This is a genomic window from Pseudomonas sp. G1002 (assembly GCF_013385455.1).
Taxonomy (GTDB): Bacteria; Pseudomonadota; Gammaproteobacteria; order Pseudomonadales; family Pseudomonadaceae; genus Aquipseudomonas.
This window is the reverse complement of sequence record NZ_JACAPY010000035.1, coordinates 1-57,671: the sequence shown is the minus strand read 5'-3', so window position 1 is coordinate 57,671 and position 57,671 is coordinate 1. Positions and strand designations below refer to the sequence as shown.

42 protein-coding genes and 1 pseudogene (1 of these 43 running past the window's edge) are annotated in these 57,671 nt (G+C 61.3%); 13 read left to right on the top strand and 30 right to left on the bottom strand.

Features of this window, described 5'->3' with window-relative positions; translation table 11 throughout:
• From HX801_RS23245 to HX801_RS23215, 7 genes are all read right to left on the bottom strand, one after another.
• Positions 1-2,600, bottom strand: the 5' portion of a protein-coding gene (locus tag HX801_RS23245; RefSeq protein ID WP_256344291.1) for an autotransporter domain-containing protein. The gene continues 1,045 nt to the left of window position 1, outside the view; the window shows 2,600 of its 3,645 coding nt (coding positions 1-2,600); it begins with the start codon at positions 2,598-2,600; the stop codon falls past the left edge of the window.
• Between the two features lie 943 nt (positions 2,601-3,543).
• Positions 3,544-4,017: a hypothetical protein gene (locus HX801_RS32100; protein ID WP_256344290.1), complete on the bottom strand. Its 474-nt coding sequence runs from the start codon at positions 4,015-4,017 to the stop codon at positions 3,544-3,546.
• Between the two features lie 100 nt (positions 4,018-4,117).
• Positions 4,118-5,167, bottom strand: coding sequence for an alcohol dehydrogenase (locus tag HX801_RS23235; RefSeq protein ID WP_177022817.1), 1,050 nt, complete (start codon positions 5,165-5,167; stop codon positions 4,118-4,120).
• A gap of 85 nt (positions 5,168-5,252) precedes the next feature.
• Positions 5,253-6,410, bottom strand: a complete 1,158-nt coding sequence (locus HX801_RS23230; RefSeq protein WP_218166125.1) for an FAD-dependent oxidoreductase — start codon at positions 6,408-6,410, stop codon at positions 5,253-5,255.
• A 2-nt stretch (positions 6,411-6,412) separates the two neighbouring features.
• Positions 6,413-7,081 (bottom strand): cupin domain-containing protein, encoded by a 669-nt coding sequence (locus tag HX801_RS23225; RefSeq protein WP_177022815.1) that lies wholly within the window; start codon positions 7,079-7,081, stop codon positions 6,413-6,415.
• 71 nt (positions 7,082-7,152) lie between these two features.
• Entirely contained in the window at positions 7,153-7,494 is a 342-nt protein-coding gene (locus HX801_RS23220; protein ID WP_218166128.1) for a carboxymuconolactone decarboxylase family protein, read from the bottom strand.
• Between the two features lie 80 nt (positions 7,495-7,574).
• Entirely contained in the window at positions 7,575-8,348 is a 774-nt protein-coding gene (locus HX801_RS23215) for an SDR family NAD(P)-dependent oxidoreductase (RefSeq protein WP_177022813.1), read from the bottom strand.
• Between the two features lie 197 nt (positions 8,349-8,545).
• On the opposite strand from HX801_RS23215, the gene gcvA reads away from it, so the two are divergent.
• Positions 8,546-9,484, top strand: coding sequence for a transcriptional regulator GcvA (gene gcvA, locus HX801_RS23210; protein WP_177022812.1), 939 nt, complete (start codon positions 8,546-8,548; stop codon positions 9,482-9,484).
• Positions 9,485-9,490: 6 nt separating this feature from the next.
• On the opposite strand, the gene HX801_RS23205 is transcribed toward gcvA, so the two are convergent.
• The 10 genes and pseudogenes from HX801_RS23205 to valS all read right to left on the bottom strand — a co-directional run bounded on the left by HX801_RS23205 (position 9,491) and on the right by valS (position 24,523).
• Positions 9,491-11,071 carry an ABC transporter ATP-binding protein gene (locus HX801_RS23205; RefSeq protein WP_008433389.1) on the bottom strand — a complete coding sequence of 527 codons (1,581 nt, stop codon included), beginning with the start codon at positions 11,069-11,071 and terminating at the stop codon, positions 9,491-9,493.
• Between the two features lie 15 nt (positions 11,072-11,086).
• Positions 11,087-12,109, bottom strand: coding sequence for an ABC transporter permease (locus HX801_RS23200; RefSeq protein ID WP_177022811.1), 1,023 nt, complete (start codon positions 12,107-12,109; stop codon positions 11,087-11,089).
• The gene (locus HX801_RS23195; RefSeq protein WP_008433386.1) at positions 12,109-13,173 is read right to left on the bottom strand and encodes a microcin C ABC transporter permease YejB; all 1,065 of its coding nucleotides are present in this window, start codon (positions 13,171-13,173) and stop codon (positions 12,109-12,111) included. The genes HX801_RS23200 and HX801_RS23195 overlap by 1 nt, the downstream gene beginning before the upstream one ends.
• The gene (locus HX801_RS23190; protein ID WP_177022842.1) at positions 13,160-14,998 is read right to left on the bottom strand and encodes an extracellular solute-binding protein; all 1,839 of its coding nucleotides are present in this window, start codon (positions 14,996-14,998) and stop codon (positions 13,160-13,162) included. Before HX801_RS23190 ends, HX801_RS23195 begins: the two co-directional genes overlap by 14 nt.
• 129 nt (positions 14,999-15,127) lie before the next feature.
• Complete coding sequence (locus HX801_RS23185; RefSeq protein ID WP_102604327.1) at positions 15,128-18,067, bottom strand: TonB-dependent receptor; 2,940 nt, start codon at positions 18,065-18,067, stop codon at positions 15,128-15,130.
• Positions 18,068-18,258: 191 nt separating this feature from the next.
• On the bottom strand, positions 18,259-19,212 hold the full coding sequence (locus HX801_RS23180; RefSeq protein WP_003217682.1) for a FecR domain-containing protein: 954 nt from the start codon (positions 19,210-19,212) through the stop codon (positions 18,259-18,261).
• A complete protein-coding gene (locus tag HX801_RS23175) occupies positions 19,209-19,721 on the bottom strand; it encodes a sigma-70 family RNA polymerase sigma factor (protein WP_003217684.1) in 513 nt (170 codons plus the stop codon). The genes HX801_RS23180 and HX801_RS23175 overlap by 4 nt, the downstream gene beginning before the upstream one ends.
• Before the next feature lie 181 nt (positions 19,722-19,902).
• A pseudogene (locus tag HX801_RS23170) lies at positions 19,903-20,842 on the bottom strand (AraC family transcriptional regulator N-terminal domain-containing protein).
• A 17-nt stretch (positions 20,843-20,859) separates the two neighbouring features.
• Positions 20,860-21,702, bottom strand: a complete 843-nt coding sequence (locus HX801_RS23165; RefSeq protein ID WP_177022810.1) for an oxidoreductase — start codon at positions 21,700-21,702, stop codon at positions 20,860-20,862.
• Between the two features lie 202 nt (positions 21,703-21,904).
• Complete coding sequence (gene valS / locus HX801_RS23160) at positions 21,905-24,523, bottom strand: valine--tRNA ligase (protein ID WP_256344289.1); 2,619 nt, start codon at positions 24,521-24,523, stop codon at positions 21,905-21,907.
• A 60-nt stretch (positions 24,524-24,583) separates the two neighbouring features.
• On the opposite strand from valS, the gene HX801_RS23155 reads away from it, so the two are divergent.
• Positions 24,584-25,711, top strand: a complete 1,128-nt coding sequence (locus HX801_RS23155; RefSeq protein ID WP_177022809.1) for an NAD(P)/FAD-dependent oxidoreductase — start codon at positions 24,584-24,586, stop codon at positions 25,709-25,711.
• A gap of 12 nt (positions 25,712-25,723) precedes the next feature.
• Here HX801_RS23155 and HX801_RS23150 read toward each other — a convergent pair whose 3' ends face one another.
• The 4 genes from HX801_RS23150 to HX801_RS23135 all read right to left on the bottom strand — a co-directional run bounded on the left by HX801_RS23150 (position 25,724) and on the right by HX801_RS23135 (position 30,713).
• Entirely contained in the window at positions 25,724-26,326 is a 603-nt protein-coding gene (locus HX801_RS23150) for a dTMP kinase (protein ID WP_177022840.1), read from the bottom strand.
• A 32-nt stretch (positions 26,327-26,358) separates the two neighbouring features.
• The gene (locus tag HX801_RS23145) at positions 26,359-28,305 is read right to left on the bottom strand and encodes a PAS domain-containing sensor histidine kinase (RefSeq protein ID WP_177022808.1); all 1,947 of its coding nucleotides are present in this window, start codon (positions 28,303-28,305) and stop codon (positions 26,359-26,361) included.
• 96 nt (positions 28,306-28,401) lie between these two features.
• Positions 28,402-29,733, bottom strand: coding sequence for an LLM class flavin-dependent oxidoreductase (locus HX801_RS23140; RefSeq protein WP_003217715.1), 1,332 nt, complete (start codon positions 29,731-29,733; stop codon positions 28,402-28,404).
• A gap of 23 nt (positions 29,734-29,756) precedes the next feature.
• Positions 29,757-30,713 carry an ABC transporter substrate-binding protein gene (locus tag HX801_RS23135; protein WP_177022807.1) on the bottom strand — a complete coding sequence of 319 codons (957 nt, stop codon included), beginning with the start codon at positions 30,711-30,713 and terminating at the stop codon, positions 29,757-29,759.
• Between the two features lie 409 nt (positions 30,714-31,122).
• Here HX801_RS23135 and HX801_RS23130 point away from each other — a divergent pair, with 409 nt between their 5' ends.
• The 3 genes from HX801_RS23130 (at position 31,123) to HX801_RS23120 (ending at position 36,932) form a co-directional block, all read left to right on the top strand.
• Positions 31,123-32,658 carry an efflux transporter outer membrane subunit gene (locus HX801_RS23130; RefSeq protein WP_256344288.1) on the top strand — a complete coding sequence of 512 codons (1,536 nt, stop codon included), beginning with the start codon at positions 31,123-31,125 and terminating at the stop codon, positions 32,656-32,658.
• A gap of 104 nt (positions 32,659-32,762) precedes the next feature.
• Positions 32,763-33,875, top strand: a complete 1,113-nt coding sequence (locus tag HX801_RS23125) for an efflux RND transporter periplasmic adaptor subunit (RefSeq protein WP_177022838.1) — start codon at positions 32,763-32,765, stop codon at positions 33,873-33,875.
• A gap of 9 nt (positions 33,876-33,884) precedes the next feature.
• A complete protein-coding gene (locus tag HX801_RS23120) occupies positions 33,885-36,932 on the top strand; it encodes an efflux RND transporter permease subunit (RefSeq protein WP_177022806.1) in 3,048 nt (1,015 codons plus the stop codon).
• 36 nt (positions 36,933-36,968) lie between these two features.
• Here HX801_RS23120 and treS read toward each other — a convergent pair whose 3' ends face one another.
• Both treS and HX801_RS23110 read right to left on the bottom strand, forming a co-directional pair.
• Positions 36,969-39,020: a maltose alpha-D-glucosyltransferase gene (gene treS, locus HX801_RS23115; RefSeq protein WP_177022805.1), complete on the bottom strand. Its 2,052-nt coding sequence runs from the start codon at positions 39,018-39,020 to the stop codon at positions 36,969-36,971.
• Positions 39,021-39,142: 122 nt separating this feature from the next.
• Positions 39,143-39,925 (bottom strand): SDR family NAD(P)-dependent oxidoreductase, encoded by a 783-nt coding sequence (locus HX801_RS23110; RefSeq protein ID WP_003217767.1) that lies wholly within the window; start codon positions 39,923-39,925, stop codon positions 39,143-39,145.
• Between the two features lie 128 nt (positions 39,926-40,053).
• On the opposite strand from HX801_RS23110, the gene HX801_RS23105 reads away from it, so the two are divergent.
• Positions 40,054-41,202 carry an aldose epimerase family protein gene (locus HX801_RS23105; protein WP_102369085.1) on the top strand — a complete coding sequence of 383 codons (1,149 nt, stop codon included), beginning with the start codon at positions 40,054-40,056 and terminating at the stop codon, positions 41,200-41,202.
• Between the two features lie 154 nt (positions 41,203-41,356).
• Here the strand turns inward: HX801_RS23105 and HX801_RS23100 are convergent, their stop codons facing one another.
• The 5 genes from HX801_RS23100 to HX801_RS23080 are packed head-to-tail and all read right to left on the bottom strand — an operon-like array spanning position 41,357 to position 47,253.
• The gene (locus tag HX801_RS23100; RefSeq protein ID WP_003217769.1) at positions 41,357-42,361 is read right to left on the bottom strand and encodes a substrate-binding domain-containing protein; all 1,005 of its coding nucleotides are present in this window, start codon (positions 42,359-42,361) and stop codon (positions 41,357-41,359) included.
• Between the two features lie 48 nt (positions 42,362-42,409).
• Positions 42,410-43,285 (bottom strand): SMP-30/gluconolactonase/LRE family protein, encoded by an 876-nt coding sequence (locus HX801_RS23095; RefSeq protein ID WP_102369086.1) that lies wholly within the window; start codon positions 43,283-43,285, stop codon positions 42,410-42,412.
• Between the two features lie 39 nt (positions 43,286-43,324).
• Positions 43,325-44,905: an aldehyde dehydrogenase (NADP(+)) gene (locus HX801_RS23090; RefSeq protein ID WP_177022804.1), complete on the bottom strand. Its 1,581-nt coding sequence runs from the start codon at positions 44,903-44,905 to the stop codon at positions 43,325-43,327.
• A gap of 11 nt (positions 44,906-44,916) precedes the next feature.
• Positions 44,917-45,909, bottom strand: a complete 993-nt coding sequence (gene araD1 / locus HX801_RS23085; RefSeq protein ID WP_177022803.1) for an AraD1 family protein — start codon at positions 45,907-45,909, stop codon at positions 44,917-44,919.
• A 21-nt stretch (positions 45,910-45,930) separates the two neighbouring features.
• Entirely contained in the window at positions 45,931-47,253 is a 1,323-nt protein-coding gene (locus tag HX801_RS23080) for an MFS transporter (protein WP_087693837.1), read from the bottom strand.
• Positions 47,254-47,445: 192 nt separating this feature from the next.
• Between HX801_RS23080 and HX801_RS23075 the strand changes: the two genes are divergently transcribed.
• From HX801_RS23075 to HX801_RS23065, 3 genes are read left to right on the top strand one after another with little or no spacing between them, the layout of a single operon-like run.
• A complete protein-coding gene (locus HX801_RS23075; RefSeq protein ID WP_102369089.1) occupies positions 47,446-49,182 on the top strand; it encodes an IlvD/Edd family dehydratase in 1,737 nt (578 codons plus the stop codon).
• Between the two features lie 56 nt (positions 49,183-49,238).
• Complete coding sequence (locus HX801_RS23070; protein ID WP_003217775.1) at positions 49,239-49,961, top strand: FadR/GntR family transcriptional regulator; 723 nt, start codon at positions 49,239-49,241, stop codon at positions 49,959-49,961.
• 34 nt (positions 49,962-49,995) lie between these two features.
• Complete coding sequence (locus HX801_RS23065; RefSeq protein WP_177022802.1) at positions 49,996-50,901, top strand: LysR family transcriptional regulator; 906 nt, start codon at positions 49,996-49,998, stop codon at positions 50,899-50,901.
• Here the strand turns inward: HX801_RS23065 and HX801_RS23060 are convergent.
• Positions 50,894-51,835 (bottom strand): cupin, encoded by a 942-nt coding sequence (locus HX801_RS23060; protein WP_008433330.1) that lies wholly within the window; start codon positions 51,833-51,835, stop codon positions 50,894-50,896. The two genes, HX801_RS23065 and HX801_RS23060, sit on opposite strands and share 8 nt — an antisense overlap.
• Positions 51,836-52,378: 543 nt before the next feature.
• On the opposite strand from HX801_RS23060, the gene HX801_RS23055 reads away from it, so the two are divergent.
• Positions 52,379-52,759: a RidA family protein gene (locus HX801_RS23055; protein WP_003217799.1), complete on the top strand. Its 381-nt coding sequence runs from the start codon at positions 52,379-52,381 to the stop codon at positions 52,757-52,759.
• A gap of 238 nt (positions 52,760-52,997) precedes the next feature.
• Positions 52,998-54,986, top strand: coding sequence for a U32 family peptidase (locus HX801_RS23050; protein ID WP_177022801.1), 1,989 nt, complete (start codon positions 52,998-53,000; stop codon positions 54,984-54,986).
• Positions 54,987-55,005: 19 nt separating this feature from the next.
• Here the strand turns inward: HX801_RS23050 and HX801_RS23045 are convergent, their stop codons facing one another.
• On the bottom strand, positions 55,006-55,905 hold the full coding sequence (locus HX801_RS23045; RefSeq protein ID WP_177022800.1) for a DMT family transporter: 900 nt from the start codon (positions 55,903-55,905) through the stop codon (positions 55,006-55,008).
• Positions 55,906-56,035: 130 nt separating this feature from the next.
• On the opposite strand from HX801_RS23045, the gene HX801_RS23040 reads away from it, so the two are divergent.
• Positions 56,036-56,479, top strand: a complete 444-nt coding sequence (locus tag HX801_RS23040) for an Lrp/AsnC family transcriptional regulator (RefSeq protein ID WP_003217805.1) — start codon at positions 56,036-56,038, stop codon at positions 56,477-56,479.
• 96 nt (positions 56,480-56,575) lie between these two features.
• Positions 56,576-57,430: an NmrA family NAD(P)-binding protein gene (locus HX801_RS23035; protein ID WP_008433321.1), complete on the top strand. Its 855-nt coding sequence runs from the start codon at positions 56,576-56,578 to the stop codon at positions 57,428-57,430.
• The last annotated feature ends 241 nt before the right edge of the window (positions 57,431-57,671 follow it).

The following is a 57,671-nucleotide window of genomic DNA, read 5'->3' as shown; positions in this document are numbered from 1 at the left end:
GCATGTTCATTACGCGTTTGCGCGACGCTGGCGAAGGTCGTCTGGTTGCGTGCTACCGCCAGGGTCAGTTGGTTCGGTTGGTAATTGAGCTGGGTACCGATGAACAGGTAATTGGGCGAGATCGCCGAAAACTGGCCATTGATGCCTTGGCTGGCGCTGAGGATGTTGAACTGCTGGCCCAGCAAGCTACGTGTCTCGGTGAAGGTCAACAGGTTGGGACTGTTTTCCAGGGACACCGTCACCGCACCACCGTTGAGTGTGGCGACACCGCTGCTCTGGATCTGGTCGCTCCGGCCATTGGGGCCCACTTCCACGGCGTACACCGAGCCCGGGTTGAACGTCACATAGCCGGTGTGCAGCGTGCCGATCGAATGACCTGGCGCCACACGGCCGCCAGTATTGACGGTCAAGGCCCCCACCGTACCGTTGCCGGCCAGTGTGCCGCCCAGGGTGGTTGTCACGCCGTTGTCCGCGTTCACGGTGCCTACGGCGCTGCCATCCACGGTCACGCCAGAGGTCAGCGAGCCATTGACCGACAGCTTGCCGCCGCGTACCCAGGTGCTGCCCGAATAGGTGTTCTGGCCTTCCAGCACCAGTTCACCGTCCCCCGACTTGGCCAGGCTACCGACATAGGTCGTGCCGGTGAGCAGGTCCTTGGCACGCGCCAGCATAGCCAACTCCCGCGCGTTGCCGATTTCATATTGGAACTGATCGTCAGCCGAGGCATTGGCCGGCAGGCCGTTGAGCCAGCCTTTTTGCTGTTTGGTGGCCGCCCAGGTTGCCTGCTCGGCAGCGTCTTCTAGCCGACGGGCGCGGATCGCCTCATCGGAAATCGGGTTAGCCCAGATGTCACGAGTACCGGTGGGTAAGGCCACCGCCACCGAATCGAGGAACTGCCCCGGCCCCTGCATGGCTTTTTGCAGGTTGGGCAAGCCCCAGCCACTGACCACTCCCGGTACCTGCGGCGTACCCCGCGCAGCGTCGTGCACCGGTTGCAGTTTGCCGTAGGTGCGGCCGCCGTACAGGGTACCCACGGGCGTGTCCAGACCGTCCGGCGCTTGCAGGCTGGAGGTGGTCAGCAACACATCGCGGGCCTGACTGGCGGTCATGTAAGGGAAGCGCTGAATCACCAGCGCCAACGCCCCGGAGACGCTCGGCGCGGCGGCCGAGGTGCCGTTGGCATTTGGGATAATTTCGCCTTCCGGCCCCGTGGATGGAATCCCCGAAACGCCCATCACACACCACCACTTCGACGTGCCGCAACGGTTGTAGACCTGAGCGCTGGTCTCGTCGTAACCGGTGATCGAAAGGAATTTGGTTTCGATATCGGGTTTGAAAAACGGCAGGTTGGCGTTGGTATCCGGGTTGGCCCCGTGGCTGTCGTTACCCGCAGAAATGATCTGAATGAACGTGTTTTGCCGTGCTGCGTCGGCCATCGCGTCCATCCAGGTTTTTTGCCCGGCGTGGGCCTTGTCCCAAAACGGGCGATAAGCGGCGGTCATGTCGCGCAAGTTGTCCGCCGCGCTGTCGCCGACATTGCCGAAGTGGTTCTCTACATCGTTGCGCGAGTTTTGCCCCCAACTCTGGTTGACGATCGACACATTCTTTGCGGCCAGGGCGTTGTAGCTGGCCATGAAGGCGTTGTAGTCGAGGTCATTGGAGCCTTGGTACCGATCGTTGTCGCTGCCACCTGTGTTGGCGACAAAGATATTCGCATCGAAGGCAATGCCGTGCATACCGGTGCCATTGCGGCTGGCCCCAAGCACGCCGGACATTTCCGTACCGTGGCCATCGTTGAACGCCGGGTCATATTCTCCTGAGATATTGAAATGTTCACCCTGCTGGAACTCGCCGCTGGGCACTTCAAGACGGTAGCGCGGATGGGTAGCGTAGTACTCGCCGGTAGAAGTCACCGTCTGCACCCGGTCCTGGCCCTGGGCATTCTTGCCCTGGAACTCAAAATGCTCGGCGAGGACCCCCGAGTCGAGCACGCCGACATTCACGCCCTTACCGGTGATGCCCAAGGCATAAGCATAGTATGCATTGGTGCGGTCCAGGCCAGAGTTAACCTGGGCTTCCGGAGTCTTCCAGGTTTGTGCGTTGGCGCTCCAGTCACGTGTAGCACCCGCCCAGGATTGACCTGCATTCAGTTGCCCGTTGAGGTTGCTGCTGACGCCCGGTTCTACATAGACATAGGGCTTGGCGGCGGGCAAATTGGAGATGATTGCCTTGGAAAAATCGAGAATATCGGTGGTGTAACGGCCGTTGTTGCTGAACAACCGGCTGCGGTATTTGTCCAGAGGCGAGTCGTAGTCCAACGGCCGCTTGGTATCACCAAGCATGGCGCTGATGGTCAGGTTTTCTGGTTGCAGTTCGTAGTTCTGCTTGAGGGCCGAGTCAAACTTGCCGGACTGGGCGGCAAAATCCTTGGCCGCTAAATCGACGATCTCCGCGTCTTTAAACCGCAGCCCCTTATATACGTCGGTTTTGGGGCCAAACGAGGCAACGGCTTTCCTGAACGCAGCTTCAAGCACCTGAGACGTATAGGGATTATTGGCTGCTGGCGCTTCTTGCGCAAAAGCCACGCCTGCCTCGCTCATCAACAAGGTAACAGCCCAAGTGATGGGTGTGAGCCTCCATTGTCGTGCTGTGAGTAGATGTTTTTTTATACGACTTGAATCATGATCTGAAATACTCATTATGCTCCCCTCGAACATGTAATTATTTCTAAATGCGTGTCATCGGTTTTTTATTTTTTATAGGCAGAAAGCAACTTGATCATTTCGGGATTCGAGCTCCGCATTAATATATTTATCACAGGCCAGCACTGCGACTTTTTTGTGCGGACAACCAAGAAGCAGGGCGCCACTTGGTAACTTCAATAGCGTTTTTATCGCTGCAACAGGGTTTGGCTTTAAATAAAATTCTGTGGTTATAATTCCCTCATCAAAGTGGTGCAGTAGGCCTTCTCAAGACAATACCGTGATACAAGTCGTTAAATATTTAGGAATAGTCTGAAAAACGAAAAGCGAACGGATATTAGGGAGAGTACCTCAGCCGAAACCCTCTTCTTATTTGCAGTAAGAGCTGCCCTTCGAGGAACAGATTTAGGTCAACCTTGAACAGCTACACTTTAGCCTTGCTGCCCACAGGACGGCAAAATACCGGGACTTCCAGCCAAAAGTTTTCACGCACGTAGTCCACGCTTGCACTCATCCCCCCATCGAAGATCGCTGACTCCCTCACCCCGGTATCCGTTTTTTGGCTAGCTGCTAAGTAGCATCCAAGATCCCGGCGTCACCAAAAAACGATGTGACTCCGGAAAATGGTTGCCAGCAAGGGACACCTTGCCCCCCGAATCACGATTCCAGTACGACAAGAAATGCCAACACGTGCGGATACGGGAAATTGATCGCGGCGTTACCGATGATCTAGTGCTCACGTGTAACCCGCGGCACGAGGCTAACGCGGGCCTCGGAAAACTCGGTCTATGAACATCAATCGATGAACAGTTGCGATCATTTGAGGCGTACTGAATCAGTATTATTGAGCTACTGATCTGCTTATGAACATCTGACATCGCCCACTTGTTAAATGACGTATAGCGCCCGGGATTTGCTTGAGCAGGAAATGCGCTCGAGTGGCTAACGCACCTTGCCCTTTCAGATCAAACCGACCGGCCATGTACTTGGGGACAGTCAGTGCCAGCGCGACGACAGCCAACACCAGCGGTAAAAGCGAAACCCACAGCACTGTATTCCAGCCATAAGCCGACAGCAGCCCACTCGACGAAAAAGACCCGACCGCCATCACGCCGAACACGATGAAATCGTTGAGCGATTGAACGCGTGCTTTCTCTTCATGCCGATGGCATTTCCAGCACCAGTGCGGACGCGCCCAGCAATCCAAAATCCCACCAAGCCCCAGCAGGATCAGCGACCCGTCGAATTGCAGTCCCAGATTGGCCGAGGCATTGCTAATGCCTGCAGAGGTGCATGGCCAATTCCGAGCGGACACCCTCTTCCAAGCTCTTCAGCCGTCGGCATCGGCAGTCTGTTGGGGCAGTGTTGAGATCATGGTTCTTCATGGGTGTCGAGTACCTACAGCAAGGTCGTCATCACGGGTCAATGCGCGCAGCGGCGTGCTCACCTGCGATGCTCAATACCATGCGGAATTTGACGTCGCCGGACTTCATCCGTTGGTAGGCTTCATTGGCCTGTTCGAAGGGCATCACTTCGATCCTCGGGCGTACGTCAGCCAGCACGCTGAAATCCAGGGTCCTTTCGTTTTCGTAGGGCGAGCCGGTGATCGAACCCAGCAGGCTGCGCTCACCCACGACCAGGTGGCCGGTCGACACCGGCAACGGATCTTTGCCCGCTCCAAGCAGAACAAGACGGCCTTGTGGTGCGAGCCCGGCCATGAGCGCCGATACGGTAGCAGGGGCGCTGATCGTACTCACGATGGCCTGAGCGCCGCCCATTTCCTTGAGCTTCGTCGCCGCGTCTTCTTCATGGGTGTCGATGTAGACATGTGCTCCGAGGTTCAATGCGTCGTCGGCGATATCAGTGCCGCGCCCGATGGCAACCACGCGAAACCCCATCCGGCGCGCGTACTGCAGGGCCATATGCCCCAGGCCGCCAATACCAAAGATGGCAACCGTATCGCCCGCCTGCGCACCGCACTTCTTCAACGCATTGAACGTGGCGATGCCGGCGCAAAGCAACGGCGCGGCTTCCTCGGCAAGGAGTTCGTCAGGAATCGATACCAACCCGGAGGCTCGCGCCAGCATCATTTCGGCATAACCACCGTCGCAAGTAGCGCCGACAAAGGGCTGGTGTTGGCACAGCTGAAAGTGCCCCTGGCGGCACGGTACACATTCGCCGCAAGGCCCGCCCAGGCGGCCCACGCCCACACGCTGGCCGACTTTCCAGAGCGATGGAACGTGCTCGCCCAGCGCGGCGATGCGGCCGACCACTTCATGACCCGGCACACGCGGCGGCTGCAGTGCAGGGTCTGCCCCTTCGATGTCGCCAATATCGGCACCACAGATGCCGCAGGCCTCCACGGCAATCAGCACCTGCCCACTACCAGGGGCAGTTGTTGGACGGTTAACCAGCTCCAGAAAGCCCGGTCGGGTGACTTGCATGGCACGGTATGTAGCGTTCATAGCCCTCGGCTCCTGAAAAGATAAAAAAATGGAAAAGTGTCAGGCCGAAACAACAACGAGTGCCGTCTTGCCTTGCGATCTCAGGTCAACGCTTCGATGGATTCAACGCAGCCGCACTGGCATGTTCAGTCAACGCCTTCACGCCCAGGCCGGCGGCCTCGACGGCCCCGGCCAAATAGCCGGAAAACTGCGGCGACCACTCGCTGGCGATGCCTGTCAGGCATCCCTGCCAGGGTCCCGAAGTTGCCTTGGCCGAGGGCGCTCGGGCATGCTGGGCCGCGGCATTTACATCGACTGCAGTGGCCGTAAGCGGGTCTTGCGCCCAGTCCTTGATGGCTTCGGCCTTGAGCGTCGCCGCCAGAGGGCCAAACATCCGGACCAGTTGCGCACGGCAGTGCGTGCGCAATACCTCGTCGGAGACCGTGCTGCGTACACGCGCCGGCACGCCCAGGAAGCCAAACAGCGCTGCGCTGCCACCCGGCATGGAGGCGTCATGGATTTCACCCAGTGGCCCACGTGCACTGCGGCCTTCACCGGACAACCCCTGCTCCCGCCAGAACGGTGTGTCATAGATGGCGACGTACTTGGCTTGAGGTGCCATCCACGTCGCCGTTTCACGCCACTGCAGGGCCAGCGATGCAGGCAAGGCCGGTTCGAATGCGATGGTGCTTTCGACCAGTCGAGGCGGCAGCGCCAGCAAGACATGCTCGGCCTGCCAGGCACTGACATGGCCTGCGGCGTTTTCGCTCTCAAGCTCGATACAGCCGTGGTGTTTGCGAAGTCGGCGCACCGTGTGGCCGGTGATGATGTTTGCCGGGGCGAGCTTATCTCGCAGGGCTTCGGTCAAGCGCCCCATGCCACCGGCCAGGCGCATGGACGCGGGCGAGTTCACGTAGCCACGCATGCGCACAGCAGGCTCCTCGGGTGAGCGCTCCACCATCATGTCGCCCTCCTCGAACTGCTCAAACCGCTCCAGGCCCAAGGCCTCCACCAGCCGGCCAAGCTCGTGTTGGTAGCCAGGCCAGAACCAGGTAGGGCCCAGGTCGAAGCGGTCGATGCCGTCGGTGTTCGCTGCAATGTGGGTAACGGCCTGGCCGGTGGCGTCGATGGACGCAATACGACCGCCGAGGACTTCCCTCCCCTCCAGCAACACATAATCCGTAATGCCTTGGCGCTCCAGCAGGTAGGCGGCGTACAGACCGCTCAAACCGGCGCCAACGATAGCAATGCGTACCGTGTGCATGCTCATTCCTCTGCCGCCACATCGGCCAGGTGGCCCGTTTTGAGGTACAGGGTGGCGCCTTGGTCGCCAGCGTAGAGGTTCGCAGACTCACCAGCAGGCAGGCGCACCCAACTGCCGCACTCGTATGCCTTTCCATCCAGCGTCACGTTGCCCGCCAGCACCAGCAGTTCAGCGCCATCAGGCCGCGTCTCGAAAATCGCGTCATGCGGTGCCAGACGTTGCAGACAGACCTGCTCCGTTTCATCACGGAACAGCGTGCAAACCTCGCGCCGGCCCTCCCGACGCCACGCGGCAGGGTCACGGGTATCAATGCGCACATGGCGCTGCTCGCGTCCCTGCATCTGCTGAAGCTTGACGAAAATGACAGCGCCCCCGGCGCTGGAGGGTTGATGGCTGGACCCGGGGGGATTGCGCAAATACCAGCCTGCCGGGTAGTCCCCACTCCCGTCGGAGAAGGTCCCCGACAACACGAGAATCTCCTCTCCCCCGGGATGGAGGTGGCGAGGGAAACGGGAGTCAGGGGCATACCGCACAAGGCTGGTGGCACGGGCTTGTTCCGCGCCCACGCGATCCAGCATCACGCGCTCGACGCCATCCTGGGGCGAAGCCACCCATTGGCACTGCTGGGACGCCACGATGGCGCGGCGAGTGAAATCGGCATTGATCAGCATGAGGGTTATCCAAGCGGGGACAAAGACACCGGCCAACCCGTCCGTGGGTGGTCGGTGCTTATTGATAGGGCTTACTGACTGGGCAGCTGTTGATAGGCCTCGACGACGCGTGCCGAGTACGTCAGCGTAGCACCCGCGTTCAGGGCAATCGCCACACCGAGGGCTTCGGTGATTTCTTCAAGCGTGGCACCGTGCTCCACCGCCTTCTTGGTGTGAACGGAAATACACCCGTCGCAGCGCGTGGTCACAGCCACCGCCAATGCGATCAGCTCGTGGATCTTCGGCTCCAGATGCCCCGTCTTGACCGCCGAATTGTCGATCATCATCAGCCCACGCATTACGTCGGGGCTTTGTTTGGCGTAGTCGCCCACGCGCTCCATCAAGGAGTCGCGGTAGCCATTCCAGTCTTGCATCATGGTCTTTCTCCAAAAACAGATTGAAGCCAGGTGTGGGGGCACGCCTGGCAAAGAACTCAGTGCGTCAGCGGCGCAGGTCAGTTACGGCCAGCCATGACACCGCCATCGACGTCCCAGACGGCGCCAGTAACCCAGCCCGCCTTATCCGAGAGGAGGAAGGCAACCACTTCGGCGACATCCTGAGGCGTGCCCACACGGCCAATCGGGTGGAAGCTGTTGAAGCCTTGCAGCGCACTGTGCACTTCGGCTTTTGGAATGAAGCCTTCGTAGATAGGGGTCTGCACCACGGCAGGCGACACCGCGTTGACACGGATGTTCTTGCTGCCCAGTTCCATCGCCAGGTGCTGGGTCAGCGAGTGCAGGCCCGCCTTGGCCATCGAGTAGGCCGACGACGGTGTGGCCGCGATCGCCTGCTTGCCCCACATCGAACCAATGTTCACGATCGCGCCCGGGCGGTTCTTGGCGACCAGGTTGGCGGCAACCTTTTGCGTGATGAAGAAGGTCGCTTTGTTGATCGACATGTACTGGGCGTAATCGGCTTCCGAATGCTCCAGGAATGGCTTGGGGAAGAACACGCCAGCGGCGTTGACCAGCAGGTCGATATCCGAATGCTGCTCGTCCAGGGTTTTGATCAGCGAAGCGACGGCGGCGTCGTCGGACAGGTCGGCGGTCAGTGCCCATACCTGGCCCAGTTCAGCCAATTCCTGGCGGGCTGCTTCGGTTTTTTCCGGGCGGTTGCCGACGATAACCACGCTGCCGCCCTCGGCCAGTACGGTGCGCGCCGTCTGCAGGCCCATGCCGCTGGTGCCACCGACGACCAACAGCTTCTTGCCCTTGAATTGATTGCTCATCTTGAAAATCTCTCTGTGCGCCCGCCGCCAGGCAGGACTTGAATGGAAGAAAAACTATTGTTTCCAATGGCATTCGCATGCCTATGCGCTCACCCATCAAACAGATCAACAGTCGGCATGGAGGCGATTTTTCTCTTCTTCCGGCCCGCAGACAAACGAGATAAAGTGTCAGCCCCTGAAAGAAAAACTTTATCGCTATGAAATCACCGGTCCATCTGAACGCCCTGCGCGCCTTCGAGGCCAGCGCCCGCCATCAGAGCTTTTCTGCGGCGGCGGTCGAACTCAACGTCACACCCGCGGCGGTCGGTCAGCTGGTCCGCACGCTGGAGGACTGGCTGGGTAGCCCGCTGTTTGTGCGCGGTAGCAGCGGTCGGGCACGGCTTGTACCTACTGAGGCGGCTGAGCGTGCATTGCCAGACATCCGGGCAGGTTTCGACAGGCTGGCGCTGGGGATGGAACGACTTAGCGAAGGCTCGATCAGCGGCGTACTGACCGTGGCCGTCAGCCCGGCTTTTGCCGCCAAATGGCTTTTGCCTCGTATCGACCGCTTTCAGGCGGTGTGCCCCGAAACAGACGTGCGTCTGGATACCAACCTTAAGCCGGTGGATTTCGTCGCCCAGCGGATCGATATCGGCGTGCGTTATGGCACGGGTCGATGGCCAGGGCTGACCGCCGAGAAACTGATGGACGAAGAGGTCTATCCCGTGTGCTCGCCGCAATTGCTGCGCGAGCACCGGCGCTTGCAAAAGCCCAGTGACTTGGCGCAGGAGATGTTGATTCACGACCTGTCAATGGATAGCCATAGCGGTTTTCCGAGCTGGGAAACCTGGATGCAGAAAGCCGGATCGAAGGACACCCTCTCCCTGCGAGGCATGCAAATCAACAATTCTGCCGCCGTGTTGCAGGCTGCGGTTGAGGGGCACGGCGTCGCACTTGCACGCAGCGTCATGGCCCACGACGACCTGGCAAGCGGACGGTTGGTGCGGTTGTTTCCAGACATCAGTGTTGCATCGGAGCTGGCCTACTACGTCGTTTATCGACCTGAGTGTGCGAGCTTGCCCAAGTTGGCGACATTTCGGGACTGGTTGTTGGCAGAAGCACAGCAGACGGTAAAGCGTGAGATCAGCGCCCACTAGGCTGTACTACTCGCGATTCCTCAACGACGACGCTACCAGCAAATCCCGCGTATAGGCATGCTCCGGCGCGTCGAACAACTGCTCGGTACTCCCCGCCTCCACGACCACGCCATCCTTCACCACGATCAAGTCGTGAGCCAACGCCCTTACCACCGCCAGGTCGTGGCTGATGAACAAGTACGTCAGCCCATGCTCCTCCTGCAACCTGCGCAGCAAGCTCACCACCTGCTTTTGCACAGTGCGGTCGAGGGCTGAGGTGGGTTCGTCGAGCAATATCAAATCCGGCTTGATCACCAGTGCGCGGGCGATCGCGATGCGTTGGCGCTGGCCGCCGGAGAATTCGTGGGGGAAGCGATGGCGCGTATCGGGGTCGAGTCCGACGTCGCGCAACACGGCAATCACTTGAGCTTCGCGCGCGCAAGCATTGAGGTCCGTGTGTACGCGCAGGCCTTCTTCGATGATTTGCTGCACGCTCATGCGCGGACTGAGGCTGCCGAACGGGTCTTGAAACACCACCTGTAGTTTGCGCCGCCACGGACGCAGGGCCTTGCCTTTGAGTGCGTCGAGGGCCTGGCCCTGGAAGCGAATGCTGCCTTGGGCGTCGATCAACCGCAGGATCGCCTGGCCTAGGGTGGATTTGCCCGAGCCGGATTCGCCAACAATGCCCAAGGTTTTGCCACGTTGCAGGCGCAGGTCGATGCCGTCCACCGCCTTGATCGGCGGTTTGCGCCGCAGCAGGCCGCCTTGCGGGAACCAGACCTTGAGGTTGTCCACCTCCAGCAGGTTGTCCGCCGTTTCACGCACCACCGCCCTGCCCTCTGGCTCGGCTTCGAGCAACTGCCGGCTGTAGGCGTGCTGCGGCGCGGCAAACAGTGCCTGGCAGTCGGCCTGTTCGACGATCTGGCCGGCGCGCATCACCGCCACGCGCTGGGCGATGCTGCGCACCACGTTGAGGTCGTGGCTGATCAACAGCAGCGCCATGCCCAGGCGTTGCTGCAGGTCTTTTAGCAGCGCAAGAATGCGTCGCTGCACGGTCACGTCCAGGGCCGTGGTGGGCTCGTCGGCAATCAACAGCAGCGGTTCGCAAGCCAGCGCCATGGCGATCATCACCCGCTGGCGCTGCCCGCCGGATAGCTGATGCGGGTACGCTGCCAGGCGCTGGCGCGGCTGCTGGATGCCCACCAGTTCGAGCAACTCCAACACGCGCTCACGCGCCGCCGCACCGCCCAGGCCTTTGTGCAGCAGCAGGGTTTCGGACAGCTGCCGTTCCACGCTGTACAGCGGGTTGAGCGAGGTCATCGGCTCCTGAAAGATCATCGCGATGCGATCGCCGCGAATCTGCCTTAAACGCTCCGGCCGCGCGCCGAGCAGCTCTTCGCCCTGGTAGCGAATACTGCCCTGGGTACGCGTGGTGTGGGGCGGCAGCAATTGCAGGATCGAGTGGGCGGTCACCGATTTGCCGGAGCCCGACTCGCCCACCAGCGCCAGGCACTCGCCCGGGTGAATATCCAGGTCGATGCCACGCACCGCTTTGTGCCCGTCGAACGCCACTTTCAGGTTACGAATTTCAATCAACGCGTCAGTCACGGCACAGCTCGCTTATCAGGATCGGGGGTCGAAGGCGTCGCGGCAGGCTTCGCCGATAAACACCAACAGGGACAGGATCAACGCCAACGCAAAAAACGCGGTCAGCGCCAGCCACGGGGCTTGCAGGTTGTTTTTCCCCTGGCCGATCAATTCACCCAGGGACGCACTGCCCGTGGGCATGCCGAAGCCAAGAAAATCCAGGGCGGTGAGGGTCGAAATGGCCCCGGTCAAAATGAACGGCAAGTAGGTCAAGGTGGCAGTCAGCGCGTTGGGCAGAATGTGCCGCAACATCACCTGAACATCGCCCACACCCAGGGCTCGCGCGGCCGTCACGTACTCCAGGTTGCGCCCGCGCAGGAACTCGGCGCGCACCACATCCACCAGGGTCAGCCAGGAAAACAGCGCCATGATCCCCAGCAGCCACCAGAAACCCGGTTCGACAAACCCGGACAAGATGATCAGCAAGTACAGGACCGGTAGCCCCGACCAGATCTCGATCAGGCGCTGCCCCAACAGGTCGACCCAACCGGCGTAATAGCCTTGCAGCGCGCCGGCGGCGACCCCGATCAAAGTGCTCACCACGGTCAGCGCCAAGGCAAATAACAGCGATACCCGGGTGCCGAAAATCACCCGCGCCAATACATCCCGGGCTTGATCATCGGTGCCCAGCCAGTTGCTCGCGCTGGGCGCCGCCGGCGAAGGGGTCGTGAGGTCGTAGTTGACCGTGTCGTAGCTGAACGGAATGGGCGCAAACAGCATCCAGCCGCCCTGCCCTTCAATCAGTTCATGCACGTAAGGGTCACGGTAATCCGGCTGAAACGGCAACGTGCCGCCGAAATCCTGCTCGGTGTAGCGCTCGAAGGCCGGGAAATACAGTGAGCCCTGGTACGCCATCACCAGTGGCTTGTCGTTGGCCAGCAGTTCGGCACCCAGGCAAACGGCGAACAGCGCCAGGAACATCCACAGCGACCACCAGCCGCGGCGATTGCGCTTGAAGTGCAGCCAGCGGCGACGGGTGATCGGAGTAAAAACCGGCATCAGTGCGACCTCGCGGAAAAATCCAGCCGGGGGTCCAGCAGGCGGTAGCACAGGTCGCCCAGCAACTTGATGACCAACCCGACCAGGGTAAAGATAAACAGCGTGCCGAAGACCACGGGATAGTCCCGTGCCACTGCCGCTTCGTAGCTCAGGCGACCGAGGCCGTCGAGGGAGAAAATCACTTCAATCAGCAACGAGCCGCCGAACAACATCGCGGTGAGCGCCTGGGGCAGGCCAACCACGATCAGCAGCATGGCGTTGCGAAACACGTGTTTGTACAGCACCTGTTTTTCGCTGAAACCCTTGGCCCGCGCGGTCACTACGTACTGGCGGCTGATCTCGTCGAGGAAGCTGTTTTTGGTGAGGATGGTCAGTGTGGCAAAGCCGCCAATCACCAGCGCCGATACCGGCAAGACAAGGTGCCAGAAGTAGTCCACGACCTTGCCCGCCCATGACAGGCTGGCAAAGTTCTCCGAGACCAGGCCGCGCACCGGAAACCAGTTCAACAGGCTACCGCCGCCGAATACCACGATCAGCAGCAAGGCGAACAGGAACGCCGGCATGGCGTGGCCGATAATGACCGCCGCACTGCTCCACACATCGAAGCGGCTGCCATGGCGCACGGCCTTGCGGATGCCCAGCGGGATCGACACCAGGTAACTGATCAGCGTGGCCCAGAAGCCCAGGGACAAAGTCACCGGCAGTTTTTGCAGGATCAGGTCGGTGACCTTGGCGCCGCGAAAGAAGCTATCGCCAAAATCCAGCCGCGCGTAGCTGCTGAGCATCAACCACAGCCGCGCGCCAAGGGGCTTGTCGAAGCCGTATTGGCGCTCGATATCGGCCACCAGCGCGGGGTCCAGGCCACGAGTTGTGCGCGATTCATTGCTGCCGGTTTCCACCCGTGTGCCGGCCACCGACGCTTGGCTGCCGATGCCTTGCAAGCGCGCGATGGCTTGCTCAACCGGGCCACCCGGGGCGGCTTGCACGATAAAAAAGTTGACCAGCAGGATGCACACCAGCGTCGGCACGATCAGCAATAAACGGCGCGCGCTATAGGCCAGCATGTTGGGAAGCCTCAGTCAGTTGGCGCATCTGTGCGGTAGTCAGCGGTGTCGGGCTCACTTCCCACCAGGTGTCGATGCCCACGTCATTGAGCGGCGCTGTGCGGGGCCGACCAAAACGGTTCCACCACAGCGAGGACGAGCCCGGCGGGTAATAGTTGGGAATCCAGTAGAAGCCCCACTGCAACACGCGGTCGAGGGCATGGGCGTAGCGCACCATGGTCGGGCGGTCGTTGGCGCGGACAAGGCCATCGATCAAGGCGTCCACCGCCGGGTTGCGCAGTGCCATGTAATTGTTGGAGCCAGGGTCATCGGCACTCTCGGAACCGAAGTAGTTGGTCAGCTCGCGGCCCGGCGATGGGCTGACCGGGTAGCCGTTGACGATCATGTCGTAGTCCCGTGCGCGCACACGGTTGGCGTATTGGGCCGAGTCGATCATGCGGATCGTGAAGCCGATGCCGATCTGCGCCAGGTTGCGTTTGTAGGGCAGCAGCAAACGCTCGAAGCCTTTCTGGGCATTCAGGAAGGTGAACTGCAACGGCGTGCCCTCGGCGTTAACCAACTGGTCGCCGCGCGGGGTCCAGCCCGCCTCGGCCAGTAACTTCAGCGCTTGCGCCTGCTGCGGCCGAATGCGCCCGCTGCCATCGGTGCGCGGCGGCTGGTAGACCTGGGTGAACACCTCCTCCGGCACTTGCCCGCGCCAGGGTTCCAGAATGGCCAGCTCCTGGGCATCCGGCAGCTGGGTGGCCGCCAATGCGCTGCGGGAAAAGAAGCTGCGCTGGCGCAGGTACAGGCTGTGCATCATCTGCCGGTTGCTCCAGTCGAAATCCCACAACAGGCTCAGCGCCTCGCGCACGCGGCGGTCCTGGAACTGCGGTTTTTGCAGGTTGAACACAAAACCCTGGGTGCCCTGCACGGCATTCGGCGCCAGTTGTTCACGTTGCAGACGACCGTCGCGCAAAGCCTCGCCGTCGTAGCCCACCGAATAACTGGTGGCGGAAAATTCGCGATTGAAGTCGTAACCCTGGGCTTGCAGGATCTGGCGCGACACGTCGCCGTCGGCAAAAAATTCAAGCCGCAGGGTGTCGAAGTTGTACTGCCCCTGCGTCACCGGCAGGTCTCGCCCCCACCAGTCCTTGACCCGCTCGAAGGTGACACTGCGGCCGTTGTCCACGCTGCTGATACGGTACGGGCCGCTGCCCACCGGCGGTTCAAAGCCGCCGCCGTTGGCGAAATTGCGCCCCTGCCACCAATGTTCCGGCAGCACCGGCAGTGAAGCGAGGTCCAGGGGCAAGGTGCGATTGTCGGCGCTTTTGAAGGTGAACCGCACTTGGGTCGGCGATTCCACCAGCACCTGGTCCACATCGGCAAAGCTTTGGCGATACGCCAGGCTGCCTTCGGTGGTGAACAGCTTGAAGGTGTAGGCCACGTCCTGCGCGGTGATGGGCGTGCCATCGGCAAACCGCGCCTTGGGGTTGAGGTAGAAACGCAGCCATGAATGGTCATCTGCCAGCTCCATGCCTTGCGCGACCAACCCGTACACGGTGTACGGCTCATCCTGCGAACGGTACGCCAACGGGCTGTAGAGCCAACCCTGAATCTGGGTGATGCCGGTGCCTTTGTCGACATACGGGATCAGGTGATCAAACGCCCCGCCTTCCATGGACGAACGACGAAAACTGCCGCCCTTGGGCGCGTTCGGGTTGACGTAATCCAGGTGTTTGAAGTTGGCCGGGTACTTGGGCGCTTCGCCGTATACCGTCAAAGCGTGCGTCGGTTGAGCGAGCAGTGACGGGACCCAAAGCCCCGCCAGCAGCGCCCACACCATGAAGCGAAACAGGCTCACAAACTCAACTCCTTTTCCAAAAACACTGAAGGCTCACTTATGCAGGGTTGTGCGTCGACGCCAGGGTTTTTATAGAGCACCGGTTAGACCGTTAGCGCATGTGCTTATGCGCTACTTGCCGAAGTGGTAACTCACGTCCAGCCAGACCTGGCGGCCATAGGGGTCGTAGTTGCCGCTGGGGTAATACGGCCAGCCGGCGGAGTCATCGTGCTTGACCTGATTGAGCAGGTTGTTGACGGTCAGGCCGACACTCGCCTGCTCGTTCACCTGGTAACGGGCGCTGGCGTTGAAGGTGGTCCACGGCGACAGGCGCCCATCGCCGGCGCCATTGGTCACGCTGCCGTAGCGAATGCCGGTCAGCGTGGTGGTGAGGTGCTGGTAGTCCCAGGTCAGGCTCGCGTTGACCTTGCTGCGCCAGTCGTGGTTGTCGGTGCTGGAGCGCAGGTTCTGGGTTTGCGCATCGTCCGATTCCTTGAGGTAGTGGGACAGCACCAGGCTGTAGCCAATCGCCGAACTGAACGCGCCGTACTGGCCTGCGCCCCAGCGAATATTACTCTTGAGGTCCAGGCCGCTGACCCGCTCGCTGGCGGCGTTGATCGCATTGACCTGCACCCGTTGCAGCACGTTCGGGTCCACTGCCGCCGTGCTGGCATTGCGCTGGATGCGTGCCAGGACGTCGGCGCAAGTGGTCGCATCAAGCTGGCCGTTGCGGCACTGGTTTTCCTGTTGCAGCAAGCGGTTGATGTCGACGGTGGTCAACAGGTCCTTGATTTCGACGCGCCAGAAGTCGGCGGAGAAATCAAACTGATGCGAAGGCGACCAGACAAAGCCGTACGTCCAGGACTTGCCACGCTCGGAGGCGAGGTCCGAATTACCGGTCTGGGTGTAATCCACGCGGCCTCGGTCACACGCCCCCTCTACGCCCTTGCTGCAACCGTAATAGTCGATCTGGTCAGGCGTGTAGCCATTGGTCGCGGCCTGGTAGAGGTAGTTGAGGTCGGGTGCGCGAAAGCTGGTGCCGTAGCTGCCACGAAACAGCAGGCTGGTCACCGGGCGCCATTCCAGGCCCAGGTTGTAGGTTTTTTGTTGCTCGGTGCGGCCACTGAATTTGTATTGGTCCCAGCGCCCGGCCGCCGAGGCGAGCAAGGTGTCGGTAACGGGAATGCTCAGCTCGCCACCCGCGGCGTAGCGGTCACGCGAACCGCCTGAATTGGAGGCCGGCGTGGTGTTGTAAAACGTGCCGTCATTGAGTTGGTCGTCGACATCGACGCTGTAGGATTGCCGCCCCACTTCGGTCACACCGGCAAAGCCCACCGGCCCGGCGGGCAGCTCGAACAGGTCGCCGTTGATGTTGGCGCTGAAGGTTTGGGAAACCGATTTACTCTTCTGCACCAGGTTGCCGCGAAACTGATCCCACTGCTCCGGAGTCAGCGGCTGGTCCAGCCGCGAAGGGTCTGGCGCGAAGACCGGGTGCCCGTCCTGCGTGCCCAGTTGCGGCCCGAGGTAGTAATCGCGGATGCCGCTCAAAGGCGTGTAGCGGGTGGTGCGGTCGCTGGTGTACTCGGAGCGGTTCGCCGCAATCTGATAACCCCAATCACTGTTGGTGAACTTGTCTTCCAGGCCCAGGGTGCCGGTCCAGGACACTTCGCGCCATTTGCTGTTGTTGCTGGTCTTGCCACCTATTTCCTCGCTGGAAAAGTTGCGTGACCAGCGCTCCAGGTTACCGGTGTTGCGGTTGATAAAGTCCGGCGAGGTGAAGCTTGGGCCGCGCGTGTTGTTCTGCGTGTGATCAAAGCCAAACATCAAGTCGGCGAACACTTTGCCGGTGTCGCTGAAGTGCCAGGTGCCGCGCGTGTAGCCGTCATAGTTTTCCTTTTGCGCCTGCAAGGTCCAGTAGTCGTTGTAGTACTGGTTGGTGGTGCAGCGGGTGCTGCTGCCACCGAGCTTGCCGTTGTAGATACCGCCGTAGGCACCGCAGCCGGGGCCGAGGTAGGCGCCGCTGTCGAGGTTACGGCGGTAGCCCACATCCTTGGCCGGGCCGTCGCTCATAAAGCCGCGCTGGTTGGCCCAGATCGGTTGGCGCTGGGTCAGCTCCAGGCCGAATACCCCGTCAAAATCGCCCCAGGTGTCGCCGCCGCTGATCTGCAGGCGCTGGTTGTCGCCGCCGCCACGCTCGGCGGCGCCACCACGCAGATTGACGTCCACGCCGCTGATTTTGTCTTTGAGGATGATGTTCACCACCCCGGCAATCGCGTCGGAGCCATACACCGCCGAGGCGCCGCTGCTGAGGATCTCGATACGCTCGATCATCACCGCCGGGATGTTCGCAAGGTTGGTGAAGTTGACCGCGCCGTCGTACGCCGTGGGGTAGTCGGCCACGCGCCTGCCGTTGATCAGCACCAGTGTGTGGTTCGGCCCCAGCCCTCGCAGGTTGAGGGCACTGGCGGCCGGCTGGAAGGTGTTGCCGTAGTCTTCGCCTTGGGTCATGCCGGTGTTCTGGGTTTGCGAAGCGATGGCGTCGTAGACGTTTTTGTAGCCCCTGCGGGTGACTTCGTCAGCGGTGATGACCGTGACCGGCGACGGCCCTTCAACCTGGGCACGGGCAATGCGTGACCCCGTGACCACGACCTTTTCCAACGCTACATCGCCCGGGACTTTCGCCGCCGTGGGCGCCGCCTTGACCGCCGCTGCAGGTGGCTTGGCCGCCCGGCGCAGGGTCCAACCGCCGTCGCCACTGGGCACGGCGTCAAGGGCTGCACCGCGCAGTGCCTGTCGCAGCGCTTGCTCGGTGGTGAAGGTGCCCCGCACCGGCGCGCTGGTCAGGCCTTGCACAAGGTCTTGCTGGAAGGAAATGATCTGCCCGCTGCTGCGCGACAGGGTCAACAGCGCTTGGTCGAGGGGGCCGCTGGCGATATCAAAATCAAAAGTCTGGGCGGTCGATATCGCAGACAGCGGCTGTGCCAGCACCGCCGTGCCATGTCCCGCCAAAGTCAGGCCAATCGTCAGAGACAGTGCCGCCAGAGATGCGCGACTGAGAGGTTTGAGTTGCATGGTTGAGGTTCCCATCATTGATATGCCGTTGATGGGTTGAACAACAGATCGGGGTTTTTTATAGGCGGCCGTTAGGCTAAAAAAGCATGGGTTTATAACGGCCCGAAACAACACTCCCAGGGAGATACACCCTGGCCTGTATTGGGTTGTGCAACAGTGGCGGGGGTTTTATAGGGCTGGGAAAATTATTTTTATCGGCGCTCGATACTGACCCAATAAGGGCTGTGATAATCGATCTGCACCGGCAAGGATTTGGCCAGCAATTGCAGGGCGCCCTGGCTGTCGTCCAGCGGAAAAATCCCGCTCAGCCTCAGGCTCGCCGCCTCGGGGCTGACGCGGATGATGCCGCGCCGGTAGTCACGCAGGGCTTGCACCACTTCACCCAATGAGCGGTCACGCACTTCCAGCAAGCCTTGGGTCCACGAGGCCTCGCCGCCGCTGGCGGTTTCCAGGTCGAGGATGCCGTGGGCATTGAACGTGGCTTTCTGGCCGGCACTGATCACCTGCACAGCGCCGTCGCGCGTGGTGATTTCCACTTGGGAATGCAGCATCGTGATTTGGGTTCGATCCTCGCCCTGCTGTACCAGAAACCGCGTACCCAAGGCGCGCATGCGGCCGTGTTCGGTCTCGACGATAAACGGTCTGAGACTGTCCTTGAAAACGTCGACCAGCAGCTTGCCGTCGAGCAACTGCAACAGCCGTTGCCGAGCATCGAAATGCGTCAGCACCTTGCTGCGCGCATCCAGGGTCAATGCACTGCCATCCTCCAGCGTGAGGTTCAGGCGCTCGCCCGTACCGGTGCGCAAAGCGCCCAACGGCAACCAGCTGTCGGACAGCCGCGTGATCAGACTTCCAAACGACACAACGCCAACCAGCGCCAGGGTATTGCGCAAAAAGCGCCGGCGGCCCGACGGTGCGTTGAGGGTGTGCAACAGGCTGTCGCGGGGCATGCGGCGCAGTTCGTCATTGTTCAGCACGGCCGGAACGCCGCCCATCATGTTGAAGATTTCGGCACGCCGTGGGTCGCCCTCACTCCAGCGACGGAACGCCTGGTGCTCCTGAGCACTGGCGTGCCCGGATTGCAGCAACGCCATCCACTGCGCCGCCTCGTCGATGATCGCCTCATCCGGCGCGCTGTGGCTCATGGCTGTGTCATCGCCAGGTAGCAGCGCTTGAACGCATCGGCCATGTATTGCTGAACCCGGCTGACCGAGACCTGCAGGCGCTCGGCAATCTGCGCATAGGTCAAACCGTCCAGCTGGTGATACAAAAACGCCGCCTTGGCCTTGGCCGACAAACCGTCGAGCAAGCGGTCGACTTCCAGCAGCGTCTCGATCAACAGCAAACGCTCCTCGGGCGACGGGTGCACCATCATCGGCGCCTGGGCCAATGCTTCCAGGTAGGCACGTTCCAGGTCCTGGCGACGCCAGCCCTCATACATCAGGCGCCGCGCGATGGTGGTCAGCAACGCCCGCGGCTCGCGGATTTGCGAAGGGTCGGGCAATGCCAGTACCCGCAGGAAGGTCTCCGATGCAATGTCCTGAGCCCCATGGGCGCAACCCATCGCCCGGCTTACCCGCGTGCAAAGCCAACTGTAGTCACTTTTGAACATCTGCCCAATCAGACCGAAATGTGGGTTCTGATTCACACCCATTGCATGCTCCATGCGAATAAAGGCCATTCAGCCTGGCGGTTGATGAGCAATGGAAAGCCATCGCTGGAGGCGGACTTTGCATGAGGGGAGCATAGGTTAGGAAAGAATAAAAAATAACAATAGCCTGTCAAATTGGCATATGCAGAAAAATCAGATACGGGGCAGCGCCCTGGCTGTCAGGTCAGTGCGAAGACACATAGACAGAAGGCTGCACCGGCGCTGGCAGCGAATAGGTTGCTTTCATCCATTCGACTTCAGCATGGGGTGTGCGGCCGAAGTAGCGCTTGAACTCTCGGCTGAACTGCGATGCGCTTTCATAGCCCACGTTAAAAGCCGCAGATGAGGCCGACATGTCGTCGCGGAGCATCAATAACCTTGCCTGGTGCAGACGCGTCGATTTCAGGTACTGCATGGGTGAGGAGTCGGTGACTGTTCGAAAGTGCAGATGAAAGCTGGGTACGCTCATACTCGCCTCCTGGGCCAGGCACTCGACGTCCAGCCGCTCCTGGTAACAGCTGTGTATCTTGCGAATGGCGCGGGTCACCTTTGCGAAATGGCCTTGCTTGCCAAGGGCCGCCCGCATGGACCCTCCTTGTTCACCTGCGATGATCCGGTAGTAAATCTCGCGCACCAGCGACGGGCCGAGGATCGGCCCGTCGACCGGATGGCTCATCGCTTCGAGAAAGCGCAGTGTGGACTCGCGCAACATCTCGTCCATCGGCGAGGAATACATGCCTTTGGGACGTTCGTGGGTCGGACCGGATTTTTCGTCAATTTCCAGGATCAGTTCGCCAGCGAGTTTGAAATCCAGGCGCATGTATACCGCCAGCATCGGTTCCTCTTCGCTGGCGTCGGTTTCCATGGTGAAAGGCACTGGCACAGACACCACCAGGTAGTGCTGGGCGTCGTAAAGGTAGACCTCATCGCCCAGATAGCCGAGCTTGCGCCCCTGGCACAGGATGACGATGCCAGGCTCGTAGAGCACTGGCGTGCGGGTCAGCGGGCGATTGGAGCGCAGAAAGCGTATGTCTTCCAGTGCGCTCAGGTTGTAGCCCTCCAGGGGGGGCCAACTGCTCCATCAGTTGGACCATGCGCCGGGTTCGCGCTGCAAAATGATCCATAGGCCCCTCTTGCGGTTTCACGAAGCGTGACCATCCGTAGAGCGTGTCAGTGCTTCCCATTGGTCGATGTCACGCAGGGATTGCGTCAGCTTTTCGCGCACAAAGCCTATCGCATCGCTGCCGAGCAGCAGGTGGGCCGGTGGGTTGTCGCTGGCGATCAACTGCAGCATGGCTTGCGCAGCTTTTTGCGGGTCCCCCAACTGGTGGCCGCTTTTCGCTTCGCGCGCCTGGCGTACCGGATCAAAGCTGGCATCGTAGTCGGCGATGCTGCGGGGCGTACGCTGCATCGAGCGGCCGGCCCAATCGGTGCGAAATGAGCCTGGCGCCACAGCGGTGACAAAAATGTTGAATGGCTTGAGTTCTTTGCTCAGGGTGTCGGAGATGCCTTCCAGCGCGAACTTGCTGGCGCAGTAGTAGGCGATACCCGGCATCGTGATGGTGCCGCCCATGGACGTGATGTTGATGATGTGCCCGCTGCGGCGCTGGCGGAAGTACGGCACGAACGCCTTGGTCACGGCAACGGCGCCGAACACGTTGACGTCGAACTGACGACGCATTTCTTCCAGCGGCGACTCTTCGAAAATGCCCTCATGGCCGTAACCTGCGTTGTTCACCAGGACATCCACCGGGCCGTAGCGGGTCGCGATCTCGGCAACGACGCTATCGATGCGCTCAAAGTCGGTGACATCCAGGATCACGCCATGAGCACGCTCCGCTGATAATGCCTCGAACGTTTGCAGCGCGGCTTCGTTGCGAACGGTACCAATGACACGGTGGCCTGCAGCCAGTGCCTCGGTCGCGAGGGCCTTGCCAAAGCCGCTGCTGATGCCGGTGATGAACAGGGTTTTGCGAGTGCTCATGGAAATTCCTCTCGGTTACTGAGTGCTAATGGTAGCCAAGCCACCGCTGGCGACCTATGCCGGATCATCTATGAGGCTTGCCTATTCCTATTCGCTTCTACTCGTACTCTCAATTGTCCCGATGTGGCTCGATTGACGCAGGCTGATGCGTGGTCCGGCCCGCCCCAGTGGGTGTCACTGAGGCGGTCGGCACCACTCCACGTTACGTCAGCCAGACATCGACCTGCCGCTCCGCGCCCTCTATAAACACCAAGGCCTCGACCTGCCCCGCCTCTATCAGGTCTTGGCTGACGCCTTTTATCAATTCAAGCTGCGCGGCGCTGTCGACCAGCTCAACACGTGCTACCGGAGCCTTCATGGATTGGCTGGCGTCAGACTTTGCTTTGCGAATCGCAGACAGCACGCTGCTCAGGCTCATCAATAACTGTTCAACAGCCGCGTCAGGGCAAGCGCCCCCTTGCGGCCAGGGCGCCTTGTGCACTGAGCCGCAATTCCAGGATTGCCAGACCTCCTCACACACAAAGGGCAGAAATGGCGCAAACAGTCGCTGCTGCACGCTCAGCGCATGTGCCAATGCATTACGCGCCGAGTAGCCGTCGGGTCGATAGGCACGACGCTTGACCAATTCGACGTAGTCATCGCAAAACCACCAGAAGAATCCTTCGATACGCGACAACGCCCCGCTGTAGTCATAGGCCTCCAGCGCGACGGTAGCGTCCTGGACTACGCCACCCAAGCGTTCAAGCATGGCTTGATCCAGCGGCTGGTCGATATCCCCGGTGTCATCCTTCGCAAAGCCTTGAACCAACCTCGAAAGATTGAACAGCTTGACGGCCAGGCGGCGGCCGATTTTCATCTGCTGCTCTTCAAAGGCTGTGTCACTGCCGAGCCGCGCCGAGGCAGCCCAATAGCGCACGCCGTCACTTCCATACTGGTCGAGCAAGGCTTGAGGGGTGACCACATTCCCCTTGGACTTGGACATTTTCTTGCGATCAGGATCAAGGATCCACCCGGAAAGCGCGACGTTGCGCCATGGCGCGCAACCGTGTTCAAAATGGCTGCGTACCAGTGTCGAGAACAGCCAGGTTCGGATTATGTCGTGACCTTGGGGCCTGAGGTCCATCGGGTATATTTTGGCAAACAACCCATCGTCCTCTCCCCAGCCGCCGGCAATCTGAGGCGTCAGGGAACTGGTGGCCCAGGTGTCCATGATGTCTTGTTCACCGATAAACCCGTTGGGTTGACCACGTTGTTCGGGTCGATAGCCCGGTGGCGTATCCAGGCCCGGATCGACAGGCAGGCTTGCCTCACTGGCGATAATCGGAGCGCCATGCTCGGCTTCGCCTTGTGCGTCCAGGCGATACCAGAACGGAATCGGCACGCCGAACGTACGTTGGCGACTGATTAGCCAGTCTCCATTCAACCCCCCTACCCAATGCTCGTAACGCCTGAGCATGTGCGGCGGATGCCAGTCCAACGCCTGGCCAGCGTCGAGCAACACGTCCCTCAGGTTGGCGTCGCGTCCGCCATTGCGCAAGTACCATTGCCGCGTCGCGAGAATTTCCAAAGGCCGGTCGCCTTTCTCGAAGAACTTTACCGCGTGGTTAATCGGTCGTGGTTCATCTCGCATGGCGCCGCAGTCACGCAACATCGAAACGAGCTGCGTACGAACCTGGGACAGGGTACGGCCGGCCAGGCCTGCGTAGGCCTGTTGGCCGCGCGGAGTCGTCAACCAGGAGGGCGTCTCAAGTAACAGGCGCCCGTCCTTTCCCAGGACTGACCGTGTGGGCAGCTGTAACTCCCGCCACCAAATCACATCGGTTAGATCGCCAAAGGTGCAGACCATCGCCAACCCGGTGCCCTTGCCGGGGTCACCCAAAGGGTGGGCCAGCAGCGGAACGTCCAGGTCAAAAATCGGCGCACGCACGGTCTGCCCGAACCTCGCCTGATAACGAGCGTCGTCCGGGTGAGCCACCAGCGCTACGCATGCCATCAGCAACTCAGGTCGAGTCGTAGCAATCTTCAGTTCGGCACCATCAGCCGCGTCGAAGCCGAGTTCGTGATACGCACCCGCAACCTCGCGCTCCTCAAGCTCTGCCTGGGCTACGGCCGTCTGGAACGTCACATCCCAGAGACACGGAGCCTCCTGGCTATACAGTTCGCCACGCTGGTAGTTACGCAGTAACGCGCGCTGACTGGCTCGTTGGGAGCGTTCATCAATGGTGGCGTATGAAAGACTCCAATCAACGGACAAGCCCAGTTGCACGAACAGTGCACGGAACGCTTGCTCATCGATGGCCGTCAGCTCATGGCACAACTCGATAAAGTTGCGCCGACTGATGACGGCAAAGTCAGCCCGTTTTAATGGAATTGACTCGGAGGGTTTGAAGCCAGGCTGGTAAGCGGCCAACGAGTCGCAACGTACGCGGTAGAAATTCTCGACCCTGCGTTCCGTCGGCAAGCCATTGTCGTCCCAACCCATGGGGTAGAACACAGCCTTGCCGCGCATCCGCTGGAAACGGGCGATGATATCGGTGTGGGTGTAGCTGAAGACATGGCCAACGTGCAACGAACCTGAGGCTGTCGGTGGGGGCGTGTCGATGGAGAATACAGCGTCGCGTTGGGCGCTGTGGTCAAAGGCATACGTGCCTTCGAGCTGCCAATGCTGAGACCAGCGTGTTTCGAGGTTTTCAAGCGAGGGGGTGACGGTTTGATCGTTTAGAACTTCATCACGTTTAACGGTGACATAGCTTCCTCCTGTCAACATCATGGGGCGCATATTCAATCGCCTGCGGAAAGTAAACCCCTTGAACCAGGCCATTTTTTCCACAAAATAGCGTAAAAACAGTCCGGAAGATTTCTCACATTCAACAGGTACCCTATGCACACCCCCGTCACAATCATCGGTGCTGGCCTGGGCGGTCTCATCCTGGCCCGCGTGCTGTACGTCCACGGTATTGCCGCCACCGTCTATGAAGCAGAGCCGTCGGCAACCGCACGCGCCCAAGGCGGGATGCTCGATATCCACGACTACAACGGCCAACTGGCCTTGCAGGCAGCGGGCCTGACGGACGAGTTCCGCGCGCTTATCCTGAAAGGTCGCGAGGCGACTCGGGTGCTTGATTGGCAGGGTGCCACTCTGTTGGATCAACCCGACGACGGCACAGGCGGCCGTCCCGAGGTCATGCGTGGCGAACTGCGCAAGATGCTCCTCGATTCACTGCCCGCCGGTACTGTGCGTTGGGGCCACAAGGTCAAGAGCGTGCGCGCCCTCGGCGAGGGTCGCCACGAAGTGACCTTCGCCGACGGCACTTGCGTTGCCACCCACCTGCTGGTTGGCGCGGACGGAGCCTGGTCAAAGGTCCGGCCGCTGCTCAGCGACGCTGCCCCCGAGTACATGGGCCGCTCGTTGATCGAAACCTACCTGTATGACAGCGACGCCCGGCACCCGGCCACCTCCAGGGCGGTAGGTGGCGGTGCGATGTTCGCACTTCAACCGGGAAAAGGGATCCAGGCGCACCGTGAGACGGGCGCCACGCTGCACACCTACGTAGTGCTCACCGAATCCCAAAGCTGGTTTGCCGCCATCGATTTCACCGACACGGCAACGGCGGCGGCACGGATCGCGCAGGAATTCGCAGGCTGGTCCCCTGCCCTCACGGCATTGATCACCGACAGCGACACCGAACTGGTATGGCGCCCGCTCTTTATGCTGCCGGTTGAGCACCGCTGGGAGCGGGTGCCGGGCGTAACGCTGATCGGTGATGCCGCACACCTTGCGGCCCCGAATGGCGAAGGTGCCAACCTGGCCATGTACGATGGTGCCGAACTCGGCAAGGCCATCGCCTCATACCCTGATGACGTCGAAGCCGCCCTGGGCGAATACGAACAGGCCATGTTCCCGCGCAGCGCGCAAATGGCTGCCGAAGGGAATGAACTGCATGAGTTGCTGTTTGGTGACGATGCACCCTATAGCCTGGTCAGCATGTTCAACGGGGCAAGTGCCTGAACAGGGCTCGGGTCAATCACACTGGAAGGACTCAAGGACGTTATAAATTTCGGCAACCACCTGCCGTGTCGCGCCCTCGATGGTTCCTTCATTCCGGCATAACACCCAGCCGTGATCCGCAACCGCTCGCTCGAACGCCCGGGTACAGGCGACATGTTCTGCCAGCGTGTGGATCACGGTACTGCTCAGTCCGCGCCGGCGTGCCGCGGCCCGTGCCCATGAAATATCAGGGGCAGTGACGACCCCGACATGCAGGTCCGGCACTTGCACGTTTCGATCAATGTTCAACTGCAGGATTTCTGCCAGCGGGACTTCCCGGCGAAACGCGGCATCAGACGGGTACCAGCGGTCGATCAGGACGATGCTGCCTGGTGGCTGTCTAGCCAGCACGTGCCGGGAAATCCACGCACGGCTATCAGCGAAGCGTTCACAAACCTCCCACTCCAGATCCAGGCCGGGATGCCTGGCGAGTCTGTTAACGAGGGTCATTGTTTCACTTCTGAAGGGATCGCTTTTTCTCTCACAAAGCCGGATCACCATTCTGTTGTCAGCCCTAAGCGCTTTTGTTACGGCCTCCAGCAATGTGGTTTTGCCAGTACCCTTGGGGCCATCCATGGAAACAAACAACGGACGGCCAGCCGCCTGGCTCAACACGGCTTGTCGATCCGGCTGCGCATGGTTTCGGCGATCACCCTGGCCAGTGCAGATTGATCAAATGGCTTGGGTAAGCGCGTCAATGTGGTCTTGAGGTCCAGGGAGATTTCCGCAAAGCCTGAGGAAAGAATGATGGGAAGGTTGGGATACAACGACTCGATGTTGCCGGCAAGCTCGATCCCGGTCATGTCCGGCATTGCCATGTCTGTCACGACCAGGTCAAAGCACGCGCCTTGCGCCAGGAACGCCAACGCAGCATGCCCATCTCCTGCCGACACAACATGATGGCCCAGGTCTTCAAGCATCGCCCCGGTGCTGATCAGCACCAGCGGGTCGTCATCTACCAGCAGAATCTCGAGGCTTTGCTGATGGGCTGCATCGGGTGTATCTGCCGTTGATGCCAGCGCCGCAGACTGTGTGGTGTCGGTCACCGCCACCGGTAACCAGAGCTCTGCGGTTGTGCCCTCTCCTACCCGGCTCTTCAGCACAAAGTGGCCCTGTGACTGTGCCGCCAGGCCATGCACCATCGAAAGCCCAAGCCCGGTGCCTTTTCCCGCTCCCTTGGTGGTGAAGAACGGCTCCATGGCCCGTTGCAAGGTCGCGTCATTCATCCCGGGGCCGGTGTCGATGACAGAGATGCAAATCAGCCTTTGCGAGTCATTCGCCCCGTCGGGAAACGCATCCTCCCGCGCTGAAATCAGGATCCTGCCCCGACCTTCCATTGCGTCCCGGGCGTTGATCACCAGGTTCATCACAGCCATTTCCAGTTGGCTCATGTCGACCAATACCGGCCGCAGGATCAATGGGAACTGTGTGTCGACGTTGATGCCTGCGCCCAACATGCGGGACAGCAGGTCTGACATGTTGCGGATCAGATCGCCCACATCCACAGGCTGAGGGTCAAGCTCCTGGCGACGGGCAAAGGCCAGCATGCGCTGAGTCAGCGTTGCGCCCCGCTGGGCGCCCGCGATGGCATTATTCAGTAAGGCGCAGGTTCTCGAGTCCTGCGGGACACGCTTCTTGGCGAGTTCAAGACTCCCCAGAATCACCATCAGGAGGTTGTTGAAGTCATGGGCGATGCCGCCGGTGAGCTGGCCCAGGGACTCCATTTTCTGGGATTGGAATAACGCCTCTCGGGTTTCCTTGATCTCCTGTTGAGCCTGGACGCTTTCGGTAACGTCCCGGGTGATCTTCGCAAACCCCACCAGCTCACCCAGTTCATTCTTGATCGGGTCGATAACCACATGGGCGAGGAATCCCGTGCCGTCCTTGCGCAGGCGCCAGCCCTGCCCTTCGTAACGACCTTCCCTGACCACCGTTTCAAGGGCGCGCTGCGGGACGTTGTGGTCTACGTCCTCACGCTGGAAGAACATGGAGTAATGCCTGCCGATGACTTCTGCCGGCTGATAACCCTTGATGCGCTGGGCGCCGGCGTTCCAGGTGGTGATCACGCCGTTGGGGTCCAGCATATACAGCGCGTAGTCGGTGACGCCTTGCACCAGCAGGCTGAATTGCTGCTCGCTCTGGCGCAGCGCCTGCTCCGCGGCCTTACGCTCGGTCAGGTCCCGTGTGACCTTGGCGAAGCCAATCAACGTGCCGTCGTCGGCGCGTATCGGGTCGATGATCACCAGTGCCCAGAGACGAGTCCCATCCTTGCGGATGCGCCAACCTTCGCCCTCGAAGCGCCCTGACTGCTCGGCGCTCTTGAGTGCCCGGCCCGGCAAGTCCGAGGCCAGGTCTTCCGGGGTGTAGAACAGCGAAAAATGCCTGCCCAGCACTTCACTCTGTTCGTACTGCTTGATCTTCCTCGCCCCGGAGTTCCAACTGCGAATCAAGCCGTTCGTATCAAGCATATAGATGGCATAGTCGACCACTGCGTCGACGAGCAGTCGATACCGGTCGTCCTGATTGAAAGGCCCTTGTGCAGGATGGGATGGCATCAGGAAAGTCTCGGGACAAATGAGTGGCTTGAGCCCTCAGTATGTCTAAAAAAATCCCCGGCCCACCAATTTATTCATCTGAACAGTTTTTTTGAGTCAACCGCCGCCGTTGCGCGCAAACCGTGGAATCTTCAATCCCAGGCTTTCCCGCAAGGTCGTACCTTCATAAGCCGTGCGATACACGCCGCGCTCCTGCAACAACGGGATGACCTCGTGCGTGAAGCGCTTGAACTGCTCCGGATGGCCGATGTAGATATTGAAACCATCCACCGCGCGGGCTTCAAGCCAGTCAGCCATTTTCCGAGCGACGGTATCCGCCGATCCGACAAACGCTCCCGGGCGCAGTTGCCGCCCAAACTCCACCGCCTGGCGCAATGTAAAACCTTTCTCCCGTGCCTGATCGGCAATGCGTTTGGCCGCGGTAAAAAAGCTGCTGCGTGCCGCCTCCAGGCTCTCCTGCGGGAACGGCGCATCAAGGTCGTACTGGCTGAAATCATGCCAGCCGAAATTGCGTCCGAACTCCTTCAGCGCCAGTTCGAAACTGTGGTCGGCCTGATGGTAGTGCCGCTCGATTTCACGCGCCTGTTCATCGGTATCGCCCACATAAATCTCGGCGCCGGGCATCACCAGCAATTGCTCCGGGTCACGGCCATGTTGCAGCGCCCTGCCCTTGATATCCCGATAAAAAGCCTGGCCCTGCTCGATGCTGGCCGCATGGGTAAAGATCACATCGGCCGTGGCCGCGCCGAGGTCGCGGCCTTGTTCCGAATCGCCAGCCTGGAAGATCACCGGTTGGCCCTGGGGTGAGCGCTGGATATTCAGCGGCCCGACCACGGAAAAGTGCTCGCCCTTGTGATTCAGGCTGTGGAGTTTAGCGGGGTCGAGAAACCGGCCGGTGGCGCGGTCACGTACGAAGGCATCTTCCTCATAGGAGTTCCACAGGCCCTGCACGACCTGGACGTGTTCGGCCGCCCGGCCATAGCGGGTGTCGTAGTCATAATGTTCGTCGCGGCTGTAGTTGCCGGCGGTACCGGCGTCGCCGCTGGTGACCACGTTCCAGCCAGCGCGGCCTTTGCTGATCAGGTCGAGTGAGGCCAGGCGCCGCGCGACGTTATAGGGCGAGTTGTAAGAGGTCGTCAGCGTACCGACCAGGCCCAGGTGCCGGGTGCTTACGGCAAGTGCCGATAACAGCGTCAGCGGCTCCAGCCGGTTCAGGTAGTGGGATGGCGAACCCGGTGTGATGAATTGGCTGTCGACGATGAACATCAAGTCGAACAATGCCGCCTCGGCCTGGCGTGCAATGTCGATGTACCAGTCGACGTTGACGCTGGCATCGGCCGGCAATTGCGGGTCGAGCCACAGATTGTGGCGGCCGGGCCCGCCGCAGCCCATGGTCAGGGCGCCCAGTTTGAGCTGTCTTTTGGTCATGTCCAACGTATTCCTTGAAGCGTTCAGGGCTGGGTTCTGGCGACGGCTGGCTGCAAGGACGCCGCGAAGGAGTCGTCGAACAGCTTGGCTGCCGGGTAAGACTTGACCAGTCCCTGGCTTGCGAAAAAGTCCACGGTCTTTTGTGCTTCTACAGGCGACTGGGCTGTCACCGGTTCGACCGTCGTGCGTGCCCGGGCAAACCAGGCGCGGGCAATGTCGGCATCTGCGCGGGTGCGTTTGGCCCACGCATCTGCATACGCGTCGGCGTTGGCCGGGCTTTGGCGCGTCCAGTCACGGGCTTTCTTCAGGCGTTGGAGAAAATCGCTGATTTGCGCACGCTTGTTATCGACGGCCCTGGTGCTGGCGGCGACGAAACTCTGGGCCGGGATCAGCCCGTCTGCGGTCGCCAATACCCGTGCGCCCTGGCGTTCCTGTTGGGTGACGTAGGGTTCCCAGGTGGCGATGACGTCGACCGAACCGCCTTCCAGTGCGTGGGAAGCATCCAGTGCACTGAGGTAGCGCAACTCCAGGGCCTCTTTCGGCACGCCCGCCTTATCCAGTGCGGTCAGCAGCAATTGCTGGCTCCAGGAGCCTTTCCAGATGGCGGCGCGCTTGCCTTTGAGGTCCGCAAGGCTGTGGATCGAGGAATCCTTTTTCACCAGGATGGCCACGCCCTCGAGGTTTTGCCGGCTGATGGCAATCACCTTGATCGGTGCGCCGAGTGCACCGAGGAACAGCACGGGCGCATCGCCGAGCAGGCCGATGTCGAGGCTGTTGGTATTGAGAGCTTCCGCCACGGGAGACCCGGCGGTGAATTGCTTCCATTCAAGGGTGTAGGGCAGATCATCCAGCACCCCCGCCGCTTCCATCACCGCCTGGGCGTTGTAGCTTTGGTCTCCGACCACCAGCGTTTGCGCGTTCGCGGTCAGGCACAGCAGCGAGGCGGCCAACCCGGCCGCCAGTTTTGTCAGGTAACGCACGTTCGTCTCCAGATGCCTTCTCAAGCATTGAAAGTCGATCCGCGCGTGCGGTCTCGGCAGTGTTCGTAGGGAGGGCTACGATGAGGGGCTGACGGCTGCATGTAAAATACTTATAACGCATAACCTAATTCGATATTAATGCGTTAAATGCATTTTTGGGGGTGGTCGGCGCGCACGGACATTGCGTACCCGCCTGCACCACCTACACTGATTTGAATTCGGCGACTCTCGCGCCATTTTTTCAGCCGTATGGCCCGATGCCCGCGCACTCATTGCTCAACAAATAAAGCAGTTAACCAACTGATTAATCAGAGTAAATATGAAAGAGCAGCCTCGGCAGCTTGCATCGGCACCGCAACCAGTGGCGCACAGCCGCGCCCTTTTTCGACCACCCCACCTTCTGGCTCCCTTGAGCCTGCTGTGCATCGCCCTCGCCGGGTGCACCGTCGGGCCCGATTTCGCGCGTCCTGAGGTGCCGGCGAACGCCGATTATTCACGAGAAAAACTCACCTCCACCGCCAAGGCCGATATCGACACCGGCGGTGCGGCGCAGCGGTTGATCGCCGGGATGGATATTCCCGGGCAATGGTGGACGCTGTTCCGCTCACCGGAACTGAACACGCTGGTGGAGGAAGCCTTGCGCGCCAACCCGGATGTCACCGCCGCCCAGGCGGCATTACGCCAGGCCAATGAACTGATCTATGCCGACCAGGCGTCGCTGTTTCCCTCGGTGAGCGGCAACGTGCAGAAGGCCCGCGAGAAAGTATCGGGCGTCACCTCGGGCCTGCCGGAGTCGCCGATTCTCACGGTGAGCTCGGCGTCGCTGAGCGTGTCCTACGCCCCGGATGTGTTCGGCGGCACGCGCCGGCAAATTGAATCCACCTCGGCCCAGGCCGAGTACGAACGCTTCCAGCTGGAGGCGACCTACCTCACCTTGACCTCCAATGTGGTGAACACCGCAGTCAGCCTGGCCTCTATACGCGACCAGATCGCCGCCACCGAAACCATCATTCGGCTACAGAGTGATCAGCTCGACGTCCTGCAGGCGCAGCGCCGGCTGGGTGCGATCGGCGACTCCGACGTGCTCACACAGCAGACCGCGCTGGCGCAAACCCGTGCCACCTTGCCGCCCCTGCAAAAGCAGTTCGCCCAGACCCGCAACCAGTTGATGGCCTACCTCGGCCGGTTTCCCAACCAGGACCGGGACGAGCGCTTCAACCTCGCCTCCCTGCACCTGCCCGAAGAACTGCCGCTCAGCCTGCCTTCGGCCATCGTTGGCCAGCGGCCCGATGTGCGATCTGCGCAGGCGCAACTGCATCAGGCCAGTGCCAATATCGGCGTGGCCGTCGCCAATCAGTTGCCCCAGTTCAGCATTACCGGGTCGGTGGGCTCCACGGTGGCCAGCGGGACCAAACTGTTTTCGGCGGGCAGTGGGGTCTGGAGCCTTGCCGGGTCGATCACCCAACCGATCTTTGATGCCGGCGCACTCGAACATCGCAAACGCGCTGCCGTGGCCGCCTATGACGAGTCGGCAGCCCGCTACCGTGGCACGGTGATCGGCGCGTTCCAGGACGTGGCCAATGCGCTGCGGGCGCTGGAGGCGGATGCCGATGCGCTCAACCAGCAGGTGGTGGCCGAGCGCTCTGCCCAAGCCAACCTGGACCTGGTGCAGGCGCAGTTCAAACTCGGTGCCGTGGCGTACATCAACCTGCTCACGGCCCAGCAAACCTACCAGAACACCGTGCTGGCCCGCGTCAGGGCGCAGGCCTCCCGCTACAGCGACACCACCGCGCTCTTCCAGGCATTGGGTGGCGGATGGTGGAACCGTACCGATGTGGACCCTGCCACCAAGGGCCGGCCTGATCGGTTCGGCCTGCCTTCGTGGAACGAGATCATGCCGGCCAGGAACGAGGCAGCGCCTGCCGATTCGGCACGGTTCAACTGAACTGAACTCTTGAAACAGCGAGAACATCCATGGCTGACGTCATAACCGCCTCTCCCCTGCCCACCGAGCCCGGCGCACCGCGCAAGCGCCGACTGTGGCGGCCGATGATCATCATGATCGTGGTGGTGCTGGTGATTGTGGCGATCATTGCCGGGGTGAAGTTCGTGCAGATTTCGGCGCTGATCGCCCAGTCGAAAATGCCCCTGCCCGCCTCCGTGGTCACGGCCATGAAGGTGCCGTTCAGCGACTGGCAACCGAATGTCAGCGCCGTGGGCTCAATGAAAGCGGTCAGGGGGGTGGATGTGACCACTGAAGTGGGCGGCATCGTGCGCACCATCGGCTTCACGCCCGGGCAAGAAGTGGCGGCCCAGGCGCTGCTCGTCCAGCTGAATGCCGACTCGGACATCGCGCAACTGCATTCCCTTGAGGCCACGGCCGACCTGGCGGTGATCGTCCTCAAGCGTGACAAGGCGCAACTGGCGGTTAACGCCATCTCCCAGGCACAAGTGGACACTGACACCGCCGACCTCAAAGCCAAGCTCGCCGCCGCCGAACAACAGCGCGCGCTGGTGGCGAAAAAAACCATCCGCGCACCGTTTGCCGGGCGCATCGGCATCACCAGCGTCAACCCTGGCCAATACCTCAACCCCGGCGACAAGATCGCCACGCTGCAAACCTTCGATCCGATCTACATCGACTTCACGGTGCCCCAGACTCAAATGGAGGCCATCGCCATCGGCCAAGGGGTTTCGGTAACGGCCGACGGACTGTCGAATCAAACCTTCACCGGCAAGATCAGCACCATCGACACCCAGTTCGACGCCACCACGCGCAATGTCACCGTGGAAGCCACCGTCGACAACCCCAAACAGAACCTGGTGCCCGGGATGTTTGCCCGCGCCATGGTCAACTCCGGTGCGACGCAGCGCTACCTCACCGTTCCGCAGACATCGGTGACCTACAACCCTTACGGCACCACGGTATTCATTGCCACATCGAGCAAGAACGACAAGGGTGAGGAAGTCCTCACCGCGCAACAGACCTTTATCAAGACCGGACCGACCCGGGGCGATCAGGTGGCGATCCTGTCGGGCGTGAAGGAAGGTGACCTGCTGATCACCAGCGGCCAGATGAAGCTCAAGAATGGCTCGCCGGTGAAGGTCGATAACAGCGCCGCGCCGCTGAACGATCCTGCGCCGACTCCCCAAGAACACTAAAGGTGTCCCATGAAGCTTACCGATACCTTTATCCAGCGGCCGGTCTGGGCGATTGTCGTCTCGCTGTTCATCCTGATCCTGGGGCTGCGCTCGATCTTCGAATTGCCGGTGAACCAATGGCCACGCACCGAAAATACCGTGGTCACCATCACTACCGCCTACTACGGCGCGGACGCCTCCACCGTTGCCGGCTTTATTACCCAGCCGCTTGAATCGGCCATCGCCCAGGCCCAGGGCATTGACTACCTGTCTTCAACGAGCATCACCGGTGTCTCGACGATTACCGCCACGCTGCGGCTGAATTACGACGCGAGCAAGGCCCTCACCGAGATCAACACCCAGGTCAACTCGGTCAAGAACCAACTGCCGGCGCAGTCCCAGGAACCAGTGCTGACGGTGGCGGTCGGGCAGACCACAGACGCCATGTACCTGGGTTTCTACAGCGACACCCTGCCCACCAACAACATCACCGACTACCTGGTGCGGGTGGTCAAGCCCAAGCTGGACTCGATCCAGGGCGTGCAAACCGCAGAAATCCTCGGCGGGCGCCAGTTCGCCCTGCGCGCCTGGATGGACCCGAACAAACTGGCAGCGCATAACGTGACCGCCCAGGACGTGTCCACCGCCCTGGCCAACAACAACTACCTGTCTGCCGTCGGTTCCACCCGTGGGCAAACGGTGACGGTCGACCTGACGGCCGGGACCGACTTGCACACCGTGGATGAATTCAAGCGGCTGGTGGTCAAGCAGAAAGGCGATGCCCTGGTGTACCTGGAGGACGTGGCCACCGTCACCCTCGGCGCCGAAAGCTACGACAGCAGCGTGGCGTTTTCCGGCAAGCGTTCGGTGTTCATCGGCATCAAGACGGCGCCGACTGCCAATATCCTGACGGTGGCCGACAGCGTGCGCGAGGCCTTCCCCGAGCTGCAATCCCAGTTGCCCACCGGGGTACGCGGCGAGATCGTGTATGACTCCACGGAGTTCATCAACACCTCGATCTATGAGGTGGTGAAGACCCTGGTCGAGGCGATGATCATTGTGTCGGTGGTGATCTACCTGTTCCTCGGCTCGTTCCGCGCGGTGATCGTGCCGCTGGTGGCGATCCCGCTGTCGCTGGTCGGGACCTTCTTCATCATGTACCTGCTGGGGTACTCGATAAACCTGCTGACCCTGCTTGCCCTGGTATTGGCGATCGGCCTGGTGGTGGACGACGCGATTATCGTGGTGGAAAACGTCGACCGGCATATCAAGGAAGAAGGCAAAGGCGTGCTGGAGGCTGCGCTGGTTGCCGCCCGGGAACTGGGTGGGCCGATCATCGCGATGACCGTGGTGCTGATCGCCGCCTACGTGCCCATCGGACTGCGCAGCGGCCTTACCGGTGCGCTGTTCAAGGAGTTCTGCTTCTCACTGGCGGGTGCCGTGACTGTGTCGGCCGTGGTGGCGTTGACGCTTTCGCCGATGATGACGTCCCGGCTGTTCAAGTCCGGGCAGGAAGAAGGCCGGTTTGCCCGCAAGCTCGATCAGTACTTCGACTGGTTGCGGGGCCGTTACCACCGCGTACTCTCGGGCGGCCTGAACGTATGGCCAGTGCTGGTGACGTTTGGTTTTGTGCTGTTCCTGTTGGTGGCCGCCAGCGGCATGACCGCCAAAAGCGAACTGTCGCCCACCGAGGACCAGGGGCTGGTGTTCATGCAGATCAAGGGCCCGCCCACCGCTTCGCCGCAGCAGATGGAGCGCATCGCCGACCAGGCCTTCCAGATCGCCAACAAAGAGCCGGAATACGCGCAGATGTTCCAGCTGACCGGGTTGCCTATCCTCAACCAGGGCCTGGGCGGTGTGCTGCTGAAAAACTGGGGCGACCGCTCGCGCTCCCAAGCCCAACTGATATTGGAACTCCAGCAGAAATGGAACCAGGTGCCGGGCGCGACCATCGCCGCCTTCCCGCTGCCATCGCTGCCGGGCGCCCAGGGCTTGCCGGTGCAGTTCGTGATCACCACCACCGACTCGGTGGAAAACCTCAACGAAGTCGCCCAGGCCGTGGTGGCCGAGGCCCAGAAACAACAGCTGTTCTATTTCTCCGACATGGACCTGAAACTCGACAAGCCACAAGCCAAGCTGGTGGTGGACCGGGAAAAAATCGCCGCACTGGGCATGACCCAGGCCGACGTCGGTGCGGCGCTGTCCGCGGCACTGGGCGGCAACTACGTGAACTACTTCTCCACTGCCGGGCGCTCGTACAAAGTCATTCCCCAGGTGTTGCAGGTTGATCGCCTCAACCCGGACCAGATTCTCGATTATTACATTCGCACGCCATCCGGCAGCATGATCCAGGCGCGGACCGTGGCGCATATCGAAACCTCGACCCAGCCGGAATCCATCAACCACTTCCAGCAACTCAACTCGGCGACCCTGTCGGGCGTCAGCGGCGTGGCCCAGGGCGAACTGCTGGCGAAACTGAACACCATTCTGACCAATATTGCGCCGTCGGGTTACACCTCGGACTTCTCCGGCGAATCACGCCAGTTCATGCAGGAATCCGGCGGGTTCTTCGGCCTGCTGATGTTCTCAATCCTGATCGTGTACCTGGCCCTGGCGTTTCAGTTCGAGAGTTTCCGCGACCCGGTGGTGATCCTGTTCTCGGTGCCCCCTGCACTCTTCGGCGCGCTGGCGTTTATCACCATGGGCTTTGCCTCGATCAACGTGTACACCCAGGTGGGGCTGGTGACGTTGCTGGGGTTGATCACCAAGCACGGGATCCTGATCGTGCAGTTTGCCAACGAGTTGCAGCGCGTCGGTCACAGCAAGCGTGAGGCCATAGAAGAAGCCGCCGGCGTGCGTCTGCGGCCGATCCTGATGACCACCGCCGCCATGGTGCTGGGCGTGGTGCCGCTGGTGTGGGCCTCCGGTGCCGGGGCTGCGGGACGGCATGACATGGGCCTGGTGATCTTCGCCGGGTTGTCGATCGGTACCGTGCTGACGCTGTTCATGGTGCCTGCGATGTATATGTTCATTGGCTCCACGCACCATCAGGAGGCGGAACAGCCGGTCCCCGTGTAGGAGCGAGCTTGCTCGCTCCTGCAGTGGATCAGTGGGTCAGATCACTACCCGCAGCGCCAAGCCTTCATACGCATCCAGCGTGATGGTGAAATCACCCTCGGGTGTCAGATCGCCCTCCACCCGCTCATTGATGATGTCCACCACCGGCCCGGGCGCAATATCGGGCAGGTGCAGGGTTTCAGTAATAGGCGTCGAGCCGAAGTTCAGCGCCGTGATCTGAGTACCTTTGCCCGCCGGCAGCTCGTGCACCATGATCAACAGCCCCGGGTGCTGCACATCCGGCACCAGGATCTGGCGGCTGGCGGCGATGTCGTAGGCTCGGCGCACCGCGAGGATTCTTTGCAGTTGCGAGGCAAATGAATCCGGGTCGGCCAACTGGCTGATCAGGCTGCCATACAAGGTTTTCGGGCGCGGCATCTGCCCGGCGGATTGCTCCGCATCCGGATTCAGGTCCACCAGGTCATAGGCGCCGCGATGGATCCAGCGTGTGTCGCCATCCAGCATCAAGTGGGCCACCTCCTCCGCCGGTAACGGCAATGCGCCCACCAGGTCCCAGCCGGACAGTGCAAACACCCCCGGTTGCATCGCGTTGTACATCACCAGCAGCAGGTGAATCTGGCGGATCTGCTGGATATCCGCCGGGGTAATCGCCTCAAGGTCGCGAATGCCCAGCGCCGCCGTGATGATGCTGGCGGTGGTGCAGGACACGCCGTTGGTCACGAACTTCAGGTTATACGGCGCGTGTTCGCCAGCCAGGCGTTCGTACATCTGCTCGCGGATATGCTCGCGCAGGATGCCGCCGGGAAAGGTCTGCCCCTGATAGAGGTAGGTGTCATGGGCGTGCAACGTCCAGAAGTGCACCAGTTCCAGGGTCAGCTCGTCATGGTTCTGCAAGGCGTGGATCAGCGAGCCGGGGTCGATGCCCAGGGTGTGCATCTCCCGCAGCATCAGGCGCAGGAATTCGGTGTCGCCCATCAATAACGCGTGCTGGTAAGCCGGGCGCGTGATGAAGTCGTAGGACAGGTCTGCGCCGCCGTGGGACATGGCGGCGATGTCGTCCACCGTCAGGTTCAATTCCTGGAAGCTGAAACCGCCCGCCTTGCGAATCGCGCCGCCCAGGATCTGGTTGCCGGTGATGGACAGCGGATGGCTTTCAGACCAGGCGTTACCTTCCAGTTTTCGTTCCACACCGAGGAAACCGTTGGCATCCAGGCGCAGGATTTTCGCCCCCATTACGTCGATGGCGTGCAGGGCGTCGCCGATGATCATCTGCTGCGCGGCGAAGGTCGGGTCCAGCCAGTTCAGCGATGGTTGCCCTTCCTTGAAGTAATGCAGGTACACCCAGCGGCGGGGCTTGCCGTCCACGCCGATGACCACATCAGTCGCGCTCCAGTCGGTTTCCTTGACCCCGGGTTCGAAGAAGATCACCCGTTGCAACTGGCCGACGATGTAGTGCTTGTCCCTGAGCACGTCGACCTGCTGCGGGCTGAGGTTCTGCGCATCGCGGCCCTCGCTGATGTCGGGCAGCAGCGGCCAGTCTTCTTCGCGGATCTCCACCATGTGGTAGAGCCCGGGATAGTCTTCGTAGGCCATCTCGGCCAGGCGGAAGTCTGCGCCCTTGCCGGTGTGGGACGGGATCACATCGTCAATGATCACCGCGTTGTGCGCGGCGGCCATGCGAGCCAGCGCCTGAAGCTGGGCTTCGGTGCCCAGTTGCGGGTCGATGTCGAAGCTGATGCGGTCAAAATTGCCGTCAATGGTGGGAGTGTGCTCGGTACCGGATAGACCGCCCGAGCGTTTCAACGGGCCGTTATGGATGCCCTGGATGCCGATTTTCGACAGCGCGTGCCACAAGGTATCATCCCCCAGGGCCTCCAGTACGCTGCCGTTCTCACGGGTGACGATGGACGCCGGATAGGCCGTGAACCACACCGATGCCAGGGCTGAAGCATCACGGGGCCGGGTATGGGCATACGGCTGTTGCCACAACCGGCCTTGCCCCGAGTAGAGCCTGGCGCGCTGCTTGGCGGCATGCAGCATCGATTGTTCCACCAGCCAGGCCACATGTTTCTTATCGGCGTCCGTCATAAATCAATCACCTGCACCCATGAAGTAGTCGGTTGCGGTGGCTGCATATGAACCACCGTTCGTTACTGTATGAGGCCCCGGGCGGCGATTCGTTGCATCCGGGATGGCGACCCTTCCCCGGCCTAGACCCATCCACCGTCCACAATGAAGTTCTGTGCGGTACACATCGCCGATACATCAGAGGCCAGGAACAGCGCCATATTGGCGATATGTTCCGGCTCCACACTGCCCGGCAGGCACTGGCTGCGGGCGATCAACTCCCGGGCCGCGTCATCCACCCACATCGCCAGTTGTTTCTCGGTCATCACCCAGCCCGGCACCAGCGTATTGACCCTGATACGGCTGGGCCCAAGCTCCCGCGCCAGGGCCCGGGTCATGCCGTGGGCGGCGGCTTTGCTGGCGGCGTATACCGGGTAGCCGCTGGAAGCCATCATCCAGCCGATGGAACCCAGGTTGATGATCGACCCACCGCCTGCGGCCTTCATCATCGGCACCACGGCCCGGGCCGCGAAAAACCCGTGCTTCAGGTTGACCGAAATCAGTTGGTCGAACCGCTCCGAGTCGATTTCATCCAGGGTGTGCCGAACGTCATTGGCGGCATTGTTCACCAGCACGTCGATCGGCCCAAGGCTCTGCGCCAGGCACGCTATCGCGGCCTTGTACGCGATCTCGTCGGTGATATCGCAATGGGCGAATTCGACGGCATGGCCCTCGGCCGACAATATCGCCGCCAATCGGTCGCCCTGCCCTTGCGCCCGGTCCACGAAGGCTACCTTGGCCCCCTGGCGTGCGAAGGCACGCACCATGGCCTCGCCTATCCCGGAAGCACCGCCGGAGATCAGCACGGTTTTATCCCGCAGGTCCGGGTACATCGCCTGCGCGCCGGGCTGTTTTTCAGTGTTCATGGGGCAGTCACTCCGCTGTATTTAGTCTTATTTTATATTGCATGTTTTGCGATATTGGCTATAAATCAGCCCTGCAGCCGAATAAATAGTAGAACTATTTAATTAACAACAATAAAGGTAGCTCAGTCATGCGGCAATCCCGATTCCTGCTTACCGGCCTTGGCCTCTCCCTGGCGGTGGCCAGCCTGGGCGCTCAGGCGGCTGGCTTGTCCAGCGAACACAAACCCTTCGGTAAAACCAATGACGGCACCGCCGTCGAGCAGTATGTATTGCGTAACAGTCATGGCGTACAAGCCACGGTCATCACCTATGGCGCGGTCTTGCAGTCGCTGAAAGTACCCGACAAACACGGCCAGTTCGCCGACGTGGTGCTGGGCTTCGATGACGTCCAGGGCTACCAGGCCGGTACCGCGTTCTTCGGCGCGACCATCGGCCGTTTTGGCAACCGCCTGGACAAGGGCAGCTTTGAACTGGACGGCAAACGCTATCAAGTGCCCCTCAACGACGGGCCGAACTCGCTGCACGGCGGCCCGCAAGGTTTCGACAAGCATGTGTGGAAAGCCCAGCCGGTCAAGCAGGACGATTCGGTGGGCGTGACCCTGAGCTACCTGTCCAAGGACGGCGAGATGGGTTTCCCCGGCAACCTGAAAGTCGATGTCACCTATAGCCTCAACGACAAGAACGAACTGCACATCGACTACAAGGCCACCACCGACAAACCCACGGTGCTCAACCTCACCAACCACAGTTACTTCAACCTCGCCGGCGCCGGCAGCGGTGATGTGCTCAAGCAGGTCGCCACCCTGCATGCCAGCCATTACACCCCGGTCAACAGCACCCTGATTCCCACCGGCGAACTGGCCCCGGTCGCCGGCACGCCGATGGACTTTCTCAAGCCCACTGCCATCGGCCAGCACATCAAGGACGATCATCCCCAGCTGAAATTCGCCGAACCTAAACAAGGCGGTTTTGACTTCAACTGGGTGCTGGATGCCAAGGGTGATATCGGCAAACTGGCCGCCGACGTTCGTGACCCGCAGTCCGGTCGCCGCTTGCAGCTGTATACCAGCGAGCCTGGCGTGCAGTTCTATACCGGCAACTTCCTCGACGGGACGATCAAGGGCAAGGGTGGCAAGCCTTACGCCCACTGGAGTGCGTTCACCCTGGAAACCCAGCATTTTCCCGACGGCCCCAACCAGCCGAGCTTCCCCTCTACCCGTCTCGATCCTGGCCAGACCTACACGCAGAATACCGTGCTGAAATTCTCTGCTGACTAAACTTGTGGGAGCTGTCGAGCTTTGGCGAGGCTGCGATGACGTCGGCACTATCAATATCCAAGGTGCCTGACCCACCGCTATCGCAGCCTCGCCAAAGCTCGACAGCTCCCACAGTACCGGCGTTAGCAGGGCTGCCGGGAAACGTCAGCGGCCATCAGTTCCACAAACCGATCTTTTCCAGCTCCTGCTTGAAGTTCTCGCGGGTGATCAGCGTCACCTCATCCATGGCCGTGTACTTCGGCGGCTCCTTACCCGTAGTGACCCACTCGAACATCATGCTCGCGGTGTTGTAGCCCTCGATGTGCGGGCTGGGCAGCATCGAGCCGAAGAAGCCGCTGTTGGCTTTCTTCAATTCGCCAATGGCATCGGTGCCGTTGATGCCGATGCCGATGACATTCGCCGCCGCAAACCCGGCGCTTTCGGTGGCGCGCACGCCGCCAAGCACGGTGTTGTCATTCATGCCGCCGATGATCAGGTTTTTCGCGCCGCCGGGCAGCTTGACCAGCGCCGAGTTGGTGGCGTCCATGCTGCCGGGGACGTCGAGGGTCTTGAGGGCTGCGTACAGGATGTGGTCATCCGGAATGCCCGCGGCCTTCAGGGATTTGACCGAGCCATCAGTGCGCTTTTTGCCGGTATCGAGTTCGTTGTAGGTGTTGATCACCGCATAGGTGTCCTTCCAGTCCCAGCCACGTTTTTTCGCTTCAGTGGCCATGGCACTGCCCTGCTTCTCGCCCACTTCAAACGCGGCCATGCCCAGGTAAGGCACGTCTTCCATGAAGTTGCCCTTGGCATCCACAAAACGGTCATCCACGGCGATCACTTTCAAGCCGTTGGCTTTGGCCTTGGCCATGATCGCCGGGCCGAGGGACACGTCCGGCGGGCAAATCACAAAACCCTTGGCACCATTAGCGGCCAGGCTGTCGATGGCCGAGAGGGTTTTTTCGCCGTCGGGCACGGCGATCTTGATCACCTCGAAGCCCTTGTCCTTGCCGGCCTTTTCGGCGAAGGCCCATTCGGTCTGGAACCAGGGCTCTTCCGCCTGCTTGACCAGAAAGCCGATCTTCACCGGCTCGGCCGCCAGCAACAGGCTGCTCAGGCCGACGGCGGACACCGCCACAGCGGCGCAGCACAGGGAACGGATACCACGACGACGATTCATAGGGTGACTCCTTGTTGTTGTTTTTGAGTGCGTTAAACAGCCTGTTGGTTATCCTGCAAAGCGGTGGCAGGTTTTCCCCGGCACATCGACCTCAATGGCCAGCACCGCACCGTCCAGCGGGTGATCCAGCGGGCTGGCGGCACTGGTGATGTACAAGGTCTTGAGGTCGGGGCCTGCGAACACGCAACTGGTGGGACGGCTGACCGGCAATTCGATGACCCGGTCAACTTCACCGTCCGGCGTCAGCCGCAGCAGGCAGCTGCCGTCCCAGCGGGCGTTCCAGATATAGCCTTCGGCGTCCATGGCCGAGCCGTCCGGGCCACCCCGGGAGTGAGGCCCGAACCAGACCTGCGCGGGTGCGAGCTGGCCCTGTTCATTAATCGGATATTGATAGAGCGTGCCGTCCAGGCTGTCGCCGAAATGCACGTGGGTGGCGGCGTCGTTCCACAGCAAGGTGTTGGGAATGCCCAAGCCTTGCAGCAACGGTGTGACCTGCCCGTCGGTATCGACCCGGAACAGGCCGCCGGAACGTCGCAGCACCGGCAAGTCTTCACCGTGCTCGCCGATGTTGTTCTGCATGGTGCCCAGCCACAGCCGGCCCTGGGCGTCGCAGCGGGCTTCGTTGGCACGGTTGCCCGCTTGCGGATCGGCGACGCAAAGCAAGGTCAGGCGTGGATCGCTCGGCGTCGAATCGAGGTCGAGGCGATACACGCCGCTGCTCAGGGTCACCAGTGCATCGCCGCTGGCGCACGGGATAAACGCCGAGACCGGCTCAGGCAATTGCCAGGTGTGCAATTGCCCGCCCTGCAGGCGCAAGGCCTGCTGGCCGATGATGTCCACCCAATACAAGGCCTGGCCCGGTACATCCCAGAACGGCCCTTCGCCCAGCCGAGCCCGGTGCGGTGTGACTGCGGTCCACGACATGAAACCTCCTGCTTTCTTGTTGTTTTCAGGTGGTACCGGTTACAGCGCGTCGCGCGACGGCTGCCCATCTACCAGACGCTGAATGCGCAACGGGTTGGCATTCTTCAGCGCGTCGGGGAGCAGGCTATCAGGGTAATTCTGAAAGCACACAGGTCGCAGGAAACGCTCGATCGCCAGGGTGCCCACGGAAGTGCCACGGGCATCCGAAGTCGCCGGATACGGCCCGCCATGGACCATCGCGTCACACACCTCGACGCCCGTGGGGTAGCCGTTGAGCAGGATGCGGCCAACCTTTTGCTCCAGCAGCGGCGTCAACTCGCCGAACTGGGTGAAATCCGCCGGCTCGCCAATGATCGTCGCGGTCAATTGGCCGTGCAGGCCGTGCAACGCCGCAGTGAGTTGGGCCTGGTCGGCGACTTCCACGAACACCGTGGTGGGGCCGAACACTTCCTCCTGCAGCACTTCATCGCCGTTGATCAGCAGGCTGGCGTCCGCTTTGAATAGCTGTGGCTGCGCCTGATTGCCGGTTTGCGTCTGGCCCGCCAGGTGCTCGATGCCAGGATGGGCCAGCAGCGTGTGCAGGCCTTTGCCGTAGCTGTTCAAGGTGCCGGCATTGAGCATGGTTTGCGCGGGCTGGCCGCCGATCAGTTGGGCGACCTGTTGGGTGAGGCCTGTGAACGCTGGCGAGGCAATCCCGATCACCAGCCCCGGGTTCGTGCAGAACTGGCCGCACCCCTGCACCACCGAGGCGACCAGGTCGCGGGCGATGGTGTCTGCCCGGGTTTGCAGGGCCTGGGGCAAGACGATCACCGGGTTGATGCTGGACATCTCGGCGAACACCGGGATCGGTTGCGGGCGTGCCGCCGCCATATCGCACAACGCCCGGCCGCCTTTGAGCGAGCCGGTGAAACCCACGGCCTGGATCGCCGGGTGCTTGACCAGCGCTTCCCCCACACCGCCGCCGAAGATCATGTTGAACACGCCGCCGGGCATACCTGTGCGCTCGGCCGCCCGCATGATCGCATCGGCGACCCGCTCGGCGGTGGCCATGTGGCCGCTGTGGGCCTTGAACACCACGGGGCAACCGGCCGCCAGCGCGGCGGCGGTGTCGCCACCGGCAGTGGAAAAGGCCAGGGGGAAATTGCTCGCCCCAAACACCGCGACCGGCCCCAGGCCGATGCGGTATTGGCGCAGATCCGGGCGCGGCAAGGGCTGACGATCCGGCAGCGCCTGGTCGATCCGCGCGCCGTAGAAATCACCGCGCCGCAGTACCTTGGCGAACAACCGCATCTGGCCGCTGGTACGACCGCGCTCACCCTGGATACGCCCGGCGGGCAATGCCGTTTCGCGGCAGACCAGGGCGACAAAGTCATCGCCCAGGGCGTCCAGTTCATCGGCTATCGCCTCCAGGAACGACGCACGATGCTGCGCGCTCAGGCTGCGATAGGCCGGGTAAGCCTGAGCGGCGGCGTTGGCCGCGGCGTCGACCTCCTGCGCGGTGGCCTGGTAGAAATCAAAGGGCAATGCCTCGCCACTGGTGGCGTCGATGCTCTGCAGGGTGATGCTGCCGGCAGCGCTGCGCTGGCCGCCGATGTAGTTGTGGCCACAAATCCGGGTCATGCCTGTCTCCTTCAAAGGGTGCCTATGCCGCCAGGTGCCACGCCGCTGTTGGCCACGGCAATGCCGTTGATCAATGGCGCGCCGAATTCGGCCTGGCTGATTTCAAACACATCGCCTGGCTGGGTACGAATGCCGTCGGCAAACGACAAGGTGGCGGTGCCGAAGAAATGGATATGCACGTCACCTGGGCGCAGGAACTGGGTGTATTTGAAATGGTGGTATTCAAGGTTTTCGAGGCTGTGGCACATATTGGCTTCGCCACTGAGGAATTCGTGCTGCCACAGCACCTCGCCATTGCGCACGATACGGCTGGTGCCCGCCAGGTGCCGGGGCAGTTCACCCAGGCGCAACTCGGGACCATAGCTGCAACTGCGCAGCTTGGAGTGGGCCAGGTACAGGTAATTCTTGCGCTCCATCACGTGGTCGGAAAACTCGTTGCCCACCGCGTATCCCAGGCGATACGGCTTGCCGTCGTGACCAATCACATACAGCCCGGCGATTTCCGGCTCTTCGCCGGCGTCTTCGGCAAACGCTGGCCACGGGAATGGCTGGCCGGGACGCACCACGATGCTGCCGTCGCCCTTGTAGAACCATTCCGGCTGCACACCGGCCTGGCCAGAAGCCGGTTTGCCGCCCTCCACGCCCCATTTGAAGATGCGCATGCTGTCGGTCATCGCGCTTTCGTCACTGGCGTTCTGGTGCATCTTGTCCCGCGCCGACGCACTGCCCAGGTGGGTCAGGCCGGTACCGCTGACCAGCGTGTGGGCCGGGTCCGGGTGATCCAGCGGTGGCAAGATCTTCTGCGCGGCCAGCAGTCTGGCGTAGTCGTGGCTCTCGGCCAGGCCGAGGTGGTCTATGTGCTGTTGCAAGGTGACGCCAGCTTCGATGGCGGCGAGTGCCAGGTCGCGTACCGTGCGGGCGGCCCGCACCTCGCGTACCTGATCGCCGTCGACCACGCCCACTCGGCGTTCGCCGTTGTTCAATTCAAACTGCACTAACCCCATGAGTGTTCTCCTGATTGCCAATTAAGTACGCGTGGCGCCACGGGCGCTGGCGGCGAACTGGTCGGGCGGCAGCACGTGCCTGCGCTCCAGCAACCGATAGACCACCCCGGTCAACACCACCCCGAACAGCATCACGCACGCCAGGAAGTACAAGCCCGACGCAAGGTTGCCGGTGTACTCCTTGAGGGCGCCGATCACGAACGGCCCGATGTAGCCGCCGAGGTTGCCCACCGAGTTGATCAAGGCGATGCCCGCCGCTGCACTCGCGCCGGCAAAGAAACGTCCCGGCAAGGTCCAGAACACCGCCGTGCAAGAAAACAGCGCAAACGCCACCAGGCACAGCGCTGCCAGTTGCCACAGCGGCACTGTCAGCCAGGCGCTGAGGAACAGGCCGATGGCGCCCAACACGTAGAGCACGGCGAGATGACCGTAGCGATCATTCAGGCGATCGGAACTGCGCGGGACGATCAGCAAACCGATGATCCCGAAGATGTAGGGCACTGCCGACACAAACCCGGTGGTCAGGTCGCTGCCGCCAAACTGCTTGATCAAGGTCGGCAGCCACAGGCCCAGCCCATAAATGCTCAAAGTCACCGGCAGGTAGAACAGCGCCAGCAGCAGCACGCGTTTGTCCTTCAGCGCATGCAGCGGGTTGCCGTGCCGGGTCTGGCCGTAGGCTTGCAGGTCTTTGGCCAGCTCGCCGGTGAGCCAGGCCTTCTCCGCCTGGTCCATCCATTTCACCTGTTGCGGCCCATCCGGCAGGTAGCGCAGCACCGGCCAGGTCAGCAGGATCGCCGGGGTGCCGATGACGATGAACAACCACTGCCAGCCGTGCAGGCCGAGTATCCCGTCCATGCCGAGCAAGCCGCCCGCCACGGGGCCGGTGATCATCATCGCGATGGGTTGGGACAGGATGAACAGCCCGAGGATCTTGCCGCGGTGCCTCACCGGGAACCATTGGGTGATGTAGTAGAGGACACCCGGGAAGAACCCGGCTTCGGCGGCGCCCAGCAGAAAGCGCATCACATAGAAACTGTGGGGGCCCTGGACGAATGCCATGCCGATGGTAATCGCGCCCCAGGTCACCATGATTCGTGCGAACCAGCGCCGCGCGCCGAAACGGTCGAGCATCAGGTTGCTGGGGATTTCCAGCAGGAAGTAGCCAATAAAGAACAGCCCTGCTCCCAGCCCATACGCCGCATCGCCGATGCCGACATCCGCGCCCATGTGCAATTTGGCGAAGCCCACGGCCGAGCGATCCACGTAGGCAATCAGGTACAGCAAGATCAGGAAGGGAATCAGTTTCAGCGTGATGCGACGTATCAGCCGCTGTTCCTGGCTCATGTGAGCGGTCTCCGATTGTTATTTTTATAGAGCGTTTCGGGTTGCCTCTCGCGGAAAACCGCCAGGGCCAGGCCTCGTTGAATCGGACTATATAGTAATACTATTTAATCAACAACACTTCCAAACACCCGAATTTACGCCTATGTTAAGCCGAGAATGGATCAATATAGTCTTACAATAAGAGAGTCAGCCATGTCCGAGAAAAAGCCCGTCCTGCGCTCCGCCAGCTGGTTTGGTACCGCCGATAAAAACGGCTTCATGTACCGCAGCTGGATGAAAAACCAGGGGATTGCCGATCATCAGTTCCACGGCAAACCGATCATCGGGATCTGCAATACCTGGTCGGAGCTGACGCCCTGCAACGCGCACTTCCGCCAGATTGCCGAGCATGTGAAACGCGGCGTGATCGAAGCCGGTGGCTTTCCGGTGGAATTTCCGGTGTTCTCCAACGGCGAATCGAACCTGCGCCCCACCGCGATGCTCACCCGTAACCTGGCCAGCATGGACGTGGAGGAAGCCATTCGCGGCAACCCCATCGACGGCGTGGTGCTGCTGACCGGCTGTGACAAGACCACCCCGGCGCTGCTGATGGGCGCCGCCAGTTGCGACGTGCCGGCGATCGTCGTCACCGGCGGGCCGATGCTCAACGGCAAGCACAAGGGCCAGGACATCGGCTCGGGCACCGTGGTGTGGCAGCTCAGCGAACAGGTCAAGGCGGGCACCATTACCCTCGACGATTTCCTCGCGGCCGAAGGCGGCATGTCCCGCTCGGCGGGCACCTGCAACACCATGGGCACCGCCTCGACCATGGCCTGCATGGCCGAAGCACTCGGCACTTCCCTGCCCCACAACGCGGCGATTCCCGCGGTGGATGCGCGGCGTTATGTACTGGCGCACATGTCCGGCATGCGTGCGGTGGAGATGGTGCGCGAAGACCTGAAGCTGTCGAAGATCCTGACCAAGGAGGCTTTCGAAAACGCGATTCGCGTCAACGCAGCCATCGGCGGCTCGACCAACGCGGTGATTCACCTGAAAGCCATCGCCGGACGCATCGGCGTCGAGCTCGACCTGGACGACTGGACCCGCATGGGCCGTGGCATGCCGACCATCGTCGACCTGCAGCCGTCCGGGCGCTTCCTGATGGAGGAGTTCTACTACGCTGGCGGCCTGCCGGCGGTGCTGCGCCGCCTCGGTGAGGCCAACCTGATCCCGCACCCGAATGCCTTGACCGTCAACGGCAAGTCCCTCGGCGAAAACACCCGCGAAGCACCGATCTACGGCCAGGACGAAGTGATCCGCACCCTCGACAACCCGATCCGCGCCGACGGCGGCATTTGTGTGCTGCGGGGCAACCTCGCACCACTGGGTGCAGTCCTCAAGCCCTCGGCTGCCAGTGCCGAACTGATGCAGCATCGCGGGCGTGCCGTGGTGTTCGAGAACTTCGACATGTACAAGGCACGGATCAACGACCCGGAACTGGACGTGGATGCCAACTCGATCCTGGTGATGAAAAACTGCGGGCCCAAGGGTTATCCGGGCATGGCGGAAGTCGGCAACATGGGCTTGCCGGCCAAACTGCTGGCCCAGGGCGTGACCGACATGGTGCGGATTTCCGATGCGCGCATGAGCGGCACGGCCTACGGCACCGTGGTGTTGCACGTGGCCCCGGAAGCGGCGGCCGGCGGCCCGTTGGCCGCGGTCAAGGAAGGCGACTGGATCGAACTCGATTGCGCCAATGGCCGCCTGCACCTGGACATCCCGGACGCCGAACTGGCGGCCCGCATGGCCGACCTTGCGCCGCCCGAGCAACTGATTGTCGGGGGTTACCGGCAGCTGTACATCGACCACGTATTACAGGCAGACCAGGGCTGCGACTTCGACTTCCTGGTGGGCTGCCGTGGCGCCGAAGTGCCGCGTCATTCCCACTAATTGGGACGGGAGCAATGTTATGATGCCGCGTATTTCGCCAGAGTAGCCTCCCTGTTATGGATCAGCAGCCGACCAAGCCGCGCAAGAGCATGCACGCCCAAATCGTCCAGGACTTGGGCATGCACATCGTTTCCGGGCGCTTCAAGCCGGAAGAACGGTTGCCCATGGAGGCCACCTTGTGCGAGGAGTACAAGGTCAGCCGCTCGGTATTGCGTGAGGCGACCCGGGTGCTCAGCGCCAAGGGCCTGGTGATTTCCAAGCCCAAGGTTGGCGCCGTGGTGCGCCCACGGGTGCAGTGGCACCTGCTGGACCCGGACGTGCTGACCTGGCTGATGCAGTCGACACCCCACAGCGAGTTTTTCAACACCCTGGCCGGTGTGCGCCGGATCCTCGAGCCGGAAATCGCCGCGATGGCCGCGACCACCGCCACCGACGCCGACATCGCCACCATCGAAAAAGCCTACCTCGGCATGGAAACCGCCAATACCCACGAAACGTTGCTGCAGGCTGACCTGGACTTCCACCGGGCGATTGCCGATGCGACCCGCAACGACTTGCTGGCCTACATGTGCAACATGCTGTCGCTGCCACTTCGCGAGTCCATCAACATCACCAACCGTCGCCCCGACATCCAGGGCCTCAGCCTGCCCCGGCACAAAGCGATCCTCACCGCGATCAAGAACCGTGACGCCCTCGGCGCGCGGCATGCCTCCCTGGTGCAACTGGACGATACCCGGGTGGCGCTGGACACCGTGATGAACGTGTTGACGCCGCTGTAGCGCCAGGCAACCCACCGTCAAGTCGAGGCCGCCCTTGGATTACTTCGCTGCGTTAACCGCCTTTGTCGAAGCCGCCGAGGGCAATAACTTCTCCCGTGCCGCCGACCGGCTTGGCATCAAGGCTTCCACGGTTTCACGCTACGTGAAGGACCTTGAACAGGACCTCGGCATCGCCTTGTTCAACCGCTCTACCCGTACGCTGCACCTGACCGAGGGTGGCCAGACATTCCTGACGCACGCACGCCGGGTACTGGACGAGCTGGAACAAGCCAAGGCGGCCACCTCCGCGCTGAACGAACAACCACGGGGCGTGCTCAAGCTCAACCTGCCGCCCGCCTTTGCCCGCCACCATATCCTTCCCACCTTGAATGCCTTCCTGGCTCGCTACCCGCAGATCAAGCTGGAACTGGTGCTGGACGACAGCCACGTCAACCTGATTCATGCCGGCGCGGACCTGGCGATCCGCATTGGCACCCTGGCGGATTCCACGTTGAAGGCACGCAAGATCTGCGATGAGCGCTACCGGCTGGTGGCCAGCCCGGCGTTTTGCCGGGAGTATCCGGCGCCGGTCAACCCTGCCGACCTGGCTGCCATGCCGGCGATTCTGGGGGCGGCTGACAGCGCATTTGCCAACGGGCGTGAGGTGTCACCGCTGGTGCATAAACACAGCATCCGGATCAACGACCTGGACGCACAATTGATCGCCGCACAACAGGGCCTGGGATTTGCCTTGCTGCCCGACTGGCTGGTAGCCAAACCCATTGAAACCGGCGAGTTGCTGGTGTGGTTGCCTGAGTGGGATATCCGCATCGCAGGCCGTGAATCGGCGGTTTGGTTCGTTTATCCACCCAAGCGCATCGTGTCTTCCAAAGTGCGGTGCTTCATCGACTTTATCGTCGAGCAACTGGGCGAAACACCGCACTGGAAACGTCTCAGCTGAAGCGGATATCCAGCGACCGCAGATAGGTTTGCAGCCCCGCATCCTGGATCGGAATCAGGAAGGCTTCCGTGTCGGACTCATTGAAGTGGGCATGCCAGTAACCTGGCGGCGTCACGAACGCCAGGCCCGGCGACCAGTCGACCCGCACCGGGTTGCGGATCTGCCCATCGGCGTCCAGTTCGGTGCCCACCAGCGAATAGCAGCCCTTGGGGCAATCAATGATGAAATCCAGCGCAATCGACTGGTGTCGGTGGGGCTTCTGAATCGACCCCGGCGGCAGGATGCCGTACATCGCCCACAGCACATGGGTCACGGTGCGAGTCTGCGGGAAGTTGCGATTGCCCAGCAGGATGCTGATACGGCTACGGTCCTGGGCGCGGGGATCATCGGCCGCTTCCCGCAGTTTTGCGTTGGCCAGCTCCGCGGGATACAGCGTCGGCACGAAGCGATCGGCACTGCGGATCACGCCCAGGTAACGCAACAGCGGCTCATCGTGGACGTAATACAGGCGCGCATCCTCTGATGCGCTGAACCGCGCTTGCTGCAGACCTGGCAGCGCAATGAAGCAGCCTTTGGTCCAGTCGATGCGGTGCGCGCCCTGAACCACACTGCCCTGCCCGGCGATGACATAAAACACCTGTGAGGTGGCGTTGGGGTGCAGTTCCAGCGTATCGCCGGCGTTCAGGCGAATGAAGTTCGCACACAGCCCCGGACCGGTGGCCGGACCTTCGCAACCCAAGGCATCGCTGAGGTCCAGCGGCACTACCCGAGAGGGCCCACTGTCGTACAGCGAGGCCGGGAAGCTGTGATAGGGAATGCGGGTGATCAGGTTGGCGCTGATGGGATTGGCGGCCTTGCTGTATTCAAAGTATTCGGCATCGAGCAGGTGCTGCGGTTGGGTATCGGCCACGTCAGGCTTGAATTCGCTATTCATTATGATCACCTCAATCTACGACTGGATTTCGCATGCCCCGTGGGGCGCTGCGGCGGTGAAAGAACTATAGGCATTCAGCGGCGGTGGATTAATCCCTCATCTTGCACAGCAGTTGTGCGAAATGGGGCAGGCACAAGCCTCTCTTGGTGTACTGATAGTTGGATTCAACCAACTATCAAAGTGCCACTTTATAAGTAAGTTAAATATATATACATCAGCGCCCATAAAAAATCCGCCGCAGAGACTGCGGCGGCAAACCAAAGGATGTTGTCGAAGCAGAGCGGCTAAGACAGGGTTAAAACTACAGCAGCGTGCGCATATGCACAGTGAATTTTAATTAATCGAGTTTAATCGGCAGTGCACCTGCGCACGCAACTATTGGCAATTAAACTATCCACGAAACAACAGGCTAGTTAAACAAACACGGTTGATCGTGGACTTTCGTTTTACCTTGCTGCTTCGCCGAAAAGGCCCGGGTTTGCCCCGGGCCTTTTTTTCGGGGACCATATCGGCCTTCTTTCTGATGTCACCCAAGGGAATCCCATGGCCAACCACGACCTCGCCTTCACCCCCGATCTCGACCCGGACTCCATCTCTTCCGACGTTATCGGCTTCAACGGCATCCTCGTCTCCACGCAAATCCCTACCCGCGCCGACGGCAGCCTGGAGCTTGGCGACATCACCCTGCAAAGCGAATGCACCCTGCAAGCCCTCAAGGTGGCCCTGGAACGTGCCGGCAGTTCGATTGACCGGGTCATGCACCTGACCATCTACCTGACCGACATGGCCGACCGCGCCGCTTTCAATGAAGTCTACAAGCGCTACTTCGCCAAGCCCTGGCCGGTGCGTGCGGCGGTTGGTGTTGCCGCCCTGGCCGTCGAAGGCATGCGGGTTGAAGTCACTGCGATGGCCGCCAAGGGCTGAGTCAAACGCTCTATATCAACCAACGATGATCAAATGTGGGAGCTGTCGAGCTCCAGCGAGGCTGCGATGGGATCGCCGCGGTGTCACTGATACACCGCGGTGTCTGCATCGCGGGCAAGCCCGGCTCCCACCGTTGAGTGCATTCCAATTTGGGAGCACACCTGGGGCTTGATAGATGTCGATAGCGCATTTCGCAGCTACAATGCCCGCCTCCGTGACAAGCCTGACTAAAAAAACTATGTCCTTGCCCAAGCATCACCTGGAATTGCTCAGCCCTGCGCGCGATGTTGCCATCGCCCGCGAGGCCATCCTGCATGGCGCCGACGCCGTGTACATCGGCGGCCCGAGTTTCGGCGCGCGCCATAACGCCTGCAACGACGTGAGCGATATCGCGCAGTTGGTGGAGTTCGCTCGGCGCTACCATGCGCGGGTGTTCACCACCATCAACACGATCCTGCACGACAACGAGCTTGAGCCGGCGCGCAAGCTGATCCACGAGCTTTACGATGCCGGCGTCGACGCGCTGATCGTCCAGGACCTGGGGGTGATGGAGCTGGATATCCCGCCCATCGAACTGCATGCCAGCACCCAGACCGACATCCGCACCCTGGGCCGGGCCAAGTTCCTCGACCAGGCCGGTTTTTCGCAGCTGGTGTTGGCCCGTGAGCTGAACCTGCAGGAAATCCGTGCGATTGCCGATGAAACCGATGCCGCCATCGAGTTCTTCATCCACGGTGCCTTGTGCGTGGCCTTCTCCGGCCAGTGCAACATCTCCCACGCCCAGAATGGCCGCAGCGCCAACCGCGGCGATTGCTCCCAGGCCTGCCGCCTGCCCTACACCCTGAAGGATGACCAGGGCCGTGTGGTTGCCTTTGAAAAGCACCTGTTGTCGATGAAAGACAACAACCAGAGCGCCAACCTGCGCGCCCTGGTGGATGCCGGCGTGCGTTCGTTCAAGATTGAAGGCCGCTACAAGGACATGGGCTATGTGAAGAACATCACCGCCTATTACCGCCAGCGCCTGGACGAGATTCTTGAAGACCGTCCGGACCTGGCCCGCGCTTCCAGCGGCCGCACCGCGCATTTCTTCCTGCCGGACCCGGAAAAGACCTTCCATCGTGGCAGCACCGACTACTTCGTCACCGACCGCAAGGTCGACATCGGCGCCTTCGACACCCCAACCTTTACCGGCCTGCCGGTGGGTGTGGTGGAAAAAGCCGGCAAGCGTGACTTGCAAGTGATCACCCATGAGCCGCTGTCCAACGGCGACGGCCTCAACGTGCTGATCAAGCGTGAAGTGGTGGGTTTCCGCGCCAACATTGCCGAGCCAAAAGGCGAGTTCGAAGAGGACGGCGAGAAGCGCTATCGCTACCGCGTCGAGCCCAACGAGATGCCGGCCGGCTTGCACCAACTGCGGCCGAACCATCCGTTGAACCGCAACCTGGACCATAACTGGCAACAGGCGCTGCTCAAGACTTCCGCCGAACGCCGGATCGGCGTGTCATGGGCGGCTCGCCTGCAGGAAGATCGCCTGGAACTGACCGTCACCAGCGAAGAAGGCATCAGCGCCAGCGTTGCCCTGCCCGGCCCGTTTGGCGTGGCCAACAAGCCGGAACAGGCCCTGGAAACCCTGCGCGACCTGCTGGGCCAACTGGGCACCACGCAATACCACGCCACCGCGATCGAGCTGTATGCGCCGCAGGCGTTCTTCATCCCGAATTCGCAGCTCAAGGCCCTGCGCCGTGAAGTGATCGAGGCGCTGACCGAGGCGCGTATCCAGGCCCATCCACGGGGCGGCCGCAAGGCAGAAACCACGCCGCCGCCAGTGTATCCGGAATCGCACCTGTCGTTCCTGGCCAACGTCTACAACCAGAAGGCCCGCGACTTCTATCACCGTCACGGTGTGCAACTGATCGATGCGGCGTATGAAGCCCACGAAGAAACCGGCGAAGTGCCGGTGATGATCACCAAGCACTGCCTGCGGTTCTCGTTCAACCTGTGCCCCAAACAGGCCAAGGGTGTGACGGGGGTGAAGACCAAGGTTGCGCCGATGCAGTTGATCCACGGCGACGAAGTACTGACGCTGAAGTTCGACTGCAAGCCTTGCGAGATGCACGTGATCGGCAAGATCAAGGGCCACATCCTCGGCCTGCCGCAACCCGGCAGCGTGGTGGGTTATATCAGCCCGGATGACCTGCTCAAGACCATCCCGCGCGGCGCACATTGAGTCGCGGGTGAGCGTCATGCTACGGCGTGACGTTCACCGCTGTTTTCGAGCGCCACCACCAACCCCGCTGCAATCCCGCCGCCGCCAGCAGAATGGCCGCCACGCCCAGCCATTGCATCCAGCCCAGCCGATGCCCAAAGGCAATCCAGTCGACAAAGATTGCCGCAATCGGGTAGATAAACGACAGCGCCCCGGTGATTGCCGTCGGCAACTTCTGGATCGCGCCATACAGCAGCACGTACATCAAGCCGGTATGCACAACGCCCAGGGTCAGCAATGCGGCCCAGGCATCCATCGACGCCGAAAGGCTGTGCCACTGCATCAACGGTGCCAGCAGCAAAGCGCCCGTGGTCACCTGGATCAGCGCCATCAAATGCGGCGGTACCTCCTTCAAGCGCTTGATGATCAGCGCGGCAATCGCGTACAAAAACGCCGCACCCAGCGCCAATGCCACGCCCACCAGATAGTCATCCCCGGTATTTGACTGATCGCCATGGGCAGTGACAATCGCCAGCATTCCCACGAACGCCACGCTCAGCCAGGCGAGCTTCTGCACGGTGATTTTCTCGCCCAGGAACACTGCTGCCAGCATCACCAGCATGAACGGCTGCACGTTATACACCGCTGTACTGATGGAAATGGATGCCCTGGCGTAGGACTCGAACAGCAGCAACCAATTCCCCACGATCGCCACGCCGCTGAGCATCGCCAGCCCGAGTTTGCGGTAGTCCAGCAAGTCCAGGCGCAGATAGCCGAGCAGCCAGCACACCACCAGCAACGTCAGCGCGCCGATCACGCAACGCCAGAACACCACTTCGACCACCGGCACCCCCGATACCAGCACGAACCAGCCGATGGTGCCGGATATGAGCATGGCGGCGACCATTTCCCATGAACCGCGACGTATGGATTTGTCCATGATTGAGCTCCTCAAGTGAGGCTCAATTATGGCAATCTGGCCTGTAGCGACTCCAGATTCTAAATAAGGCGAACCTTGCATTTCGCCTATTCTTATTAGGCAAACCTGAGCAATCGCTTTCGGAGCGACCATGATTGACAGCATTGACCAGCAACTGATCGCCGCGCTGATGGACGATTCGCGCCTGTCCCTCAAGGCCTTGGCGGGTATCACCGGCCTGTCCTCCCCCAGCGTCGGCGAGCGGCTGCGGCGCCTGGAAGAGCGTGGCGTCTTGAAGAACTACACCGTGGACATTGACCCCAAGCATTTTGGCTATCTGCTGCAAGCCATCGTGCGCATTCGCCCTTTGCCCGGGAAACTGCAGGAGGTGGAGCGCCAGATCCAGGCGATCCCCGAGTTCACCGAGTGCGACAAGGTGACCGGCGATGACTGCTTCATCGCACGCCTGCATGTGCGCACCATGGACCAACTCGACACACTGCTGGATAAGCTCAACGCTTACGCCGAAACCAACACCGCCATCGTCAAGAAAACCCCGGTAAAACGCCGATTGCCACCACTGAGTGATTCATGATTCTGAGTCACTGATGCAGTGACGGGATCGCTATTCTGTCAATCCAGGGCGGTGTTTATGCTTGATCCACACATTGGAACAACAGGCGTAAACACCATGTATGTCATCACCGGAATCACAGGCAAAGTCGGCGGCGCCCTCGCGCGCTTTCTCCTCAACGATCGTCAACCCGTGCGCGCAGTCATTCGCGATGCCAGCAAAGGCGCCGTATGGGCCGCCCTTGGTTGCGAGGTCGCCATCGCCAATATGGACGACGCTGCGGCCCTCACCGAAGCATTCAAGGGCGCCACCGGCGTGTTCATCCTGCCGCCTTCGGATTTCGACCCGGAGCCGGGTTTTCCCGAGGCGCGCAAGGTGATTGCCGCCGTCGCTCAGGCCATTGAAGCTGCGGCCCCGCAGAAAGTTGTTTGCCTGTCGACCATCGGCGCCCAGGCCGAGCACCTGAATCTGCTGACCCAACGCACCTTGATGGAGCAGGCGCTGAGCGCGTTGAACGTGCCGGTGACCTTTTTGCGTCCGGGCTGGTTCATGGAAAACGCCGCCTACGACGTAGCCACCGCCCGCGAACACGGAGTGATCCACAGCTTCCTGCAACCGCTGGATAAGACCGTACCGATGATCGCCACCGCCGACGTCGGCCGCCTCGCTGCGCAATTGTTGCAGCAACACTGGAGCGGGCGTCGGGTAGTTGAGCTGGAAGGCCAATGGGTCAGCCCGAACGACATCGCTCGCACGTTGACCGAAGTGCTTGGTCGTGGTGTGACAGCACAGGTGGTGCCTCGCGATGCGTGGGAGCCGATGTTTCGTGAGCAAGGCGCGCAGAATCCAATGCCGCGGATGCGCATGATTGATGGGTTTAACGAAGGTTGGATCTGCTTTGAGCAGGCGGACGTGGTTAAGGGTGAGACCACATTGCTCAAGGTGCTGCGGGAGTTGGCTGCAAAAACCTGATGCCATGGCCTGCAAGCCAGCTCAGTGATTGGGTACATATCCGTTATTTGGGTAACGGCGGCGTATGGTTTCGCTCTTCCAGCGAGTCACTTTGCAAAAGCGGCAAAGTCCACCAAACGGCATTGCTCCGCGGGCCGCCGCTCCGCAATACCTGCGTTCGGCCTCGGACTTATTGGGGCAGTCAGATCAAAATCAAAAGCAAGAGCACAGCGGCCTCCCGGCGGGCTTGAGTGTTAAAAGC

Bases quoted from the DNA above. Each gene is read 5' to 3' on its own strand.
- HX801_RS23235 (WP_177022817.1), bottom strand. From the start codon at position 5,167: ATGAACGCTACATACCGTGCCATGCAAGTCACCCGACCGGGCTTTCTG.
- HX801_RS23230 (WP_218166125.1), bottom strand. From the start codon at position 6,410: ATGCACACGGTACGCATTGCTATCGTTGGCGCCGGTTTGAGCGGTCTG.
- HX801_RS23225 (WP_177022815.1), bottom strand. From the start codon at position 7,081: ATGCTGATCAATGCCGATTTCACTCGCCGCGCCATCGTGGCGTCCCAG.
- HX801_RS23220 (WP_218166128.1), bottom strand. From the start codon at position 7,494: ATGCAAGACTGGAATGGCTACCGCGACTCCTTGATGGAGCGCGTGGGC.
- HX801_RS23215 (WP_177022813.1), bottom strand. From the start codon at position 8,348: ATGAGCAATCAATTCAAGGGCAAGAAGCTGTTGGTCGTCGGTGGCACC.
- gcvA (WP_177022812.1), top strand. From the start codon at position 8,546: ATGAAATCACCGGTCCATCTGAACGCCCTGCGCGCCTTCGAGGCCAGC.
- HX801_RS23200 (WP_177022811.1), bottom strand. From the start codon at position 12,109: ATGCCGGTTTTTACTCCGATCACCCGTCGCCGCTGGCTGCACTTCAAG.
- HX801_RS23195 (WP_008433386.1), bottom strand. From the start codon at position 13,173: ATGCTGGCCTATAGCGCGCGCCGTTTATTGCTGATCGTGCCGACGCTG.
- HX801_RS23190 (WP_177022842.1), bottom strand. From the start codon at position 14,998: ATGGTGTGGGCGCTGCTGGCGGGGCTTTGGGTCCCGTCACTGCTCGCT.
- HX801_RS23185 (WP_102604327.1), bottom strand. From the start codon at position 18,067: ATGCAACTCAAACCTCTCAGTCGCGCATCTCTGGCGGCACTGTCTCTG.
- HX801_RS23180 (WP_003217682.1), bottom strand. From the start codon at position 19,212: ATGAGCCACAGCGCGCCGGATGAGGCGATCATCGACGAGGCGGCGCAG.
- HX801_RS23175 (WP_003217684.1), bottom strand. From the start codon at position 19,721: ATGGGTGTGAATCAGAACCCACATTTCGGTCTGATTGGGCAGATGTTC.
- HX801_RS23165 (WP_177022810.1), bottom strand. From the start codon at position 21,702: ATGAGCACTCGCAAAACCCTGTTCATCACCGGCATCAGCAGCGGCTTT.
- valS (WP_256344289.1), bottom strand. From the start codon at position 24,523: ATGGCCTGGTTCAAGGGGTTTACTTTCCGCAGGCGATTGAATATGCGC.
- HX801_RS23155 (WP_177022809.1), top strand. From the start codon at position 24,584: ATGCACACCCCCGTCACAATCATCGGTGCTGGCCTGGGCGGTCTCATC.
- HX801_RS23150 (WP_177022840.1), bottom strand. From the start codon at position 26,326: ATGGATGGCCCCAAGGGTACTGGCAAAACCACATTGCTGGAGGCCGTA.
- HX801_RS23145 (WP_177022808.1), bottom strand. From the start codon at position 28,305: ATGCCATCCCATCCTGCACAAGGGCCTTTCAATCAGGACGACCGGTAT.
- HX801_RS23140 (WP_003217715.1), bottom strand. From the start codon at position 29,733: ATGACCAAAAGACAGCTCAAACTGGGCGCCCTGACCATGGGCTGCGGC.
- HX801_RS23125 (WP_177022838.1), top strand. From the start codon at position 32,763: ATGATCATCATGATCGTGGTGGTGCTGGTGATTGTGGCGATCATTGCC.
- HX801_RS23120 (WP_177022806.1), top strand. From the start codon at position 33,885: ATGAAGCTTACCGATACCTTTATCCAGCGGCCGGTCTGGGCGATTGTC.
- treS (WP_177022805.1), bottom strand. From the start codon at position 39,020: ATGACGGACGCCGATAAGAAACATGTGGCCTGGCTGGTGGAACAATCG.
- HX801_RS23110 (WP_003217767.1), bottom strand. From the start codon at position 39,925: ATGAACACTGAAAAACAGCCCGGCGCGCAGGCGATGTACCCGGACCTG.
- HX801_RS23105 (WP_102369085.1), top strand. From the start codon at position 40,054: ATGCGGCAATCCCGATTCCTGCTTACCGGCCTTGGCCTCTCCCTGGCG.
- HX801_RS23100 (WP_003217769.1), bottom strand. From the start codon at position 42,361: ATGAATCGTCGTCGTGGTATCCGTTCCCTGTGCTGCGCCGCTGTGGCG.
- HX801_RS23095 (WP_102369086.1), bottom strand. From the start codon at position 43,285: ATGTCGTGGACCGCAGTCACACCGCACCGGGCTCGGCTGGGCGAAGGG.
- HX801_RS23090 (WP_177022804.1), bottom strand. From the start codon at position 44,905: ATGACCCGGATTTGTGGCCACAACTACATCGGCGGCCAGCGCAGCGCT.
- araD1 (WP_177022803.1), bottom strand. From the start codon at position 45,909: ATGGGGTTAGTGCAGTTTGAATTGAACAACGGCGAACGCCGAGTGGGC.
- HX801_RS23080 (WP_087693837.1), bottom strand. From the start codon at position 47,253: ATGAGCCAGGAACAGCGGCTGATACGTCGCATCACGCTGAAACTGATT.
- HX801_RS23075 (WP_102369089.1), top strand. From the start codon at position 47,446: ATGTCCGAGAAAAAGCCCGTCCTGCGCTCCGCCAGCTGGTTTGGTACC.
- HX801_RS23070 (WP_003217775.1), top strand. From the start codon at position 49,239: ATGGATCAGCAGCCGACCAAGCCGCGCAAGAGCATGCACGCCCAAATC.
- HX801_RS23060 (WP_008433330.1), bottom strand. From the start codon at position 51,835: ATGAATAGCGAATTCAAGCCTGACGTGGCCGATACCCAACCGCAGCAC.
- HX801_RS23055 (WP_003217799.1), top strand. From the start codon at position 52,379: ATGGCCAACCACGACCTCGCCTTCACCCCCGATCTCGACCCGGACTCC.
- HX801_RS23050 (WP_177022801.1), top strand. From the start codon at position 52,998: ATGTCCTTGCCCAAGCATCACCTGGAATTGCTCAGCCCTGCGCGCGAT.
- HX801_RS23045 (WP_177022800.1), bottom strand. From the start codon at position 55,905: ATGGACAAATCCATACGTCGCGGTTCATGGGAAATGGTCGCCGCCATG.
- HX801_RS23040 (WP_003217805.1), top strand. From the start codon at position 56,036: ATGATTGACAGCATTGACCAGCAACTGATCGCCGCGCTGATGGACGAT.
- HX801_RS23035 (WP_008433321.1), top strand. From the start codon at position 56,576: ATGTATGTCATCACCGGAATCACAGGCAAAGTCGGCGGCGCCCTCGCG.